The organism is Micromonospora sp. RB23 (assembly GCF_053585025.1).
Genome location: NZ_CM132111.1, coordinates 1,422,422 through 1,480,092, shown reverse-complemented (window position 1 = coordinate 1,480,092; position 57,671 = coordinate 1,422,422). Strand labels below are relative to the sequence as shown.

Annotated in this window: 50 protein-coding genes (2 of these 50 running past the window's edge); 23 read left to right on the top strand and 27 right to left on the bottom strand. The window is 71.8% G+C overall.

Annotated elements, in window-relative coordinates; all coding sequences use genetic code 11:
• Positions 1-130: the 5' portion of a DUF1800 domain-containing protein gene (locus ACTFTM_RS06870; RefSeq protein WP_449565004.1), read on the bottom strand. 1,139 nt of this gene lie to the left of the window's left edge; the window shows 130 of its 1,269 coding nt (coding positions 1-130); it begins with the start codon at positions 128-130; its stop codon lies off the left edge, out of view.
• Positions 131-276: 146 nt separating this feature from the next.
• On the opposite strand from ACTFTM_RS06870, the gene ACTFTM_RS06865 reads away from it, so the two are divergent.
• From ACTFTM_RS06865 to ACTFTM_RS06845, 5 genes are read left to right on the top strand one after another with little or no spacing between them, the layout of a single operon-like run.
• Positions 277-1,437, top strand: a complete 1,161-nt coding sequence (locus tag ACTFTM_RS06865; RefSeq protein ID WP_449565003.1) for a glycosyltransferase — start codon at positions 277-279, stop codon at positions 1,435-1,437.
• Complete coding sequence (locus ACTFTM_RS06860; RefSeq protein ID WP_449565002.1) at positions 1,424-2,611, top strand: glycosyltransferase family 4 protein; 1,188 nt, start codon at positions 1,424-1,426, stop codon at positions 2,609-2,611. Before ACTFTM_RS06865 ends, ACTFTM_RS06860 begins: the two co-directional genes overlap by 14 nt.
• 2 nt (positions 2,612-2,613) lie before the next feature.
• The gene (locus ACTFTM_RS06855; RefSeq protein WP_449565001.1) at positions 2,614-3,825 is read left to right on the top strand and encodes a glycosyltransferase; all 1,212 of its coding nucleotides are present in this window, start codon (positions 2,614-2,616) and stop codon (positions 3,823-3,825) included.
• Positions 3,813-5,012: a glycosyltransferase gene (locus tag ACTFTM_RS06850; RefSeq protein WP_449565000.1), complete on the top strand. Its 1,200-nt coding sequence runs from the start codon at positions 3,813-3,815 to the stop codon at positions 5,010-5,012. Before ACTFTM_RS06855 ends, ACTFTM_RS06850 begins: the two co-directional genes overlap by 13 nt.
• Positions 5,012-7,681 (top strand): O-antigen ligase family protein, encoded by a 2,670-nt coding sequence (locus tag ACTFTM_RS06845; RefSeq protein WP_449564999.1) that lies wholly within the window; start codon positions 5,012-5,014, stop codon positions 7,679-7,681. Before ACTFTM_RS06850 ends, ACTFTM_RS06845 begins: the two co-directional genes overlap by 1 nt.
• Positions 7,682-7,720: 39 nt before the next feature.
• Here ACTFTM_RS06845 and ACTFTM_RS06840 read toward each other — a convergent pair whose 3' ends face one another.
• Positions 7,721-9,085: a hypothetical protein gene (locus tag ACTFTM_RS06840; protein WP_449564998.1), complete on the bottom strand. Its 1,365-nt coding sequence runs from the start codon at positions 9,083-9,085 to the stop codon at positions 7,721-7,723.
• Positions 9,086-9,245: 160 nt separating this feature from the next.
• The gene (locus ACTFTM_RS06835; RefSeq protein WP_449564997.1) at positions 9,246-11,042 is read right to left on the bottom strand and encodes an FG-GAP-like repeat-containing protein; all 1,797 of its coding nucleotides are present in this window, start codon (positions 11,040-11,042) and stop codon (positions 9,246-9,248) included.
• A gap of 586 nt (positions 11,043-11,628) precedes the next feature.
• On the opposite strand from ACTFTM_RS06835, the gene ACTFTM_RS06830 reads away from it, so the two are divergent.
• The 6 genes from ACTFTM_RS06830 (at position 11,629) to hutH (ending at position 19,686) form a co-directional block, all read left to right on the top strand.
• Positions 11,629-12,474, top strand: a complete 846-nt coding sequence (locus ACTFTM_RS06830) for a MurR/RpiR family transcriptional regulator (RefSeq protein ID WP_449564996.1) — start codon at positions 11,629-11,631, stop codon at positions 12,472-12,474.
• A 14-nt stretch (positions 12,475-12,488) separates the two neighbouring features.
• Complete coding sequence (gene hutU, locus ACTFTM_RS06825; RefSeq protein ID WP_449564995.1) at positions 12,489-14,177, top strand: urocanate hydratase; 1,689 nt, start codon at positions 12,489-12,491, stop codon at positions 14,175-14,177.
• Positions 14,174-15,376, top strand: a complete 1,203-nt coding sequence (locus ACTFTM_RS06820) for an allantoate amidohydrolase (protein WP_449564994.1) — start codon at positions 14,174-14,176, stop codon at positions 15,374-15,376. The genes hutU and ACTFTM_RS06820 overlap by 4 nt, the downstream gene beginning before the upstream one ends.
• Before the next feature lie 223 nt (positions 15,377-15,599).
• Entirely contained in the window at positions 15,600-16,961 is a 1,362-nt protein-coding gene (locus ACTFTM_RS06815) for a formimidoylglutamate deiminase (RefSeq protein WP_449564993.1), read from the top strand.
• A complete protein-coding gene (gene hutI, locus ACTFTM_RS06810; protein WP_449564992.1) occupies positions 16,958-18,151 on the top strand; it encodes an imidazolonepropionase in 1,194 nt (397 codons plus the stop codon). The genes ACTFTM_RS06815 and hutI overlap by 4 nt, the downstream gene beginning before the upstream one ends.
• Positions 18,148-19,686 (top strand): histidine ammonia-lyase, encoded by a 1,539-nt coding sequence (gene hutH, locus ACTFTM_RS06805; protein ID WP_449564991.1) that lies wholly within the window; start codon positions 18,148-18,150, stop codon positions 19,684-19,686. Before hutI ends, hutH begins: the two co-directional genes overlap by 4 nt.
• Before the next feature lie 62 nt (positions 19,687-19,748).
• Here hutH and rdgB read toward each other — a convergent pair whose 3' ends face one another.
• From rdgB to ACTFTM_RS06760, 9 genes are all read right to left on the bottom strand, one after another.
• Positions 19,749-20,366, bottom strand: coding sequence for an RdgB/HAM1 family non-canonical purine NTP pyrophosphatase (gene rdgB / locus ACTFTM_RS06800; protein ID WP_449564990.1), 618 nt, complete (start codon positions 20,364-20,366; stop codon positions 19,749-19,751).
• Positions 20,367-20,418: 52 nt separating this feature from the next.
• Positions 20,419-21,144: a ribonuclease PH gene (gene rph / locus ACTFTM_RS06795; RefSeq protein WP_449564989.1), complete on the bottom strand. Its 726-nt coding sequence runs from the start codon at positions 21,142-21,144 to the stop codon at positions 20,419-20,421.
• A gap of 112 nt (positions 21,145-21,256) precedes the next feature.
• The gene (locus ACTFTM_RS06790) at positions 21,257-22,000 is read right to left on the bottom strand and encodes an MBL fold metallo-hydrolase (protein ID WP_449564988.1); all 744 of its coding nucleotides are present in this window, start codon (positions 21,998-22,000) and stop codon (positions 21,257-21,259) included.
• A 226-nt stretch (positions 22,001-22,226) separates the two neighbouring features.
• Positions 22,227-23,192: a PLP-dependent cysteine synthase family protein gene (locus ACTFTM_RS06785; RefSeq protein WP_449564987.1), complete on the bottom strand. Its 966-nt coding sequence runs from the start codon at positions 23,190-23,192 to the stop codon at positions 22,227-22,229.
• Positions 23,193-23,203: 11 nt separating this feature from the next.
• Positions 23,204-23,599 carry a MoaD/ThiS family protein gene (locus tag ACTFTM_RS06780; protein ID WP_449564986.1) on the bottom strand — a complete coding sequence of 132 codons (396 nt, stop codon included), beginning with the start codon at positions 23,597-23,599 and terminating at the stop codon, positions 23,204-23,206.
• A 66-nt stretch (positions 23,600-23,665) separates the two neighbouring features.
• Positions 23,666-24,154 (bottom strand): Mov34/MPN/PAD-1 family protein, encoded by a 489-nt coding sequence (locus ACTFTM_RS06775; protein ID WP_449564985.1) that lies wholly within the window; start codon positions 24,152-24,154, stop codon positions 23,666-23,668.
• A 52-nt stretch (positions 24,155-24,206) separates the two neighbouring features.
• Positions 24,207-24,707 (bottom strand): DUF2017 domain-containing protein, encoded by a 501-nt coding sequence (locus tag ACTFTM_RS06770; protein WP_449564984.1) that lies wholly within the window; start codon positions 24,705-24,707, stop codon positions 24,207-24,209.
• Positions 24,704-24,994, bottom strand: coding sequence for an ATP-dependent Clp protease adapter ClpS (gene clpS / locus ACTFTM_RS06765; protein WP_234581506.1), 291 nt, complete (start codon positions 24,992-24,994; stop codon positions 24,704-24,706). Before clpS ends, ACTFTM_RS06770 begins: the two co-directional genes overlap by 4 nt.
• 148 nt (positions 24,995-25,142) lie before the next feature.
• A complete protein-coding gene (locus tag ACTFTM_RS06760) occupies positions 25,143-26,693 on the bottom strand; it encodes a hypothetical protein (protein WP_449564983.1) in 1,551 nt (516 codons plus the stop codon).
• 197 nt (positions 26,694-26,890) lie between these two features.
• Here ACTFTM_RS06760 and ACTFTM_RS06755 point away from each other — a divergent pair, with 197 nt between their 5' ends.
• From ACTFTM_RS06755 to ACTFTM_RS06740, 4 genes are read left to right on the top strand one after another with little or no spacing between them, the layout of a single operon-like run.
• The gene (locus tag ACTFTM_RS06755; protein WP_449564982.1) at positions 26,891-29,569 is read left to right on the top strand and encodes a LuxR C-terminal-related transcriptional regulator; all 2,679 of its coding nucleotides are present in this window, start codon (positions 26,891-26,893) and stop codon (positions 29,567-29,569) included.
• 16 nt (positions 29,570-29,585) lie between these two features.
• A complete protein-coding gene (locus tag ACTFTM_RS06750; RefSeq protein WP_449564981.1) occupies positions 29,586-30,872 on the top strand; it encodes a nicotinate phosphoribosyltransferase in 1,287 nt (428 codons plus the stop codon).
• A gap of 31 nt (positions 30,873-30,903) precedes the next feature.
• Positions 30,904-31,485, top strand: a complete 582-nt coding sequence (locus ACTFTM_RS06745) for an isochorismatase family protein (protein ID WP_449564980.1) — start codon at positions 30,904-30,906, stop codon at positions 31,483-31,485.
• Between the two features lie 40 nt (positions 31,486-31,525).
• The gene (locus tag ACTFTM_RS06740) at positions 31,526-32,776 is read left to right on the top strand and encodes an MFS transporter (RefSeq protein WP_449564979.1); all 1,251 of its coding nucleotides are present in this window, start codon (positions 31,526-31,528) and stop codon (positions 32,774-32,776) included.
• Between the two features lie 511 nt (positions 32,777-33,287).
• Here ACTFTM_RS06740 and ctaD read toward each other — a convergent pair.
• Positions 33,288-35,045, bottom strand: a complete 1,758-nt coding sequence (ctaD, locus tag ACTFTM_RS06735; protein ID WP_449564978.1) for an aa3-type cytochrome oxidase subunit I — start codon at positions 35,043-35,045, stop codon at positions 33,288-33,290.
• A gap of 130 nt (positions 35,046-35,175) precedes the next feature.
• Positions 35,176-36,282: an FAD-dependent monooxygenase gene (locus ACTFTM_RS06730; protein ID WP_449564977.1), complete on the bottom strand. Its 1,107-nt coding sequence runs from the start codon at positions 36,280-36,282 to the stop codon at positions 35,176-35,178.
• A gap of 299 nt (positions 36,283-36,581) precedes the next feature.
• Here ACTFTM_RS06730 and ACTFTM_RS06725 point away from each other — a divergent pair, with 299 nt between their 5' ends.
• Both ACTFTM_RS06725 and ACTFTM_RS06720 read left to right on the top strand, forming a co-directional pair.
• On the top strand, positions 36,582-37,706 hold the full coding sequence (locus ACTFTM_RS06725) for a GH12 family glycosyl hydrolase domain-containing protein (protein WP_449564976.1): 1,125 nt from the start codon (positions 36,582-36,584) through the stop codon (positions 37,704-37,706).
• 111 nt (positions 37,707-37,817) lie between these two features.
• The gene (locus ACTFTM_RS06720) at positions 37,818-39,383 is read left to right on the top strand and encodes a SulP family inorganic anion transporter (protein ID WP_449564975.1); all 1,566 of its coding nucleotides are present in this window, start codon (positions 37,818-37,820) and stop codon (positions 39,381-39,383) included.
• 54 nt (positions 39,384-39,437) lie between these two features.
• Here ACTFTM_RS06720 and ACTFTM_RS06715 read toward each other — a convergent pair whose 3' ends face one another.
• The 4 genes from ACTFTM_RS06715 to ACTFTM_RS06700 form a co-directional block, all read right to left on the bottom strand.
• The gene (locus ACTFTM_RS06715; RefSeq protein WP_449564974.1) at positions 39,438-40,013 is read right to left on the bottom strand and encodes a hypothetical protein; all 576 of its coding nucleotides are present in this window, start codon (positions 40,011-40,013) and stop codon (positions 39,438-39,440) included.
• A 96-nt stretch (positions 40,014-40,109) separates the two neighbouring features.
• Positions 40,110-41,075: a golvesin C-terminal-like domain-containing protein gene (locus ACTFTM_RS06710; protein WP_449564973.1), complete on the bottom strand. Its 966-nt coding sequence runs from the start codon at positions 41,073-41,075 to the stop codon at positions 40,110-40,112.
• On the bottom strand, positions 41,075-41,230 hold the full coding sequence (locus ACTFTM_RS06705) for a hypothetical protein (RefSeq protein ID WP_396801453.1): 156 nt from the start codon (positions 41,228-41,230) through the stop codon (positions 41,075-41,077). The genes ACTFTM_RS06710 and ACTFTM_RS06705 overlap by 1 nt, the downstream gene beginning before the upstream one ends.
• A 126-nt stretch (positions 41,231-41,356) precedes the next feature.
• Positions 41,357-42,145 carry an aldo/keto reductase gene (locus ACTFTM_RS06700; RefSeq protein WP_449564972.1) on the bottom strand — a complete coding sequence of 263 codons (789 nt, stop codon included), beginning with the start codon at positions 42,143-42,145 and terminating at the stop codon, positions 41,357-41,359.
• A 94-nt stretch (positions 42,146-42,239) separates the two neighbouring features.
• On the opposite strand from ACTFTM_RS06700, the gene ACTFTM_RS06695 reads away from it, so the two are divergent.
• Both ACTFTM_RS06695 and ACTFTM_RS06690 read left to right on the top strand, forming a co-directional pair.
• The gene (locus ACTFTM_RS06695) at positions 42,240-43,289 is read left to right on the top strand and encodes a DNA polymerase ligase N-terminal domain-containing protein (RefSeq protein ID WP_449564971.1); all 1,050 of its coding nucleotides are present in this window, start codon (positions 42,240-42,242) and stop codon (positions 43,287-43,289) included.
• 14 nt (positions 43,290-43,303) lie between these two features.
• Positions 43,304-44,494 carry a threonine synthase gene (locus tag ACTFTM_RS06690; protein ID WP_449566560.1) on the top strand — a complete coding sequence of 397 codons (1,191 nt, stop codon included), beginning with the start codon at positions 43,304-43,306 and terminating at the stop codon, positions 44,492-44,494.
• A gap of 40 nt (positions 44,495-44,534) precedes the next feature.
• Here ACTFTM_RS06690 and ACTFTM_RS06685 read toward each other — a convergent pair whose 3' ends face one another.
• The 4 genes from ACTFTM_RS06685 to ACTFTM_RS06670 form a co-directional block, all read right to left on the bottom strand.
• A complete protein-coding gene (locus ACTFTM_RS06685) occupies positions 44,535-45,872 on the bottom strand; it encodes a pectate lyase (RefSeq protein WP_449564970.1) in 1,338 nt (445 codons plus the stop codon).
• A 247-nt stretch (positions 45,873-46,119) separates the two neighbouring features.
• A complete protein-coding gene (locus ACTFTM_RS06680) occupies positions 46,120-47,916 on the bottom strand; it encodes a glycoside hydrolase family 15 protein (protein WP_449564969.1) in 1,797 nt (598 codons plus the stop codon).
• Between the two features lie 42 nt (positions 47,917-47,958).
• Positions 47,959-48,351 carry a cupin domain-containing protein gene (locus ACTFTM_RS06675; RefSeq protein WP_355051904.1) on the bottom strand — a complete coding sequence of 131 codons (393 nt, stop codon included), beginning with the start codon at positions 48,349-48,351 and terminating at the stop codon, positions 47,959-47,961.
• 245 nt (positions 48,352-48,596) lie between these two features.
• Positions 48,597-49,490, bottom strand: coding sequence for a sulfotransferase domain-containing protein (locus ACTFTM_RS06670; RefSeq protein WP_449564968.1), 894 nt, complete (start codon positions 49,488-49,490; stop codon positions 48,597-48,599).
• 92 nt (positions 49,491-49,582) lie between these two features.
• On the opposite strand from ACTFTM_RS06670, the gene ACTFTM_RS06665 reads away from it, so the two are divergent.
• Positions 49,583-50,653 (top strand): beta family protein, encoded by a 1,071-nt coding sequence (locus tag ACTFTM_RS06665; RefSeq protein ID WP_449564967.1) that lies wholly within the window; start codon positions 49,583-49,585, stop codon positions 50,651-50,653.
• 6 nt (positions 50,654-50,659) lie between these two features.
• Here the strand turns inward: ACTFTM_RS06665 and ACTFTM_RS06660 are convergent, their stop codons facing one another.
• Positions 50,660-50,941, bottom strand: a complete 282-nt coding sequence (locus ACTFTM_RS06660; RefSeq protein ID WP_355051907.1) for an adhesin — start codon at positions 50,939-50,941, stop codon at positions 50,660-50,662.
• 275 nt (positions 50,942-51,216) lie between these two features.
• Between ACTFTM_RS06660 and ACTFTM_RS06655 the strand changes: the two genes are divergently transcribed.
• Together ACTFTM_RS06655 and dacB are read left to right on the top strand one after the other, a co-directional pair.
• Positions 51,217-51,951: an MIP/aquaporin family protein gene (locus tag ACTFTM_RS06655; RefSeq protein ID WP_449564966.1), complete on the top strand. Its 735-nt coding sequence runs from the start codon at positions 51,217-51,219 to the stop codon at positions 51,949-51,951.
• Between the two features lie 51 nt (positions 51,952-52,002).
• A complete protein-coding gene (dacB, locus tag ACTFTM_RS06650) occupies positions 52,003-53,589 on the top strand; it encodes a D-alanyl-D-alanine carboxypeptidase/D-alanyl-D-alanine endopeptidase (protein WP_449564965.1) in 1,587 nt (528 codons plus the stop codon).
• Between the two features lie 14 nt (positions 53,590-53,603).
• On the opposite strand, the gene ACTFTM_RS06645 is transcribed toward dacB, so the two are convergent.
• From ACTFTM_RS06645 to ACTFTM_RS06635, 3 genes are all read right to left on the bottom strand, one after another.
• The gene (locus ACTFTM_RS06645) at positions 53,604-53,927 is read right to left on the bottom strand and encodes a hypothetical protein (RefSeq protein ID WP_449564964.1); all 324 of its coding nucleotides are present in this window, start codon (positions 53,925-53,927) and stop codon (positions 53,604-53,606) included.
• A gap of 86 nt (positions 53,928-54,013) precedes the next feature.
• The gene (locus ACTFTM_RS06640) at positions 54,014-54,976 is read right to left on the bottom strand and encodes a hypothetical protein (protein ID WP_449564963.1); all 963 of its coding nucleotides are present in this window, start codon (positions 54,974-54,976) and stop codon (positions 54,014-54,016) included.
• A 176-nt stretch (positions 54,977-55,152) separates the two neighbouring features.
• Complete coding sequence (locus ACTFTM_RS06635) at positions 55,153-55,746, bottom strand: pentapeptide repeat-containing protein (protein ID WP_449564962.1); 594 nt, start codon at positions 55,744-55,746, stop codon at positions 55,153-55,155.
• Positions 55,747-55,828: 82 nt separating this feature from the next.
• Here ACTFTM_RS06635 and ACTFTM_RS06630 point away from each other — a divergent pair, with 82 nt between their 5' ends.
• Positions 55,829-57,061, top strand: a complete 1,233-nt coding sequence (locus ACTFTM_RS06630) for a serine hydrolase domain-containing protein (protein WP_449564961.1) — start codon at positions 55,829-55,831, stop codon at positions 57,059-57,061.
• Between the two features lie 46 nt (positions 57,062-57,107).
• On the opposite strand, the gene ACTFTM_RS06625 is transcribed toward ACTFTM_RS06630, so the two are convergent.
• Positions 57,108-57,671 carry the 3' portion of a hypothetical protein gene (locus tag ACTFTM_RS06625; protein WP_449564960.1) on the bottom strand. The gene runs 483 nt beyond the window's last position, so 564 of the gene's 1,047 nt are visible here — the last part of the coding sequence; its start codon lies beyond the right edge, outside the window — the gene reads right to left on this strand; its stop codon occupies positions 57,108-57,110.

Below are 57,671 nucleotides of genomic sequence, written 5' to 3'. Positions count from 1 at the left end.
TGTCCGGACCGGACGGGGACGTCATCCGCAGCGCCGTCGCCTCGTAGCCGACCTGGATCGCGGCTGCCAGCTCGGCCGACGTGGGCCCGAAGCCCGCGCGGCGCAGAAGCAGCGCGACATCCTCCGTCATGACTCCACGATAGGCGACGGACCCGGTGGCGCAGTCCCCTGTGGCCGGTGCGCGGGCGGGGCGTCACGGCACCCTCCACGCTGCACGGTGTCCGGTAGCATCACCGGCCGTAGGGGACCCGGTTGTCACGGTGATGGGTGGATGTCATGTCGGAGCAGCCGCGCCCGAGCTTCGACGTCGCCCAGTCCCCGCCACGGCAGTCGACCGCGCGCGCGACCCCCGCGACCCTGACCGGCCGCTCCGTGGCGCTCGTGCACGAGTGGTTCGGCGCCACCGGCGGCTCGGAACAGGTGTTCCGGCACATCGCCGACCTCGTCCCGCAGGGCGAACGGTTCGTGCTGTGGAAGGACCGGGACGCCAGCGAGCCGGGGCTTCGTGAGTCCTGGCTGTCCCGGACGCCGCTGCGACACAGCAAGGCTGCCGCGCTGCCCCTGATGCCGCTGGTCTGGCGCACTCTCAGCCGACAGCGGTTCGACGTGGTCATCTCGTCGAGCCACGCGTTCGCACACACCGTCAAGCTGGGCGACCCCTCGTCGACCATCCACCTCAGCTACGTGCACGCCCCGGCGCGCTACATCTGGAGTCCCGACTTCGATGGGCGGGGCTCCAACCCGCTCCTGACGATGCCCCGGCGGGTGCTGCAGGGGGTCGACGTCCGCCTCAGCAACCACGTGCACGCCTACGCCGCCAACTCGCGGGAGGTGCAGGCGCGCATCCGGCGGTACTGGCGCCGTGACGCGGTGGTCATCAATCCGCCCGTGGACGTGGAATGGTTCGCCGCCGCCCCCACCGCCGACCGGGCCCAGGCGAGGGACTACCTGCTCGGGGTGGGACGCTGGATCCCGTACAAGAACTTCGACCTCATCATCGCTGTCGCCGAGGCGGCCCGGATGCCGCTCGTCCTCGCCGGGTCCGGCCCGCAGGAGACCCACCTTCGCCACCTGGCCGAACGGGCGGACGTTCCGGTCACCTTCGAGGTGCGCCCCGACCGGGAGCGACTGCGGCAGCTCTACTGGGGCGCACGGGCCCTGCTGTTCCCGGTACACGAGGACTTCGGCATCATTCCCGTCGAAGCGCAGGCGTGCGGAACGCCGGTCGTGGGGCTGCGCCGGGGCGGCCTGCTGGAGACCGTGGTCGACGGCTCGACGGGGTTCCTGGTGGACTCGACCGACCCGGCGGACCACGCGGCCGCAATCCGGCGGCTCGATGAACTCGCCGCCGACCGGGTGGCCGCGCACGCCGTCACCTTCTCGGCGGCCCGTTTCGCCGCCGAGATGACCACCTGGATCGACCATGAGTGCGGCTGAGCGGACCTCCTCGCAGCGGATGGCGCGGATCGTCCACGTCAGCCACACGGCGCACCGGGGCGGGGCGGAACTGGCCCTCGCCCGCCTCCTCGCGGCCGAGCCACCATGGAGCGCGGCTCTCGTCGCACCGCCGGCGGGGGACGCGTTCGACGGATTGCCCGCGCACGGTGTGACCGTCGACCAGCGGCTGCCCCAGCTTCCGGTCGGCGGCACCCGCAGCCGCAGCCCGATGCTGGCGGCCCGCTACCTCGCATCCATCCGAGCCGCGAGCAGCGTTCTGCGCGACAGCGCGCTGTTCCGTGCCGCCGATGTGATCCATGCCAACACGGCCGCCGCCGCGATCATCGCGGCACTGGCGAACCGGGGCCGGCCAGTGCCCCTGGTGGTGCACCTGCGGGACCTCGTGTCCCCCGAGAGCATGGGACGCTTCGGCCTCGCCGCATTCACCCGGCTGGCGCTCCCCCACGCGGCCGGCGTCGTCGCCAACTCCCGGGCGACGCTCGACTCCGCCGGCGACCGGCTGCCGTCCACGGCCCGCCGGGTCGTTCTGCAGAGCCCCACCGGCCTCCGGGACCGGGTCACCAACCCGTGGGTGCGCGACGAGGTCCGCGCCGTCGGGATGGTCGGCCGACTTCAGCACTGGAAGGGTCAGCACGTCTTCCTCCGCGCGTTCGCCGAGGTCTTCCGGGGAACGGCCGTCCGCGCGTACCTCGCGGGAGCCGCCCTGTTCGCCGAGGCCGCGTACGAGCAGCAGTTGCGCGCCCTCGCCGTCGAGCTGGGCATCGGGGACCAGGTCGTCTTCCTCGGGCACGTGGACGACGTGCCGGCGTTCGTGGACTCCGTCGACGTGCTCGTGCACGCGTCCATCCGGCCGGAACCACTCGGCCAGAGCGTGTTGCAGGGCCTGGCTCGTGCCCGGCCTACCGTGGCGACCGAGGGCGGCGGCCCGAGCGAGTGGATCCACGACGGCGTCAACGGTCTGCTTGTCGCACCCGACCGGCCGGAGGCGCTCGCTGCGGCGTTGCGTACGCTCGCCGGTTCCCACCAGGTTCGTCTCAAACTGGCGACCGGCGCGGCGGCGACGCCCGGTATCCTCTCCGATGCCGAGTGCGCGGCGGCTCATGCCACCTTCTTCGAGGCGTTCGCTGGCGTGGCATCGGCGAGAGGGCGATAGGCATGGCTCCCGGACATCCGCTGCGGATCGCATACGTGCTCCTGCGTGATCCGAGCTACAGCGAGACGTTCATCGGCTCCGAGATCGAGGCGGTCCGGGCTGCCGGTGCGACCGTCGAGGTGTTCGTCGCCCGTCAGGGCGGTCGGGAGACCGAGGTGCGGCAGGCCGCCGGGAGGCTCCTGCGGCGACCGCTCCGCTTCCGGGACGACGTACGCGTCCTGGGCGCGTCGTACCTGCCACGGGCCGCCCTCGCGGCCGGCCACGCGGACCGTCTGGCCGGCCCGGTCGGCGACTTCGGGCCTGATGTGGTGCACACCCACTTCGTCAACCTGCCGACGGCTGTGGCGGCGCTGGTCGGACGGCGGATCGGCGTACCGACGACGGCCATGGCGCACGCCGCCGACTTCCTCCTCGACCCGAACGGTGCCGCGCTGAATCAGCGGCTGCAACTGCTCCGCCACCTCTTCGTGATCTCCCAGGCCACCGCGGCTCAGTTGACCGAACGCGGCGCGAACCTGTCCACCGTCGACCACAGCGTCGTGCGGGCCGCGTTCGACGGCGAGATCGTCGAACCGCCTGCCCCTGCCGGGGTCGCGACGGTGACCCGTCTGGTCAGCGTGGCGCGTCTGGTGGAGAAGAAGGGGATCGACACGGCGATCGACGCGGTGGCCCGACTGGTGCGGGACGGCCTCGACGTGCGATACGACGTTTACGGCGACGGACCGCTGCGGACCGCGCTCGGTCAACGGGTGGACGCGGCGGGCCTCGCCGGCGTGGTCGTCCTGCACGGCGCCGTGAGTCACCAGGAGGCCACCGACGCGTTGGCCGACGCCGACGTCGCGGTGCTGCCCTGCCGTCAGGCCACCGACGGCGACCTGGACGGCATTCCTGTCTTCCTCATGGAGGCCGCAGGTCGGGGAGTGCCCGTAGCGACCACCGCCGTGTCGGGCATCCCGGAGCTGGTCGGCCCGGCCGACGGTTGGCAGGTGCCACCGGACGACCCGGCGGCGTTGGCCGAGGCGTTGGCGCAGCTCATCCGCGATCCGCAGGAACGGTGGCGGCGGGCCGTCAGTCTCGGGGCCCGGCTGCGCGCGGAATTCTCCCCCGCGTTGCAGGCCGAACGGCTGCTGTCCGTGTGGGGACCCCTCGCCGGGCGTGCCGCCGACGTCCCGCCCGGGGCCTCCTTCGGGGAGTCGGTGGCATGGACCACCTGACGGTCGTCGTCACCTTCTTTCCGCTTCCGCAGGACCGGGGCGACCCGATCCGCGTCCTGATGATGTTGCGTGCCCTGGCGTCGGTCCGGCCCTACACCCTGTTCGTGGTCCGCCGCCCGGACACGACCGACGAGCAGGTGGTGCAGTTGCGCGCCCTCCTGCCCGACGTCACCGTCCGGGCCTTCGACGCCACGCCCTACCGGACGAACCAACTCGGGCCAATCGGTCGCTATCAGGAATCGCTGCTCGACGGCATGCCACCGTGGGTCCGCACCCGCTACAGCAAGGGTCTGCACGACGCGCTGCGAGCCCGCGTCGGCTCCGGGCTGGCCATCGGCGAGGCCGCCGGGGCGTACCTGCGCGGGACCTCGCTCCGGTGGCACTGGGACAAGGCCAACGTGCTGGCCGCCAGCAGCCGGCAGGACGCCGACGAGGCGGTCGGCGTGGCGCACCAGCTACGGGCGCGGTACCTGGCGCGGATCTCCACCCGCTTCGAGGGACAGGCGTTGGGGAACGCGGCGACCGTCTCGGTGACCAGCGACGAGGAAGCGGCCCGGTTGGCAAGGGCGTACGGCCGCCGCGCCGACTTCACGCTGCCCAGCTGCGTACCGTTGCCCGACGGGCACCAACGTTGTCCGGTCGAGGGCCGTCTGCTCTGGCTCAGCAGCTTCTCGTACCGCTCCAACCTGCTCGGTCTGCGGCGATTCCTCGCCGATGGTTGGCCTCGGCTGAGAGCGGCCGGATTCACCCTTGAGCTCGTCGGTTCGGGTCTCACGGATCCGGTACGGGACAGCCTCGCCGAGCACGACGGGTTGGAGATCACGGGTTGGGCACCCGACCTGCGTCCCGTGCTGGGTCGCGCCCGGGCGGCGGTGGTGCCGCTGTGGAGCGGTGCCGGGGTCAAACTCAAGACACTCACGCTCCTGGCGCATGCGGTACCCGTCTTCAGCACCACGGTGGGTCGCGAGGGGATACCAGCGACCGGCGCCGTCCGCGTCGCCGACACGCCCGAAGGGCTCGCCGCCGAGCTTCTCGCCGCCAGCCCGGAGCAGTTGGACGACATGGCGACGGAGGCCGTACGCCTGGTGCGGGAACGGTTCACCGAGGCGCGCTTCGCGGACCAGCTGATCAGCTCGCTCGGCCGGCACGGCCTGCTCGACCACGCCACTTCCAACGAGGGCTCGTGATGTCCGCGCGCAAACTGGTGTCCGCGTCCTTCGCGAACCTGTTGATCCCGATCAGTGGTCTGCTGGTCAGCCCGTTCCTCTCCCGTGAGCTCGGCCCGGACGGCCGGGGCGTGTACGCGGCGCTGACGCTGCCCATCGTGGTGTGGGGTTGGATCGGGACGTACGGCCTACAGGATTCGCTCAGCTATCACATCCGGCAGGGGCGCCTGTCGAGTCGCGCCGCCGCGAGGGTCAGCCTGCTGGCGATGGCGCCGCTCAGCGTGCTCGCCGTCGGGCTGTTGGCGGTGCTCGGCATCGTGCTGTTCCCGGACACCGACGAGTACCGCGAGTTCCTGGTCCTGGCCCTGTTCGCACCGCTGCACGTCCTGTCCAACCTGTTCATCGGCGCACTGACCGGCAACTCGGACATCCGCGGGTTGAACCTGGTCAAGGTGGTGCCGGCGCTGGTGCGTACCGGCCTGGTCGTCGTCGCGTGCCTGGCGTTCGAGCTGAACGCGTACCAGGCCGGGCTCATCTTCGCCGGTTCGGTGCTGGCCGGACTGGTCATCGGACTGCTGCGGCTACGGAACGCACGGGATACGCCGACAGTGGAGCACGCCGCGCCGCGCGTGCCGACCGCCTCGCTCATCCGGTACGCCCTGGCCTGTCTGCCCGGTGTGCTGGCCGCGGTGTCCAGCGCGCGGCTGGGCCAGATCATCGGTCTTCCGCTGATCGGCGCCCGCGAACTGGGCTACTACGCGGTCGCCGTGAGCGTCGCGGAGATCCCCATGGTGATCGCCACCGCAGCCCGGTCCATGCTGCTGGGACGCCAGGCCAGCGGGGACACCCGCGCGGCCACGCAGGTCGCCCGGCTCGCCGTACTGGTATCCGGGATCGCGTGCGTGGGGCTGGCGCTCGTCGCCAACGTCGCCGTGCCGCTGTTCTTCGGGGCCGCGTTCGAGCCGGCCGTCACACCGACCATCATCCTGTGTGCCGCCACCGTCCTCTACACCTGCATGACGATCTATTCGGCGGCGCTCCTCGCGTACAACCGTCCCGGGTGGTCGTCGGCGGCGCTGGTCGCGGGCTCGGTGGCCGGGGTGGCGGCGCTTCTCGCGTTCGCACCGTTCGGCGCTGTCGGGGCGGCGGTAGCGAGCCTCGTCGGGTACGCCGTCACAATGATCATCGCGGCCGTTGGTGTCCGGCGCGTGCCGGAGCTGCGGTCGCTGCGGATGCTCACGGTGCCGTACGACGATGACGTCCAACTCATCCGGAACAGGATTGCCATGGTGACAACTCGTCTGCGCCGGCTCACGGCGGCAGCCACCGACCGGACCGAGGGTGGCTCGGCGAACCCGCGGGCGAAGCTGTCGCTCCTGGCCCGACTTCTCGGCGCGGGACGCCGTCACGGGGTCGGCACGGTCGGGGTGGCCGCTCTGATCGTCCTGGCGTGGCTGCGGATCGTGTCAGCACAGACGATGCACCTGCTCATCGCGGGCCGGCCGACGTTCAACTCCCGCGAGGTGGTCGGATCGTCGATGGGCGACCTGGTCGGCGACGGCCTGACGTTCGTGTTCCTGCTCCTGGCCGCCGGCCTGGCCGCGCACGGCATCTGGCGGCGACGACCCACCTCGTACCGCTGGCTCGCGGTCGCCCTCGCCACCTTCGTGGCGCTCGAAGTCGGTGGTCTGCTGCACGGGCACACGCCGAGCGCCGTCGCGGCTGCCTTCCCGCTCGCGGCGACAGCGATCTGGGCGCAACGCCCCAGGTCGGAGGTGCTGGGTGTCGTCGGCGTCCTGGGCGGGTTGACCGCCGCCGGCTCGATGCTCTTCGCCGTCATCCGACCCGACCTGGCGCTGCTCACCGGCGAGGCGGCCGGGGACAAGAAGGTGTTGTTGGGCGGCCTGCTCACCGGGCCCTACCTGCACTCGAACGTGCTGGGCCTGGCGCTGGCGCTCAGCGTCGCCTTCGTCTTCCTCCTCCGTCGTCCGGCGCTGCGCTGGGCCTGCCTCGCCGTGATCCTCGGTGCCCTGGTCTGGACCGGCTCGCGGACCAGCCAGGTCGCCGCGGTGGCGGTCATCGGGGCGTACGTCCTCATCCGCCTGCTACGCGGACGGAGCTGGCCCGCCTCGCTGGCCTTCGCGGCCGGGGCGTTGCTGGTGGGCGCCGTACCACTGATCACCAGCGACCCGGCGAGCTTCAGCGAACGCGGCCGGATCTGGACGGTGCTGCTCGACCGTTGGGCTGAGAGCCCGATCGTCGGTTGGGGTCAGGACGTCTTCGACGAGCCGGCGGTCACCGCAGCGCTCGGAGGTCAGTTCAACCATGGACACAACGTCATGGTCCAGGTGCTCGTCGTCGGCGGCCTGCTGGCTCTCGTACCGTTCCTGCTGCTGTGCTTCGTGGCGTGGCGGCGGGCCGCCGCGCTCTGCGGCGCTGGTCAACCGGTGCCGCTGCTCTTCCTGGTGGCCTTCGCACACGTGTCGTGGCTGGAGGCGTCGCACGTCTCGACCACGCTGACCGGATACGTGACCTGGCTGCCGCTGCTGGTCATCGCCCTCGCCGGACCAGCGGCGACACCCGTGTCGCGGGATGTCGCCGCGGTGGCCCCGCCGGTACCGTCTGCCGGTCCGGTGGTCGATGACAGGCCGGAGTCGGAGACGGTCGAGCCACCCGCGCTGCTGCCGTAGCCCCGGGTACCGGGCCGGCGGCGTCAGAACAGTTCGGCGTCAGAAGAGGGCGACGTCGCGCAGGTAGTTGCCGACGCGGCGGAGCCGGTTGGCGCCGTCCACCGGCGCGGTCATCCGGAACACGAGCTGGTGGTCGAGACGGCCGCTCTCGCCGCCCCGCCAGTAGGCGACGATCACGAGGCCGTAGCGCTGCTCACCGTCGATCTTCAACTGGCTGGACTCGGCGTACGTCACGTTCGTCCCGCCACTCATCCACTGCAGGCTCCAGGCATCCTCGGCCTGGCGCATGCTCGCCTGCCGCCGCGTGTCGCAGGGCTCGAGGCAGTCGCGCACGACAAGCTCGCCGCCGATCGCCGTGGGGCCTCCCGCGGGCGTACCGCAGTTGTACTTGACGAATCCCTCGGCGCGGCCGGCGAGCGTACAGCCCCAGTCCATCGGCACCTTGATCGGGAAGGTGAGGCCTTCCAGCCCGGTCAGGGTCTTGACGTTGTCGCGGTCGGTGAACTTCGGCCACTGTGCCGGCCAGGTGCCCGCCTGCGGCGGCTCGACCCCGGGCGACTGCGGCGGCGAGGTCGGCATCGCCGGCGGTACGGCGACGGCGCTCGGGCTGGCGGTCACGTCCTTCGGGTCGTCGTCTCTGTTGGCCCAGACGAGAAGACCTCCGGCGCCGACGAGCACCACCAGCACCAGCGCGGCGACGCCGATCCACAGGCCGGTACGCCGGGGCGGCGGCGCGGACGGGGTGATGCGACGGACGGGCGAGACGAACGCGTCACCACTGGGCCCGCTCGTCGGGAACGTGCGTGGGGCCGGCGGCGATGAGGTGACCGCGGCCGGTGATGTCGGCGCGCCGGAGACCGGGTGCGGCGACGCGGAGACCGGGTGCGACGCGCCGGAGACCGGGTGCGGCGAGGCGGAGACCGGCCGTCCGGAGTCCGGGCCCACGTGCACCGCCCAGGGCAGCGCGGGCATGTCCGGGACCAGCTCGGGCGCCCGCGGGACCGGAGGCCCGCTGACCTGCTGGGGTACGCCGGAGACCGGCGAGGAGCTCGACGGCACCCCCGACGTGGGCGGCGCCGAGACCGGCGCATCGGCAACGGGTTGGTAGTCCATGCCGAGGCTCTGGAAGAGTCGTTGCGGGGCGTGGCCCTCCTGTGCCGGGTAGGCCGCCCAGGGGTGGGCGGCGGTGAAGTCGGCGTCGGCGTACCGATGGCCGCCGGCGGCCTGCGCCAACGCGTTGGCCGCGTTACCGAACGCCTCCCGCCAGCGCTCGTCGGACGCGGCGACCCCGTCCAACACGGCCACTGTGGCGAACCGGCCCTCCCCGTCCACTGCCGCCCAGGCCTTGCCGACCGGGCACGCGCCCAACATGTGGGTGTACCTGTAGGGGTTCTCCGGCTGCATGCCACTCCTCCGCTCAACCGCCGTGCGGATGATACCGACAGCGTGCCAGTCGGCTCACTTCCGGTGCGAAACGGACGACGCCGGTCAACGGTCATTCCGGACGCCGGCCTGTGCGGGGCCGGTTCGACGTTGCCGAACCGGACCCCGCACAGGTTGGCGGTCAGAAGAGCCGGATGGAATCCCACTTCCACCCGTCGGAGGCCGGCACCGTCAGACTGCCGACGAACGGACCGATCCCACCAGCGGCATTCGCCAAGGACGTGTTCATGCTGAAGTGTCCGTCGGCAAAGGCGAACATCATCGCCGCGTCCGTGCGCCCGTCACCGTTGTAGTCACCGACGATCAGCTGGAACGACGTCCAGGCCCACGAGTTCTTCGGCACCAGATAACTGTCCACGAACGGACCGAACGCGCCCGCCGTGTCACCCAACGCCGTGGAGAACTGGATGGAACTGTCATCGTTGCGATGCGCCACCAACGCGTCGTCGCGACCATCTCCGTTGAAGTCACCGCTGAACAGCCGGACGAAGCCCGACTTCCAGTTGGCGCTGGTCGGCACCGTCACACTGCTGATGAACGGACCGAACCCACCAGTGGCATTCGCCAGTGAGGTGTTCATGCTGAAGTGTCCGTCGGCGAAGGCGTACAACATGGCCGCGTCGTCGCGCCCGTCACCGTTGTAGTCACCGACGGTCAGCTGGAACGACGTCCAGGTCCACGAGTTCTTCGGCACCAGGTAACTGTCCACGAACGTGCCGAACGCGCCCGCCGCGTCGCTCAGCGACGTGGAGAACTGGATGGAACTGTCATCGTTGCGATGCGCCACCAACGCGTCGTCGCGACCATCTCCGTTGAAGTCACCGCTGATCACCCGGGCGTAGCCCGACTTCCAGCCGGCGCTGGCCGGCACCGTCACACTGCTGATGAACGGACCGAACCCACCATCGGCGTCCGCCAACGACGTGCTCAGGCTGAACCGCCCGTCGCCGAAGTCGTACAGGATCGCGGCATCCGCGCGACCATCCGCGTTGTAGTCGCCGGTGATCGTCTGGAAAGAGTTCCATTTCCACGAGCTCTTCGGCACCGTGTAACTACCCACGAACTTACCGAACCCGCCAGCCGGGTCCGTCGGTGACGTGAAGAATTGGACACGGGTGTCGTCGTACTTGTACACCATCAACGCGTCATCGCGGCCATCGCCGTTGAAGTCGGTGTTGTGGTCGGTCGCTCCCGCGGGCGCATTGGCGGCGATCCAGCCGCCCAGGTCGTCCACCCGGGTCTCCACCGCGTCGCGGCGGGTCTCCGTCTCGCCCAGGCAGCCGCCCTGCCAGGACGTCCGGTGCAGGGCCACGAGCTGCGGTTGGCCGTTGACCAGACGAACGCTGGGACCGCCGAGGTCCCCGCGGCAGATGGCGGTCTGGCCAGCACCGAGGAGACCGACGTCGCCGCCGTTCACCGACTGGACCGAGGAGATTCCAGTGTGCAACTGGTTGGGCACCCACTCGGTCGCGGTGCGCCCGTACCCGGCGACGGTCAACTGCTCACCGACGGTCGGAGGGCTGGCCGCCACGCTGACCGGGGTCACCCCCACCCGGCGGGACAGCCGCACCAGAACCACGTCCCGGTCCGGGTGCGGGACCAGGCGCAGAGCCGATACGACCGCCCCGGTCGACTGGGCGAGATCGGGCCGTCCGACGGTGACGGTGGTGGGCCTCGCCGGCGGACCAGCCACGACCGGTTGACCGTCAACGCTGAAGCAGCTCTTCGCGGTGATCACCCAGTACGGGTTGACCAGGGCACCCGTGCAACTACGCACTCCGGGCCCGACGTCGACCTTGGCGGTGAAGGCGAAAGAGCCGTCGCTGACGACCGTTCCCGAACTGACCGCCTGGGCGGACCCGGCGTTGACCAGGCTCGCGGCCAGAACGGCGACGAGTAGACCGGCATTCCGGGCCACTCGTTTACGATGTGACAATTGCACCGATTATCCCTTCAAGGTGTTGAATCCGATGGCGCACTGTGGAACGTGGCAGCAGCCGCGTGGCCCAAATCGGCCAGCCGCGACCGGCAGGCCGGGAGTCATTTCGCGTAGCAGCCGGCTACTTCCGAGGCCGCATTCCGAGTGAATCGGCTCGGGTGAACAAGCGTCATCGACACGGCCGCATGCCGTCAGAGACTCAGCTCGGAAGTGTCACGAGAGCGAAGAAGACCCGAGCGCCTCGTCTTCGAAAGGCCGGGGTAGATCACCCATGCGGGAAAGGCACCGCAGCGAGAGGCGGCTGATCGGTGACGTCCGAAATGGACCCCGAGTGGACAGCCTGGATGAAGTCAGCATGAATCGACCGTGCAGTCACAGCAACCCCCGTGGAAGCGAGACAAGGCACGCTGCACGCTATAGAGGTCGATGAGGATTCACAAGGGGTGCGACCCGACGTCAAAACCGACGTCGGACGCCGGAGCACCGGGTGGGCGATGACCCGGCCAGAGCCGACGACTCGACGCCCGGTCTTGTCAGTGAAAATTCTCATGCATAGAGTCATGCCGTGAATGAAAGCGGTGCAGGCGGCAGTGAGCTGCTCGACCTGTTCGACGGGGTGCGGCTCACGCCGACCCAGCGGCGGATCGCGCACTGCCTCGTGCAGCACGCGCCGACCGTCGCGTACCTCTCCGCCGCGGAGGTCGCCGAGTTGGCCGGGGTCAGCCAGCCCTCGGTCACCCGGTTCGCCGTCGCGCTCGGCCACGACGGCTATCCGGCGCTGCGCCGTCGGCTGCGGGACCTCACCGCCGGCGCCACAGGCAGTCCGGCGGGCACCGCGAACGAGCTTCAGCAGGCGGTACGCGCCGAGATGGGCAACCTGGACCGGTTGGCCGGACAGCTCGCCGACACCGACCGGATCGCCGAGACCGGGCGACTGCTCGCGTCCAGCCGGCCGCTGCCGGTGCTGGGCCTGCGGGCCGCCGCGCCGCTGGCCGCGTACTTCGCCTACTTCGCCGCCAAGGTCCACCCGGACGTACGGGTACTCAACGACGGCGGCAGCCTGCTCACCGACCGCCTGGAGCAGGCCGCCGAGGCCGGGGCGTCCGCCGTGCTCGCCTTCGTGCTGCCCCGCTACCCCCGGGAGACCCTGGACGCCCTGCGCGACGCGCGTGCCGCCGGGCTGGCCGTCGTGGCGATCACCGACTCGCCGGTCAGCCCGGCCACCGAACACGCCGACGTGGTGCTGCCGGCCGCCGTCGGCGCCCAGCTCGTCTTCGACCTGCACACCGCACCGATGACCCTGGCGATGGTCCTGTTGCAGGCGATCTGCGACGCCGCGCCGGCCGAAACCCAGCGCCGCCTGGAGGCGTTCGAAGCCTCCGCGGCCCGCCGACAGTTGTTCCTCGGATGAGGAGGAGACCGGAGATGACCCAGCCCATCCGTGCCGCACGGGGCAGCCAGCTCACCGCCCGTGGCTGGCAGCAGGAGGCCGCCCTGCGGATGCTGATGAACAACCTCGATCCGGAGGTGGCCGAACGCCCCGACGACCTGGTGGTCTACGGCGGGACCGGAAAGGCGGCGCGGGACTGGCCGTCGTACCACGCGTTGGTGCGTACGCTGACCGACCTGCGCGCGGACGAGACGATGCTGGTGCAGTCCGGGCGGCCGGTCGGGGTGATGCGTACGCACGAGTGGGCGCCCCGGGTGCTGCTGGCGAACTCCAACCTGGTCGGCGACTGGGCGACCTGGCCCGAGTTCCGTCGCCTCGAACAGCTCGGCCTGACCATGTACGGGCAGATGACGGCCGGCTCGTGGATCTACATCGGCACGCAGGGCATCCTCCAGGGCACCTACGAGACCTTCGCGGCGGTGGCCGCTAAGATCGCCGGCGCCCGCGGCGACGGGCAGGGGCAGAGCGGTGGGAGTCTCGCGGGCACGCTGACGCTCACCGCCGGGTGCGGCGGAATGGGTGGCGCGCAGCCCCTCGCGGTGACCATGAACGACGGCGTCTGCCTGATCGTGGACGTGGACCGCACGCGGCTGGACCGCCGGGTGCACGACCGCTACCTGGACGAGGTGGCCGACTCCCTGGACGACGCGGTCGCGCGGGTCCGCGCGGCGAAGCGGGACCGGCGTGCGCTGAGCGTCGGCGTCGTCGGCAACGCCGCCGAGGTGTTCCCGGAGCTGCTGGGTCGGGGTGTCGAGATCGACATCGTGACCGACCAGACCAGCGCGCACGACCCGCTGGCGTACCTGCCGGTGGGGGTGGAGCTGGCCGACGCCCGGGAGTACGCCGCCGCGAAGCCGGTCGAGTTCACCGACCGGGCCCGCGCGTCGATGGCGCGGCACGTCGAGGCGATGGTCGGCTTCCTCGACGCCGGCGCGGAGGTCTTCGACTACGGCAACTCGATCCGGGGCGAGGCGCAGCTCGGCGGCTACCAGCGGGCGTTCGACTTCCCGGGCTTCGTGCCCGCGTACATCCGGCCGTTGTTCTGCGAGGGCAGGGGCCCGTTCCGGTGGGCGGCGCTCTCCGGTGACCCGGCCGACATCGCCGCCACCGACCGGGCCATCCTGGAGCTGTTCCCGGAGAACGAGTCCCTGGCCCGCTGGATCAAGCTGGCCGGCGAGCGGGTCGCGTTCCAGGGTCTGCCGGCCCGGATCTGCTGGCTCGGCCAGGGCGAACGGGACCGGGCGGGCGTGCGGTTCAACGACATGGTCGCCTCCGGTGAGCTCTCCGCCCCCGTGGTGATCGGCCGAGACCACCTGGACACCGGCAGCGTCGCGAGCCCTTACCGGGAGACCGAGGGGATGGCCGATGGCTCCGACGCCATCGCGGACTGGCCGCTGCTGAACGCGCTCGTCAACACCGCAAGTGGGGCGTCCTGGGTGTCCATCCACCACGGCGGCGGTGTCGGCATCGGCCGCTCCATCCACGCCGGACAGGTCTGCGTCGCCGACGGCACCGCCCTGGCCGGGCAGAAAATCGAGCGGGTGCTCACCAACGACCCGGCGATGGGTGTCATCCGGCACGTCGACGCCGGCTACGACAGCGCCCGCGAGGTCGCCGAGCGCACGGGCGTCCGGGTGCCCATGACCGAGGGTGAGAACGCGTGAGCGACGACCTGCCCGGCCGGTTCCGGGCGCTGTGGGACGAGATCGCGCCGGTCGGGCGGGACGCCGACAGCGGCGGCTACCTCCGGTACGCGCTGACCGAGCCGGAACTCGAACTGCGGGCCTGGTTCCGGGCACAGGCCGACCGTCGCGGACTGCGGGTCACCGAGGACGGCAACGGCAACCTGTTCGCCCACTGGGGTGACCCCGAGGGCGCGGACGCCGTGCTGACCGGCAGCCACTTCGACTCGGTGCCGCACGGCGGGGCGTACGACGGGCCGCTCGGCATCGTCAGCGCGTTCCTCGCCGTGGACGAGCTGCGCGCCGCCGGGGTCACCCCGGTCCGGCCGCTGGTGCTGGGTGCCTTCGTCGAGGAGGAGGGGGCGCGTTTTGGCGTACCCTGCCTGGGGTCGCGGCTGCTCACCGGCGTGCTGGCGGCCGACCGCGCGGCCGGCCTGCGCGACGCGGCCGGGGTGAGCTTCGCCGACGCGCTCGGCGGGCGGCCGGCGGGCGCCCGCCCGGAGCTGCTGGGCCGGTTCGGCGCGTTCGTGGAGTTGCACGTCGAGCAGGGCCGCGCGCTCGTCGACGCGGACGCGCCGGTCGGGGTGGCCAGCGCGATCTGGCCGCACGGCCGCTGGCGATTCGACGTGGTCGGCGAGGGCAACCACGCGGGTACGACGCGGATGGCCGACCGCCGCGACCCGATGCTCACCTACGCGTTCGGGGTGCTGGCCGCCAACAAGGAGGCCCGGCTGCGCGGCGCGCACGCCACCGTGGGCCGGGTCGCCGTGGAGCCCAACGCGACGAACGCCATCCCGTCGCGTGTGACCGGCTGGCTGGACGCGCGCGCGGCCGACCCGGAGACCCTGACCGGGCTGGTCGACGCGGTCCGGGCCAAGCTCGCCGAGCGGGCCCGGCGCGACGGTACGGAGGTGGCGGTCACCGAGGAGTCGGTGACTCCGCTGGTCGCCTTCGACGATGACCTGGCCGCACGGCTGGCGACGCTGCTCGACGCGCCGGTCCTGCCCACCGGCGCGGGACACGACGCCGGGGTCCTCGCGGCCCACCTGCCCACGGCGATGCTGTTCGTGCGGAACCCGACCGGGGTGTCGCACTCCCCCGCCGAGACCGCGAGCGACGACGACTGCGCCGCCGGGGTGCGGGCGCTGGCCCGCGTGCTCGAGGAGCTGACATGCCGGTGACGGACGTGGCGCGCCCGCGCGGGGCTGGTCTGCGGCGCGGGGCTGGTCTGCGGCGCGGGGCTGGTCTGCGACGTGGCGCCGGTCGGCACCTGTTGCGGACGTCCTTTGGAGCTGATGCCGCAGACGAATCAGCCGGACCGCCGCAGCCACCGCGACCGGCTCGACTTCCGGCAGCCCGGCCACTGATGTCACAGACGATTCAGCTCCAAAGGGAGCGTGGAGTATGACCGCCACCCGCTGGCTGGCCGAGTATGCCTGGCTGCCCGCCCACGCCGAACCCACACCGGACGTGCTGATCGAGGTCGAGGACGGCCGGATCAGCGCGGTGACGCCGCTGACGCCCGGGAGCCGGCCACCGGCCGGGGTCGACGTGTACGCCGACGCCGTGCCACTGCCCGGCCTGACCCTGCCCGGCCTGGCCAACGCGCACTCGCACGCGTTCCACCGGGCCCTGCGCGGGCGTACCCACGACGGGCGGGGTGACTTCTGGTCCTGGCGGGACGGGATGTACGCGGTCGCGGACCGGTTGGACCCGGACACCTACCTGGCGCTGGCCCGGGCGGTCTACGCCGAGATGGCGCTCACGGGTATCACCTGCGTGGGCGAGTTCCACTATCTGCACCACCGGCCGGGCGGCGGCGCGTACGACGACCCGAACGCGATGGGCGCGGCACTGGTCGAAGCCGCCGCGCACGCCGGCATCCGGCTCACCCTGCTGGACACCTGCTACCTCACCTCCACGGTGGACGGCCAGCCGCTCGCCGGGCCGCAACGGCGCTTCGGCGACGGCGACGCGGCCGGCTGGGCGCGGCGGGCCGGGGCTTTTCGGCCGACGGACTCGCACGTGCGGGTCGGCGCGGCCGTGCACTCGGTGCGGGCCGTCCCCGCCGACCAGCTCCGCACGGTCGCCGACTGGGCCCGCGACCGGCAGGCCCCGCTGCACGTGCACCTCTCCGAGCAGCCCGCCGAGAACGACGAGTGCCGGGCCGTGCACGGACGCACGCCCACCGCGCTGCTCGCGGACCACGGCGTGCTCGGGTCGGACACCACCGCCATCCACGCCACCCATCCGACCAGCGCGGACCTGACCCTGCTCGCCGAGAGCCGGACCGGCGTGTGCCTCTGCCCCACCACCGAGCGGGACCTCGCCGACGGCATCGGTCCGGCCCGCCGGATGGCCGACGCGGGTATCCGGCTGAGCCTGGGCAGCGACAGTCACGCCGTGGTCGACATGTTCGAGGAGGCCCGTGCCGTGGAACTCGACGAACGGCTGCGCACCCGCCGCCGCGGCCAGTTCACCCCGGTCGACCTGTTCACCACGGCCACCGCCGTCGGGCACGCAGCCCTGGGGTGGACCGACGCCGGGCGGATCGCCGTCGGCGCCCGCGCCGACCTGGTGACGGTACGGCTCGACAGCGCCCGTACCGCCGGAGTGCCGCCGGTAGGCGCGTTCTTCGCGGCCGGCGCGGCGGACGTCGACCAGGTGATGGTGGACGGCCGGGTGGTGGTGGCCGAGGGCCGGCACCTGAGCGTCGACGTGCCGGCCGAGCTGTCGGCGGCCATCGAGGCGGTGACTCCCTCGTGAGCAGCCTGCTGGTCGACAACATCGGGGAGTTGGTCACCAACGCCATCGGCGCGGACCCGCTGGGCATCCGCCGCAAGGCGGCCGTGCTCGTCGAGGAGGGTCGGGTCGCCTGGGTCGGGCCGTCCGCGTACGCGCCGGCCGCCGACCACCGGATCGACGTCGGCGGGGCCGCCGTGCTGCCCGGCTTCGTGGACAGCCACGCGCACCTGGTCTTCGCCGGGGACCGGGCCACCGAGTTCGCCGCGCGGATGGCCGGCGAGCCGTACACCGGCGGCGGCATCCGGACCACCGTCGGCGCGACCCGGGCCGCCACCGACGACGAGCTGCGGGCCACCGTGCGCCGGCTGCACGGGGAGGCGCTGCGCCAGGGCACCACGACCATGGAGATCAAGAGTGGGTACGGACTGAACGTCGCCGACGAGGCCCGCTCGCTGCGGATCGCCGCCGAGACCAGCTCCGAGACCACCTTCCTGGGCGCGCACGTGGTCCCCGCCGAGTACGCCGACCGACCGGACGACTACGTCGGGCTGGTCTGCGGGCCGATGCTCGCCGCCGCCGCCCCGTACGCGAAGTGGATCGACGTGTTCTGCGAGCGGGGCGCCTTCGACGTCGACCACGCCCGCGCCATCCTCGCCTGCGGGCAGGCCGTCGGGCTGGGCGTACGGCTGCACGCCAACCAACTCGGCCCCGGCCCGGGCGTGCAACTCGGAGTGGAGCTGGGCGCGGCAAGCGTCGACCACTGCACCCACCTCAGCGACGCAGACGTCGACGCGCTGGCGAACTCGACGACAATCGAGTGGCTCTCCGGTCCTCCGACGCGCACCGTGGCCACCCTGCTCCCCGGTGCCGAATTCTCCACCCGGTCGCCGTACCCGGACGCGCGCCGGCTGCTCGACGCCGGGGTGACCGTGGCGCTGGCCACCGACTGCAACCCCGGTTCGTCGTACACCTCGTCGATGCCCTTCTGCATCGCCCTCGCGGTCCGCGAGATGCGGATGACCCCGGCGGAGGCGGTCTGGGCCGCCACCGCCGGCGGCGCGCAAGCGTTGCGGCGCGACGACATCGGCGCGCTCACGCCCGGCGCGCGGGCCGACCTGGTCGTCCTGGACGCGCCTTCCTACCTGCACCTGGCCTACCGGCCCGGTGTCCCCCTGATCCGCCAGGTAATTCGCAACGGAGCACCGCAATGACGCACGTGACCATCCAACCCACCGGCATCTGTCCCGACGACGTGCTCGCGGTGGCCCGCGGCACCGCCACGGTGGTCCTCGACCCGGCCACCCGGGACGCGATGGCGACCAGCCGCGCGATCGTGGACGGGATCGAGGCCGCCGGACGACCGGTGTACGGCGTGTCGACCGGGTTCGGGGCGCTGGCCAACACCTTCGTCGCGCCGGAGCGGCGGGCCGAGCTGCAACACGCGCTGATCCGCTCGCACGCCGCCGGGGTGGGCGCCCCGATGCCGCGCGAGGTCGTCCGCGCCATGATGCTGCTGCGCGTACGCTCGCTCGCCCTGGGTCGCTCCGGGGTCCGACCGCTGGTCGCCGAGGCCCTCGTCGACCTGCTCAACCACGACATCACCCCGTGGGTGCCGGAGCACGGCTCGCTGGGCGCGTCCGGCGACCTGGCGCCGCTGGCGCACTGCGCGCTGGTGCTGCTCGGTGAGGGCTGGGTGCTCGGCCCGGCCGGCGAGCGGCAGAACGCGGCCGACGTGCTGGCCGCCAACGGGCTCAAGCCGATCGAGCTGGCCGCCAAGGAGGGGCTGGCTCTGATCAACGGCACCGACGGCATGCTCGGCATGCTGCTGCTGGCCATCCACGACGCGGCGCACCTCTTCGCGATGGCGGACGTGACCGCCGCGCTGGCCATCGAGGCGATGCTCGGCTCGGAGCGGCCGTTCCTGCCCGAGCTGCACGCCATCCGACCGCACCCCGGTCAGGCGGCGTCGGCGGCGAACATCCACCGGCTGTTGCAGGACTCGCGGGTGATGGACTCGCACCGCGACGACCTGGCCCACGCCGTGCAGGACGCGTACTCGATGCGGTGCGCCCCGCAGGTGGCCGGCGCGGCCCGCGACACGCTGGACTTCGTCCGCACGGTCGCGGGTCGGGAGCTGGTGTCCGTCGTGGACAACCCGGTGGTGCTGCCGGACGGGCGGGTCGAGTCGACCGGGAACTTCCACGGCGCGCCGCTGGGCTTCGCCGCCGACTTCCTCGCCATCGCCGCCGCCGAGGTGGGCGCGATCGCCGAGCGGCGGGTCGACCGGCTGCTGGACGTCACCCGCTCCCGGGAGCTGCCGGCGTTCCTCTCCCCCGACGCCGGGGTCAACTCGGGCCTCATGATCGCCCAGTACACGGCGGCCGGGATCGTCGCGGAGAACCGGCGGCTGGCCGCCCCCGCGTCGGTGGACTCGCTGCCCACCAGCGGCATGCAGGAGGACCACGTGTCGATGGGCTGGGCGGCGGCCAAGAAGCTGCGCACCGTGCTGGACAACCTGACCAGCCTGCTCGCGGTCGAGTTGCTGGCCGGCGTACGTGGTCTGCAACTGCGCGAACCGCTGGTGCCGTCGCCGGCCGGGCGGGCCGCCGTCGCCGCCCTCGGTGCGGCGGCCGGCGACCCCGGCCCGGACGTGTTCCTCGCCCCGGTGATGGAGGCGGCCCGTGCCGTCGTCGCCGGCCCCGAGCTGCGCGCCGCCATCGAGCGGGAGGTCGGCCCGCTGGGCTGACCTCCACGGGTCGCTGCCGTCCGCCGCGGGTCAGGCGGCGGGCGGCAGCGACCTCGCGCCCGTCAGGCGGCGGGCGGCAGGACCTTCGCGACCAGCTTGGCCAGCTCCCGCAGCGCCTTGCCCCGGTGGCTGACCGCGTCCTTCTCGGCCGGGGTCAGCTCGGCGTTGGTGCGGTCCTGACCGTCGCCCAGGAAGATGGGGTCGTAGCCGAACCCGCCGTCGCCCCGCGGCGCGCGCAGCACCCGGCCGGGCTGCCGGCCGTCGACCAGGTGCTCCTTGCCGCCGGGCAGCACGAGCGCCACCGTGCAGACGAAGGACGCCCCCCGGTGCTCGTCCGGCACGTCGGCGATCTGGTCCAGCACGAGCTGGAGGTTGGCCTGGTCGTCGCCGTGCTTACCGGCCCACCGGGCGCTGAACACCCCCGGCATCCCGTTCAGCGCGTCCACCGCGATGCCCGAGTCGTCGGCGATCGTCGGCAGGCCGGTACGCCGGCAGCCCTCCCGCGCCTTGATCAGCGCGTTCTCACCGAAGGTGAGGCCCGTCTCGGGCAGCTCCGGGTACTCCTCGACGTCGTCGAGGCCGAGCAGCGCGATCCGGTGCGCGCCGAGCGCGCCGTCCAGGATCCGCTGAAGCTCCACCAGCTTCTTACGGTTCCGCGTGGCGAGCAGGACCCTGTTCATGCTGAATCACCTTCGTTCGCGACTGCAGGGCTCGCAAGCTCACTCCTCGCGCTCACGCGAGAGCCTTGCGCTGGGCTTCGGCCAACTCGGCGCACCCGGCCACGGCCAGGTCGAGCAGGCTGTCGAGCTGGTCCCGGGCGAACACGCCCGCCTCACCGGTGCCCTGCACCTCGACGAAGTCGCCGGTGCCGGTGCACACCACGTTCATGTCCACCTCGGCCGCCACGTCCTCTTCGTAGCAGAGGTCCAGGCGTGCCTCGCCGGCGATGATCCCGACGCTGACGGCGGCCACCGAGCGGTGCATGACCTTCTCCGGCTTCCCGGCGAGGGCCTTGCGGGCGGCCAGCCAGCCCACCGCGTCGTGCAGCGCCACGTACGCGCCGGTGATCGCCGCGGTCCGCGTACCGCCGTCGGCCTGCAACACGTCGCAGTCCAGCACGATCGAGTTCTCGCCGAGCGCCTTGAGGTCGATGCAGGCGCGCAGGCTGCGGCCGATCAGGCGGGAGATCTCGTGGGTACGCCCACCGACGCGGCCCTTGACGCTCTCCCGGTCCGAGCGGGTGTTGGTGGCCCGGGGCAGCATCGCGTACTCGGCCGTCACCCAGCCGAGCCCGGAACCCTTACGCCAGCGGGGCACGCCCTCGGTGACGCTCGCCGTGCAGAGCACCCGGGTGCCGCCGAACTCGACGAGCACCGACCCCTCCGGGTGGGTGCTCCAGCCTCGGGTCAGGGTCACCGGTCGTAGTTGAGAGGGCCCTCGCCCGTCAGGTCGCGCCATGCCTGCACCCTATGCGGTACGGCGATCCACCTCGCCCCGGGTGCCCCGCGGCACGTCTGCGCGTCCCCGCTGGAACGACCCGCTCACGAAGCGCCGGCTGGCCGCGACGCGGTCAGATGTCGTAGCTGGCGCCCGCCCGGACCACTTCGAGCGGCCCGGCGTACGCGGCTGCCGCCGACTCCAGCGTGTGCGCCTCGCTGCCCCAGGCCGCGACCAGGTGGGTGAGCAGCAGACGACCCACCGCCGCCTTGGTCGCCGTCTCACCCGCCTCCCGGCCGGTCAGGTGCAGATCCGGGGGATTGTCCATGCCGTCCAGGTAACTGGCCTCGCACAGGAACACGTCGGCGTTCTGGGCCAGCCGCAGCAACGCCTCGCACTCGGCGGTGTCCGACGAGTAGCACAGCGACCGGCCACCGTGCTCCAGCCGCACGCCGTACGTCTCGACCGGGTGGTTGACCCGGTCGACGGTGACCGTGAACGGGCCGATCGGGAACGTGCCCGGCTGGAGGGCGTAGAACTGGTAGACGTCGTCCACCGTGCCGTCGTCGCCGTAGGCGGCGCTGAGCCGGTCCGGGGCGCCGGCCGGGGCGTACACCGGAAGCGCCGGATACGGGCCCTCGGGGGCGTACCGGCGGACCACCACGTACGTCACGGCGTCGAGGATGTGGTCACAGTGCAGGTGTGTCAGCAGGATCGCGTCCGGGGCGTGCAGCCCCACGTACCGCTGGAGGCTGGACAACGACCCCGAGCCGAAGTCGACCAGGAGACGGAAACCGTCTGCCTCGACGAGGTAGGCGGAGCACGGTGACTCGGGGCCCGGGAAGCTGCCGGCACACCCAAGGACAGTCAGTCGCATCGGGTTTTCTCACTGTCACTGTCAGTAGTATCTCTGCCGGCGGTCGTACCGGCCATGATCTCTACCGACGCGTACGCCACGCTGCGCAGCCTACGCCGGGGTACCCGAGGACAAGAATCATCCGTTGGAAGTTGTCACGAACGTGACACCTGCTCACAGCGAGCCGGGACGCGAAACGGGCCATCGACGCGTACGCCGACGGCCCGCTCGCGCAGGGACCCGACCCTCAGGCCCAGAGCTGACCCTCCAACGCGTCCTCGGCATCGCTGAGGGTGCCGCCGTACGCGCCGGTGGACAGGTACTTCCAGCCTCCGTCGCACACCACGAACGCGACGTCGGCACGTCGGCCGGCGCGGACCGCCTCGTGCGCCACCGCCAGCGCGGCGTGCAGGATCGCGCCGGTGGAGAACCCGGCGAAGATGCCCTCCACCTCCACGAGCTGACGGGTACGCAGCACCGCGTCCCGTGTGCCGACCGAGAAACGCCGGGACAGCACCGAGGCGTCGTACAGCTCCGGCACGTACCCCTCGTCGATGTTGCGCAGCCCGTAGACCAGCTCGCCGTAGCGCGGCTCGGCCGCCACAACCTGGATGCCCTCGACCTTTTCGCGCAGGTAGCGCCCGGTGCCCATCAGGGTGCCGGTGGTGCCCAGCCCGGCCACGAAGTGCGTGATGGTGGGCAGGTCGTGCAGCAGCTCCGGGCCGGTCGTCTCGTAGTGCGCCCGCGCGTTGGCCTCGTTGCCGTACTGGTAGAGCATCACCCAGTCGGGGTGGTCGGCGGCGATCTGCTTGGCCGTCGCGACGGCCTGGTTCGAGCCGCCCGCCGCCTCCGAGAAGATGATTTCCGCCCCGTACATGCGGAGCAGTCGGACCCGCTCGGTGGAGACGTTCTCGGGCATCACGCAGACCAACCGGTAGCCGCGCAGCTTCGCCACCATCGCCAACGAGATGCCGGTGTTGCCGCTGGTCGGCTCCAGGATGGTGTCACCAGCCCGGAGCCGGCCCGCCTCCTCCGCCGCACGGACCATGAACATCGCCGCGCGGTCCTTGATGCTGCCCGTCGGGTTCCGGTCCTCCAGCTTCGCCCAGAGCCGCACCGGTGGCGCGCCGTCGGGCACCGTCGGGGAGAGCCGGGGCAGCCCGACGAGCGGCGTACCTCCGCACGCGTCGAGCAGGCTGTCGTACCGCGCCACGACGGCCGCCCTCAGCGAGCGGCGACGGCGTCGCGGACCGCGGCGGCGCTGTCCCGGCTGGCGCTGTGCGAGCTGATCGCCGCTGCCGCGGCGCTGTGCGAGCTGATCGCCGCTGCCGCGGCGAAGCCGAACGCGCCGCCGGCCACGGCCGGCAGGATGGTGACGCTGTCGCCGTCGGAGAGCTTGGCGTCGAGCGCGCCGAGGAAGCGCACGTCCTCGTCGTTGACGTAGACGTTGACGAAGCGGTGCAGCGCGCCGGCGTCGGTGACCAGCCGGCCGCGCAGTCCGGCGTGCCGGGAGTCCAGGTCGGTGAGCAGGTCGCCCAGCGTGTCGCCGGCGCCCTCGACGACCTTGGCGCCGCCGGTGTAGCTACGCAGGATGGTGGGGATGCGAACTTCGATGGCCATGATGTCGTGCTCCTTGATCGGGTGTGCCAACGGTGACGGGAAGAAACGGGTGCGGACGCTGACGGATCAGCGGCCGGAACACTCGTAGTCGACCGTCGCCGGGCTCTGCCCGAACATGTAGGACTGCACGGCGTGCGGGTCGACACCGGCCTGGATGATCTGGACCGGCTCCTCGGTCACCACGCCGTCGACGATCCGGAACGAGCGGATCTCCTCCGAGTCGGGCTCGCGGGTCGAGACGAGCAGGTAGTGCGCGTTCGGCTCGCCGGCGAAGGACACGTCGGTACGCGACGGGTACGCCTCGGTGGCGGTGTGCGAGTGGTAGATGACCACCGGTTCCTCGTCGCGGTCGTCCATCTCCCGCCAGACGCGCAGGTGCTCCATCGAGTCGAACTCGTAGAAGGTCATCGACCGCGCGGCGTTGTCCATCGGGATGTGCCGGGTCGGGGTGTCGCTGCCGACGGCACCGGCGACGACGCCGCACGCCTCGTCGGGGTGGTCCCGGCGCGCGTGGGCGACGATCGCGTCGATGATCGACCGGTCGATGCTCAGCACGTGCACCAGCCTAACGCCTCCCACGCACGCCCTGAAGTGGTGCGGGTCACGCCTAGTCGATCAAGGCGTTGAGCAGCGACTCCTGGAGATACCCGAGGTACGCGTAGACCGACAGCTGGAACACCCGGCTCGAGCCCGGATCCTCGGTCACCGCGTCGTCCAACTCCTCGCCGAGGTCCGTGCCGTCCTTGATCTCCAACCGGACGCCCATCGCCAGTCGCGCGTCGTTGAGCGCCCGCAGCCACGCCTCGGCCGCCTCGGCGTCCAACCGCACCTCGCCGCCGGCATCGTCGGGCAGCGCGGCCAGGATCGCCCCGGCCTGGTCGATCTTCGCGGTCTTCAGGTCACCCTCGGTGTAGCGGCGGAACTCCGCGGTGCTGGCCGCGTCCTCGGGGTACGCCGCCGGGAAAAGCCGGTCGACGACCGGGTCGGTGTGGTCGAAGCCGTCGGTGAGAAGACCGACCACCTCGGTGGCGACCTTGCGCAGCACCCGCACCTCGTCGACGGCGAAGGTGGCGACGTAACGGCCCGCCTGCCGCCGGAACATACTCATGAACGGTCCACCGTTGCCCACAGCCCGTACGCGTGCAACTGCGACGCGTCGTGCTCCATGCGCTCCCGGGCGCCGGTCGAGACCACGGCACGGCCCTTGTGGTGCACGTCCAGCATGAGCTGCTCCGCCCTCTCCCGGCTGTAGCCGAACAGCTTCTGGAAGACCCAGGTCACGTACGTCATCAGGTTGACCGGGTCGTCCCACACGATCGTCACCCATTGCCGGTCGGGCGCCGGCACCTCGTCAGTGGCCGGCGTCTCGACCGGTGCAACCTGTGGAGCCGCCATGCCCCCCATCGTGCCACCGGTTTCCCGGAACCGAGGAACCGGAACGCCGGACGAATGCGGATCGCCCGTCGCGGCCGCCGCCGAGCCGCCTCGCGTCGCCCTGGAGGCGAGGCGTCCAGCGACGTCGAGCCGTACGGCGGGCACGCTGTCAGGCGAGCAGGATGCCGTGGTCGACCGCATCGGACAGCACCACTCCCAGCGAGAGACGGATCACCTCGAACCGCCGGGAAATCTCGCGGTGAAGCTCCAACTCGACCTCCCGCAGCGCTCGCTGGGACCAGGCCCGCGCTGCGCTGTGGTCGTCGTTTCCCGGGGTACGCCACTGCTGCCAGCACCCGCCGGAGAGCGCCACCGCGATCGGCGGAAGCACCTCGTCACGGGTGGCCGTCGGATAGCCGGCGAGGGCGTCGATCGCCTCGGCGCCGGTCAGTCCGGCCACACCCGCCGTACTGGTGACCAGCAGGACCCGGTCCAGGTCGCGTCCCGTGCGGTGATCGGCAAGGCCGTACTGCACGGCGGTGGCGATCCGACGACGCACGCCCTCCGTCGGCGGCGCGCCGAGCACCTGGGCGGTGGTGTCGGCCACGATGCCCCGCACCGCGTGGTCGCACTGCGCGGTGGCGAGCAGCGACAGTGCCGCCATCTCCCGGTCGAGCAGGTCGGGGAGGCCGGCGCAGCCGACCCCGAAGACGATCTCCTGAACGGCCCGCAGGTGGATGTTCGCCAGTTCCAGGGCCAGGTGCTGGCGGATCCGCTGGGAGCAGGAGCGGGTCTGCCGGTCGAGCCGTTCGGACCAGTTTCCGGGGTCGGCGGCCACCGTCACCCGGTCGTGCTGCCCCGGCAGCACCGGCGGTTCGGCGCTGGCCCGCTGCAACCCCTCGGTCGCCGACCAACCCACCAGCGCCCGCCGCAGGTCGGCGGCGGCGTCGACGCCGTCGACCGGGAACCAGCGCGCGGTGGCCAGGGCGGGGACGGCGGCCAGCAGCGCCGCCCGGTGCGCCGCGACGGTCACCGCGACCGGGTCCACCTCCCCCGAACGACCAACCGCCGGCGGGACGGACGCCCCCGCGTCCTCCGTCGTCGCCGTGCCGTCGGTCAGCGGGGCCCAACCGGCCGTGCCGGGCGTCACCGCGAAGACGACCTCCACCGGGGCCGCGGCCACCTCGGCGAGCAGGTTCAGCTCCTGGGCGGTGAACGCCTGGTCGGCCGCGATCACGAACAGCAACGCGCCGGCCCGACCGACGGCGTCCCGCAGCACCCGTCCGCCGGCCACACCGAGCGCGCCGGTGTCCGGCGTGTCGATCAGGGTGAAGTGGCGCAGCAGCGGCTCGGGCACGCTCAGCTCGACCCGCCGGGGCGGGCGCGCCAACGCCGGGCCGGCCGCGTCCCGGTCCGCGCCGTACGAGTGCGGCTGGCGGTAGCCCGGGACGAACGCCGCCCGCGTCGGCACCTTGGCGTGCCGGACCACCAGCCAACTGCCCGCGGGCACGGTGAGCATCACCGGGTCGAGACCGACGAGGGTGGCGAGCACGGCACGCCGGTCGGCGCCGGCGGGACCGACGGCGACCACGCCGAGCGGCTCGTCCGCCCGGGGACCGGGCACGTCGAGTTCGGTGGGCAGCGGGCCGCAGCTCGGCAGCTCGGCTGGGCTGGCCATATCGCCGGGCGAGTCGAGCGAGGGGAGAGGGCCCTGCTGCATCGGGTGGCCTCCCGGGGCTGGCGACCGGCACGCCGGTCGGGTGGAAATTCCGGTGACAGTACCCGGATGCCCGAAGAGTACGTGCGGCGTGCCGACCAGGCAGAACACCGCGGGTACTCACCGGTAATTGTGCGACTACTCAACTTCGGTGCGTGACGGTACGGGCGCGGACGGAATTCGATGGATATGCTGCCCAAATGAGTCGATGGAAGTTCGTCGGCCGCACCGATGAACTCAACCGCCTGCTGGCGGCGGTTACCGGCGAGGCCGGCCGGGGGCTCTTCTTCAGCGGCAGCGCCGGCATCGGCAAGAGCCGGCTGTTGCGTGAGGGCGTCAACACCCTGCCCACCGACCGGTACGCCATCTGGTCCATCGCCGCCAGCGCCACCACCGCGGCGCTGCCGTTCGGCGGACTGGTGCAGGTCCTGCCGGCGGAGCAGCCACAGGGCCTCTCCCCCGCCGGCATTCTGCGCTGGGCGCTGGGGGTGCTGCAACAGCAGGCCGCCGGCCGGCGGATCGTGCTCGCCATCGACGACGCCCACCTGCTCGACCCGCCGTCGGCCGCGCTTGTGCACCTGGTCGCCCGCGCGGACAACGCCACCGTGGTGGGCACCCTGCGCGACGGCGAGCAGATCCCGCTGCCGATCCGCGCGCTGTGGACCGACGATCTGGTCGAGCACGTCGAGCTGACCCCGATGCCACCGTCGGAGACCGCCGGCCTGCTGGCGGCGATCCTGGGCGGGCCCGTCGACGCCAACTCCGCCGACCGGCTCGGCCGGCTGTCGGCGGGCAACCCGCTGCTGCTGCGCGAGCTGGTGCACGCCGCCAGCGGCAGCGAGGAGCTGAAGCGCACCTACGGGATCTGGAAGTGGACCGGGCGGCTGGAGCTGGCGCCCAGCCTCACCGATCTGATCGACACCCGCGTCGGGCAGCTCACCGACGGCGTCCGTACGGTCGTCGAGCTGGTCGCCTTCGGCGAGCCGCTCGGGCTGCACCTGCTCAACCAGGCCGCCGAGCAGTCCGATGTGGAATTCGCCGAGGAGCGCGGGCTGATCACGGTCGTCCAGCACGACCGGCGGACCAACGTACGCCTGGCGCACCCGCTCTACGGCGAGGTGATGCGTCGGCGATGCCCGGTCAGCCGCACACGACGCCTCCAGGCGCATCTCGCCGAGCTGCTGGAGCAGGTCGGCAAGCGCCGCCGCGACGACCTGCTGCGGGTGGCGGTCTGGCGGCTCGACTCCGGCACCGCGCAGGACGCCGCCCTGCTCGTGGACGCCGCGATGCAGGCGTTCACCCGGTACGACGTACCGTTGGCGACCCGCCTGGCCCGGGCCGCGCTGCACGCCGACGGCGGGTCGGACGCCGCGGAGCTGCTGGCCACCATCCTGATGTTCGCCGACCGACCGGAAGAGGCACTCACCGTCCTCGACGCGGTGACCCTGGAGCCCGGCGACGAGCGTCGTCTCTGCCGGTGGCTGACGGTCCGCGGCATGGTCAGCTACTGGGGGCTCAGTCGGGAGTCCACGGTGGAGGAGATCGCGAGCCGCGTCGAGCAGCTCGGCGACTCCGCCGACCGGGCCCGGGTGCACGCCTTCGAGGCGATCATGCGGTTGCACCGACTCGACACGGCGACCGCCGTACGGCTCAGCCAGACCGTGCTCGACCGGCCCGCGGCCAGCATCGCCGCCCGCGAATTGGCCCGCAGCACCATCGCGTACGTCCAGGCCGCCGAGGGGCAGCTGACGCGCAGCGGCGCGGCCATCGCGCAGGTGCACTCCGCCGCGGCGAGCTGGCGCACCGACATGCCGTACCTGCAACTGGCCCTGGAACTGGCGCGCGGCACCCGGCTCATGCTCACCGGCGACCTCGTCGGGATCGACGCGATCGTGGCCGACGAGTTCGCCGATCTGGCGGGCGCCGGTGACTTCCGGCTCGGCACCGGCTACCTGGCGATCCTCGCGGCGTACGCCGCACGGCTGCGCGGGCAGAGCGACGCGGCGATGCGTACCTCGTTGGGTGCCTGCGCGGTGCTGGCGACCAGCCGGGTCTACGCGGGCCTGGCCCAGGCCGAGCGGGCCCAGGCGGCGGCGTTGCGCGGCGACGCGGCGCAGGCCACCGAGGCGATGGCCGAGGCCGACCGTACCCACGCGCCGGGCATGGCGGTGCTCTACCCGTGGTTGGAGCAGGCCCGAGGCGCGGTGCTGGCCGCGTCCGATGACCTGCCGGGCGCGGTGAAGCACCTCAGCGACCTGGCCGACCGGCTGCGCGCGGACGGCTTCGCCGGGCACGAGGTACACGTCCTGCACGACCTGGTCCGGCTGGACCATGCCGGCACGCCGATCGGTCCCACCTGCTCCGACGGCGGGCGGCGCACCGTGGCGCAGCGCCTCGCCGAACTGTCCGAGCAGGTGGACGGGGTGTTGCCGCCGCTGCTGGCCCGGCACGCCCGGGCGGCGGTGAGCGATTCGGCACCGGACCTGCTGTCGGTCGCCGACGACTACGCCGCGCTGGAGCTGACCGTGTACGCCGCCGAGGCCACCGCCCAGGCCCTGCACCGGCTGCGTCAGCAGCACTCGGTGGCGGTCGGCGAGGCCCGCGAACGGCTCGCGGGGTTGCTCGGGCGGTGCGACATGATCCGGACGCCGGCGCTACGGGCCGGAGCGCCGGTGCTGACCGAACGCGAGTGGCAGGTGGCGCGCCTCGCCACGCACGGCGCGACCAGCAAGGCCATCGCCGAACGGCTGTACCTCTCCGCACGCACGGTGGAGAACCACCTCCAGCGGATCTACACCAAGCTCGGCGTGACCGGCCGGGCCGAGTTGTGGGCCGCGTTGCGGTCGATCCCGGGCCACGAGGGCGACGAGTCGGGCTGAACCTTAGGGTGGGACGGTGAGCACCCACCGCCCCGCGCTGCTGACCGACCACTACGAGCTGACAATGGTCAGCGCGGCACTCAAGGACGGCACCGCCGACCGTCGGTGCGTCTTCGAGGTGTTCAGCCGGCGGCTGCCCAGCGGTCGGCGGTACGGCGTCGTCGCCGGCACCGCGCGGCTGATCGAGCTGATCCGCGACTTCCGGTTCGACCCGGCCGAGGTCGACTTCCTGCGCCGCACCGGCGTGGTCGACGACGCGGCGGCGGCCTGGCTCACCGACTACCGCTTCACCGGCGACATCGACGGGTACGCCGAGGGCGAGCTGTTCTTCCCCGGTTCGCCGATCCTGACCGTCTCCGGCGGCTTCGCCGAGTGCGTGGTGCTGGAGACGGTGGCGCTCTCCGTACTCAACCACGACTGCGCGGTGGCGGCCGCCGCGGCGCGGATGGTCACCGCCGCCCGGGGCCGCGCCCTGATCGAGATGGGATCCCGTCGGGCACACGAGGAGGCGGCCGTGGCGGCGGCGCGGGCCGCGTACCTGGCCGGTTTCCGGTTCACCTCCAATCTCGCCGCCGGCGAGCGCTACGGCATCCCCACGGCGGGCACGGCGGCGCACGCGTTCACCCTGCTGCACGACGACGAACGGGCGGCGTTCGCCTCACAGGTCGCCACGCTGGGCAAGGACACCACGCTGCTGGTCGACACGTACGACATCTCGCAGGGCATCCGCAACGCCATCGCCGTGGCCGGGCCGGAGCTGCGGGCGGTCCGGATCGACTCGGGCGACCTGGCGGTGATCGCGCAGCAGTCCCGGGAACTGCTCGACTCCCTGGGCGCGACCGAAACGAAGATCATCGTCTCGGGCGACCTGGACGAGTACTCGATCGCCGCGCTGGCCGCCGAGCCCGTCGACATGTACGGCGCCGGTACGGCCGTGGTCACCGGCTCCGGAGCGCCCACGGCGGGACTGGTCTACAAGCTCGTCGAGGTCGACGGCCGGCCGGTGGTCAAGCGCTCCGAGCACAAGGCCACCATCGGGGGGCGCAAGGTGGCGGTACGCCGGCACAAGCCCACCGGCACCGCCACGGAAGAGATCATCGTGCCGCAGGGCGTGCCCGACCGGCAGGCCAACGACCGGACGCTCCAGCGCTCGTACGTCATCGACGGCGAGCCCGTGGCCCTGCCCACCCTCGACGAGTCCCGGGAGCACCTGCGGGAATGCCTCATCTCCATCCCGTGGGAGGGGCTGAAGCTCTCCGCCGGTGACCCCGCCGTGCCGGTCACCGTCGTACCCGCCGGCTGAGCCCGCCGATCCGACCTCGAAGGGAGCCCCGATGGCCAACGCGCTGATCATCGTGGATGTGCAGAACGACTTCTGTGAGGGCGGCTCCCTGGCCGTCCCGGGCGGGGCCGCGGTGGCCGCCGGGATCTCCCGGCTGCTCGCCGGCGAGCCGGACCGGTGGCGGCACGTGGTCGCCACGAAGGATTACCACATCGATCCGGGGGCGCACTTCGGCGATCCGCCGGACTTCGTGGAGTCCTGGCCCCGGCACTGCGTGGTCGGCACGAGCGGCTCGGAGTTCCACCCGGAGCTGGAGACCGGACGGGTCGAGGCGATCTTCCACAAGGGCGAGCACGCCGCCGCGTACTCCGGATTCGAGGGGCACGCGGACGACGGCGAGTGCCTGGCCGACTGGCTGCGTCGGCACGACGTGGACACGGTCGACGTGGTCGGCATCGCCACCGACCACTGCGTCCGCGCCACCGCGCTCGACGCCGCCCGGGAGGGCTTCGCCACCACGGTTCTGCTGGAACTGACCGCCGCGGTCGCCCCGGACACCACCGACGTGGCGCTGCGCGCGATGGACGGTGCTGGCGTCGTCCTGCACGGGGAGCCTGTGATCAGTACCGCATGACGCGGTAATTGGTTGGCCAACGGTCCGCGAGCCGTCGAGGATGTCGCCGGAGGTACGGACCAACGTGAACATCAAGCCTTACCGGACAGCGCTCGCCCTGCCCGGCCTGCGGTCGCTGCTGCTGGTCGCCGTCCTCGCCCGCATTCCGCTCACGGCCACGGGGGTCACCCTGACCTTCCACGTGGTGCTCGACCTCGACCGGGGTTACGGCGCGGCGGGCCTGGTGGGCGCGGCCATCACGATCGGCGCGGCGATCGGCGGCCCACTGCTCGGCCGCCTGGTCGACCGGCGTGGCCTGCGTCCGGTGCTGGTGCTCACCGGGATCGCCGAGGCGGTGTTCTGGACCACCGCGCCCTCACTGGCGTACCCGGTACTGCTGCCGGCCGCCTTCGTGGCCGGCTCACTGGCCCTGCCGATCTTCTCGGTGGTGCGCCAGTCGATCGCCGCGCTGGTCCCGGAGGATCAACGGCGGCCGGCGTACGCGCTGGACTCCATGTCCGTCGAGTTGTCCTTCATGATCGGCCCGGCGCTGGCAGTGGCCCTCGTCACCGCGATCTCGGCGCAGACCACCATGTACCTCGTCGGTGGCGGCATCGTCGCCGCCGGGGCCGCGCTGTGGTTCCTGAACCCGCCGATCCGTGGCGCGGCCGAGCCCGCCGGCCCACGACGCCAGGTTCCCCGCCGGGAGTGGCTGACGCCCCGGCTGCTCGCCGTGCTGGCCCTCAGCACCGCCGCCACACTGGTCCTCGGGGGCACCGACGTCGCGGTGGTCGCCGTCCTGCGGGCCAGCGGCGAGGCCGGCTGGACCGGGGCCGTGCTCGCCGGCTGGGCCATCGCCTCGCTGGTCGGCGGTTTCGCCTACGGGGCGGTGCACCGTTCACTGTCACCGCTCACCCTGACCGCCGCGCTCGCGCTCTGCACCATCCCGGTCGGGCTGGGCGGCGCACACTGGTGGCTGCTGTGCCTCGCGCTGATCCCGGCCGGCGCGCTCTGCGCACCGACCATCGCGGCCTCCGCCGACGCCGTCAGCCGCCTCGCCCCCGCCGAGGTACGCGGTGAGGCGATGGGCCTGCACGGCTCGGCCGTCACCGTCGGCATCGCGGTCGGCGCACCGCTGGCCGGCGCCGTCATCGACGCCAGCGCGCCCCTGTGGGGCTTCGTGGTGACCGGAGCGCTCGGCGCGCTGATCACCCTGGCCGTGCTCCCCGTCGAGCTGCGCCGCCGTCGCACCGCCGACGCCCTGCCCCCGACGACGTCCGACGACCGAGAGCCAGCCACCGCCACCCGCTAAAAACCCGGCCACCCCGGCACCCTCGGGGTACCCGGGCACTCCCGTGGCCCTCGGTCACCTGGGCCACCCCGGCAGGCACCCCGGCACCCCCGCACCCCGGGCACCCCCGGCACCCCCGGCACCCCGGGCACCCGGGCACCCGGGCACCAAGATCCGAGCAACTTCCCTGATGTTGCTGCTTCGGCGGCGTGGGAGGCAGCAACATCCCTGATGTTGCGCGGATCTTGCGGATCGAGTGCACTCGCGAGCGAGAAGGCCACCCGCTCGCCGCGCCGATCTTGCACAAACTGTCGCCGTTTCGCCGACTTTGACCCGATTGGTGATCACACAAAGTGCAAGATCGACGCGGGGAGCGGGGCGGGGTGCGGGGTGCGGGGCGCGGGGCGCGGGGCGGGGCGCAGATGGCGCGGGAAGGCGCGGGGAGCGGGGAGCGGGGCGGGGCGCGGGACGCGACGGGCGCCGCTCCCGGTGGTCCCGGGGGCGGCGCCCGTCGTACGAGCTGGGTCGAACGTCAGTTGCGGTCGAGGTTGCTCGTGGTGTCCTCGGTGTAGGTGGCGCCGCCGTCCGACTCGCTGGTGAGCGGCTTGGCGCCACCCTCCGGCGGACCGGCCACGCTCTGGCCGGCGGCCAGCTCCGGGAACTTCGCGTCGAACGCCGGCCGCTCGGAGCGGATCCGCGGCATCCGGTCGAAGTTGCGCAGCGGCGGCGGGCTGCTGGTCGCCCACTCCAGCGAGTTGCCGTGACCCCAGGGGTCGTTCACCTCAACCACTGGGCCGGTCTTGTACGACTTCCAGCAGTTGTAGATGAACGGCAGCGTGGAGATACCGGTGATGAACGCGCCGATCGTGGAGATCGTGTTCAGCGTGGTGAAACCGTCACCGGGCAGGTAGTCGGCGTACCGACGGGGCATGCCCTCGGCGCCGAGCCAGTGCTGCACCAGGAAGGTGGTGTGGAAACCGATCATGGTGAGCCAGAAGTGCACCTTGCCCAGGCGCTCGTCGAGCATCCGGCCGAACATCTTGGGGAACCAGAAGTAGATGCCGGCGAAGACCGCGAACACGATGGTGCCGAAGAGCACGTAGTGGAAGTGCGCCACCACGAAGTACGAGTCCGACACGTGGAAGTCGAGCGGCGGGCTGGCCAGCAGCACACCGGTGAGACCACCGAAGAGGAAGGTGACCAGGAAGCCGACCGCCCAGAGCATGGGCGTCTCGAAGCTGATCTGGCCCCGCCACATGGTGCCGATCCAGTTGAAGAACTTCATACCGGTGGGCACCGCGATCAGGTAGCTCAGGAAGCTGAAGAACGGCAGCAGCACCTGGCCGGTGGCGAACATGTGGTGCGCCCACACGCTCATCGACAGCGCGGCGATCGCGACGGTCGCGGCGACCAGGCCCTTGTAGCCGAAGATCGGCTTGCGGGAGAACACCGGGATGATCTCGCTGATGATGCCGAAGAACGGCAGCGCGACGATGTACACCTCGGGGTGCCCGAAGAACCAGAACAGGTGCTGCCAGAGCATCGGCCCACCGGTCGCCGGGTCGTACACGTGGGCGCCGATCATGCGGTCGGCGGCGAGCGCGAACAGCGCGGCGGCCAGCAGCGGGAAGACCAGGATCACCAGGAGGCTGGTGACCAGGATGTTCCACGTGAAGATCGGCATCCGGAACATGGTCATGCCGGGCGCACGCAGGGTGAGCACCGTGGTGATCATGTTGACCGCGCCGAGGATCGTGCCCAGACCGGAGATGGCCAGACCCATGATCCACATGTTGGCGCCGACGCCGGGCGAGTGCTCGACGCTGCTCAGCGGCGCGTACGCGAACCAACCGAAGTCGGCGGCGCCGCCCGGGGTGATGAACCCGGCGGTCGCGATCGTGCCGCCGAACAGGTACAGCCAGTAGGCGAAGCTGTTCAGGCGGGGGAAGGAGACGTCGGGCGCGCCGATCTGGATCGGCACGATGTAGTTCGCGAAGGCGAACACGATCGGCGTCGCGAAGAACAGCAGCATGATCGTGCCGTGCATCGTGAAGAGCTGGTTGTACTGCTCCGGCGACAGGAACTGCAGCCCGGGTCGGGCCAGCTCGGCCCGCATGACCAGGGCCATCAGGCCACCGATCAGGAAGAACGCGAACGCGGTGACCATGTACATGATCCCGATCTGCTTCGCGTCCGTGGTTCGCAGCAGCCGCGCGATGGCCGACCCCTTGACCGGCTCCCGGACCGGCCAGGGCCGGGTCACGACCGGCTTGGGTGCGACGGTGGTCACGAGTGGCCTCCGGTTCTCGGTTGTCCCGCTCGGCTCACGCTGGTTATCGGCGGGCCGTCATCCGCAAGGAGGATAGTCCCCGGCAGGTCGCAGCGCCGCGTGGGGTGGCGTGACACGATCTACAACGGGCCTACAGCGGGCCGACCAGTAGCCGGTAGTGCTCCCCGAAGATCCGTCCGCCGCGTCCGCGCAGCAGCGGGTCGCGCAGCGCCGGCGGCACGTCCCTGGTCCGGTTGCGGTCCCGGGTCCGGTCGGCCACCCATCGGGTACGGGGGCGACGACGACTCTCGTACGCCACCAGCGCCGCCTCGACGCTGCCGGCCGCGTGCAGCGACTCGGCCAGCACCACGGCGTCCTCCAGCGCCATGGCCGCACCCTGCGACAGGGTCGGCGCGGTGGCGTGGGCGGCGTCGCCGACCAGCAGCACCCTCCCCCGGTGCCAGCGACCCAGGTCGACCTCGTCGGTGATCCCGACGTCCACGCGGTCGAGCGTGTCGAGCACCTCGGGCACCGGGCCCCGGTAGTCGGCGAAGAGTTCCCGCAGTCGGGCCAACGGGTCGGCGGGCGGCTCGGTGCCCGCCTCGTCGGCGTAGCAGTGCAGCCGACCCTCCCCGATCGGCACGAGCAGCAGGCCGCAGCGCTGCCCGAGCAGCGCGGTCCAGTCGGTGACGGCCGGACCGTCGCGCAGGACGGCCCGGTAGACGACGTGTCCGGCCGGGCGGGGCGGTCCGCCGAGCGCGGCCAGGGTCCGGACCGACGAACGCGGTCCGTCGGCGCCGATGACCAGGTCGTACTCGGTGCGGGTGCCGTCGGTGAAGGTGACGCCGACGGCGCCCGGCAGCAGTTCGAGGGTACGGACCTCGGCGCCGTGCCGGACGGCGCCGCCGGCGCCGCTGAGCAGTACCCGGTGCAGGTCGCTGCGGGGCAGCGCGCGGCACTCCCCGACACCGGCCCAGAGCGCGTCCAGGTCGACTTCGCAGAGCGGGGCGCCGGCGGCGTCGAAGAAGCGCTGCCGGCAGATCACCTGCCCGAGGGGGCGGACGGGATCGTGCAGGTCCAGCCGGTGCAGCGCGCGGGCGGCATTGCCGGGTAGGTAGAGGCCGACCTCGGTCGACTCACCCACCGGCAGCTTGTCGGTCACGTCCGGCCGAAAGCCCGCCAGGCGCAGGGCCCGGGCCACGGCCAGGCCGGCGATGCCCGCGCCGACGATGAGGATGCGCAGGGGGGAGCTACGCATGGTGGTGTACGCCTCCGGAGGGGAACGGCACGCGTTGGAGGCAACACGCTACTCGGAGCAATCGACGCACACCAGAGCCGATCGGCCCGGCACGAACCGTTCGCCGTCGGACGCCGCCGCTGACCGGGATGTCCGCTGTCGACCGTCCGGAGTGGGCGTGGCAATCCTCACAATTCGCCAGTTTGACGTGCGCGGTTGCGCCGTAGTTTCAGACATGTAAATGTGTCGTTGAGCGTGGGAGCGCTCCCGCACTACCCCACCACAGCCGGCGCCCAGCTTGCGCCGAGTCAAGGAGCGTCATGAAACGTCACCTACGAGCCCTGGCCGCCGCAGGGCTGTTGCTCACCAGTTCCCTCTTCGCCGTGGCACTCGGCGGCAGCGCCTCCGCTGACACCCTGATCTGCGAGCAGTACGGCTCCACCGTCATCCAGGGCCGTTACGTGGTGCAGAACAACCGCTGGGGCACCACCGCCCAGCAGTGCATCAACGCCACCAGCAACGGCTTCGAGATCACCACGCTGAACGGCAGCAGCCCGACCAACGGCGCGCCCACGGCGTACCCCTCGATCTTCTTCGGTTGTCACTACACCAACTGCTCCCCCGGCACGAACCTGCCGATCCAGGTGTCGCAGATCAGCAGCGCCACCAGCAGCATCAGCTACCGGTACGTGAGCGGCGCGACCTACAACGCGTCGTACGACATCTGGCTGGACCCGTCGCCCAAGCGGGACGGCGTCAACCAGATGGAGATCATGATCTGGCTCAACCGCCAGGGCTCGATCCAGCCCATCGGCTCGGTGGTCGGCACGACGAACCTGGCCGGCCGGACGTGGGAGGTCTGGCGGGGCAGCAACGGCTCCAACAACGTCATCTCGTACGTCGCGTCGTCGGCGATCTCCAGCCTGAACTTCAGCGTCATGGACTTCATCAACGACACCCGCAACCGGGGCGCGATCACGAACTCCTGGTACCTCACGAGCATCCAGGCCGGCTTCGAGCCGTGGCAGGGCGGCGTCGGGCTCGCGGTGACCTCGTTCTCGGCCAACGTCAACGGTGGCGGCAACCCCACCAACCCGCCGCCGACGACCCCGCCGCCGGGCGGCACCTCGGCCTGCGCGGTGAAGTACACGGCCAACTCGTGGAACAACGGCTTCACCGCCGACGTGCAGATCACCAACACCGGGTCCAGCGCGATCAACGGCTGGACGCTGAACTACAACCTGCCCGGCGGGCAGACGGTCACCAACGCCTGGAACGCCACGGTGAGCCAGAGCGGGTCCGCGGTGACCGCCCGGAACGTGAGCCACAACGGGTCGATCGCCCCCGGCGGTACGGCCAGCTTCGGCTACCAGGGGACGCTGAGCGGTTCGTACTCGTCCCCGAGCAGCTTCTCGCTCAACGGGCGGAGCTGTTCGCGTAACTGAGCTGACAGCACAACGGCGGGGCGCGACCTGTGTGGTCGCGCCCCGTCCGTGTCGCGGGTGAAAGAATCACGCTTAACTATGCATTAATATTTTCTCGGTACCTTTCCAGAGATGTCGGCTTTAGCGTCATTTCGGCACGATGTCTCCTCGTCGATCGTGGTCTTCCTGATCGCCATCCCGTTGTCCCTGGGCATCGCCGCCGCCTCCGGAGCACCGTTGCTGGCCGGGTTGATCGCCGCCGTCGTGGGCGGGATCGTCGCCGGCGCGCTCAGCGGAGCGCCGCTTCAGGTCAGCGGACCAGCGGCCGGGCTCACCGTCATCGTCGCGGGCACCATCGCCGAGTTCGGTTTCGCCGGCACCGCCGCGATCGTCACCGTCGCCGGACTGCTGCAGATCCTGCTGGGCATCACCCGCCTCGGGCGGGCCGCGCTCGCGCTGTCGCCGACGGTCGTACACGGGATGCTGGCCGGCATCGGCCTGGTCATCGCGCTCAGCCAGGTGCACGTCGCGCTCGGCGGCGAGCCGCAGAGCTCCGCGTGGGCGAACCTGCGTGACCTACCCGGCCAGGTCGCGGACCACCACGGCGTCTCCGTCCTGCTCGGCGCGCTGACGATCACGCTGTTGCTGGTCTGGTCGCGCCTGGTCAAGACCACGATGCTGCCGGCGACGCTGGTGGCGGTGGTGGTCGCCACCGTGGTCGCGACGGCCCTCGGCGCCGACGTGGAGCGGGTGGATCTGCCCGCCGACCCCCTGAACGCGCTTACCTTCGCCCGCTGGCCCGACTCGTCGCCGTGGGAGGTCGTCCCGGCGGTCGTCACGATCGCACTGGTGGCGAGCGTGGAATCTCTGCTCTCGGCGGTGGCCGTCGACCGCATGCACCACGGCCCGCGCGCGAACCTCGATCGGGAGCTCATCGCCCAGGGTGCCGCGAACGCCGTCTCCGGAACGCTCGGCGGCCTCCCCGTCACCGGCGTCATCGTGCGCAGCTCGGCGAACGTCGCGGCGGGGGCACGCACCCGCGCGTCGGCGATCCTGCACGGCGTCTGGATCGCCGGGTTCGTGATGGCCGGCGCCGTCCTGCTGGAGAAGATCCCGATGGCCGCGCTCGCCGCCGTCCTCGTGGTGGTCGGATTGCGGCTGGTGAGCCTCGCCCAGATCCGCACGTACGCCCGCCACCGGGAGCTGCCCATCTATGTGGTCACCGCGGTCGGCGTGGCCGCGACGGACCTGCTGATCGGGGTCGGGCTGGGCATGGCGACAGCGGTGCTGTTCATGTTGTGGCGGTTGGCCCGGTGCGAGATCCACGTCACCGAGCCGAATCCCGGCACCTGGCTCGTGTCGATCATCGGCACACTCGCCTTCGTCGCGTCCGGACGGCTCACCCGCCGACTCACCGCCCTGCCCCCGCGGCAGCACGTCGAACTCGAGCTGCACCTGGACTATCTCGACCACGGCGCGTACGAGACCATCCGCGACTGGCAGGCGTCCTACACGCGGGCCGGTGGCACGGTCCACGTCGACGAGGTACACGGCTCGTGGCTTCATCGTGCCGGCACCGACGGGCTCGGCACCGGCAAACGCACCTCCCCGTGCGTGACTCGGGGTCGTCGGTGTGCGGATGCTCCGGGGGCGACCCGTCACGAGTTGCCGCCGCCCCGGTCCACTCCGATCCCGTGAGGTCGGGGCATCTCGCCCCTGGGACACCCCGACGGCCGCCGTCCGGGAAGCTCGTCAGAATGATCCAAAGAACCGGTCCCACCAGGAGGGCTCCCCAGAGCCGTGAAAGCGCAGGTGAGCAACCCCGTCATAGCGTTCCATCAGAAGCTCCTCCGGGATTACGAGGCACCCTGATCCGACAAGAGCCTGCCTGACCTTGTCGAGGTCACCCGGATCCAGTTCACCTTCCGCACAGGCATCATCGGTGCCCAGAAAGGCACCGGGGTTATCGGCGGCGACCATGGCCAACGGCTCGAACCTGCTCACCAGGACGACGATCCGGGTCCCGCGGACCGTGGCTGCCTCCGGCACCTCGATCCGCGCATACTGAGCAGAGTCTTGAATGTCCTGCTCAACCCCGCAACTCGTGGCGAGGCGAGAGTTGATGGCCTCAACCAGGACGCCGAGTGTGGCCGCAAGCTCGGCTCTGCGGAAGCCAGCGGGAGACTCCAACCCGTCGGGGTCATCCAGGCGACGTAGCACCGCCATCAGGTTTGCGTCTTTGTCCACGATCCCCCTGCCCGAGCGTCGTCGCTCGCCCTCACCCGCCCGGTCTCGCCGGCCGCGAATTGCAGAGACGCCGAGATCCACTCGGGATCCTTGACGTCGGGGCATCCTCGCACGAGGAACACCGCGACATCCGGGAAGTCGAGTCGATCAAGCCGGGGCGGGACCCGTCACGCCGGTTCAGACGCGGGTGAGGCGTACGGCGTCGGCGATGACCAGGCCCGACGCGTTGCTCCAGCGACTTACCGCCACCCGGTTGGCGTCCCCGGCCGGCAGGGTGAACGTGCCGAGGACGCGCCACTGCCCGCCGGTCGCCCGCTGGTCGACGTACACGGTGGTGTTGCCGGTGGTGGTGGCGACGATGTACGGGGTGGCGCTGTTGTAGCCGCTGTTCGTCGGCCACCACGCGTCCACCCGGTAGGTGCCGGTCGCCGGGACGTTGAACCGGTACCAGGCCGGGTCGCTGGCCGCGACGGGATCGGCGTAGCGGTAGTCGCCGCCGTACCGCTGGGTGGAGAACGTCGACACACCCCAGTTGGCGCTGGCGGTGAAGCGGCCGGAGGTCGCGTTGTCCACGATGGACGACCAGGCCGTGCCGCCGCCGGCCATCTTCGCGGCGACGTCGGCGCGCATCACGTTCAGGTCGATGAAGGAGGGGTCGATCTTGCCGGTGGTGCTGGTCTCCCGGTGACCACGCGCGTAGCTGCTGTCCCGGCCCAGCCGGGTGAGGACGGCGGCCGTCGCGGCGATCGACGCGTTGTACTGCGCGGTGGTCATCCGCTGGTCGACGCCGTTGTAGTCGATCTCCCACCCGATCATCAGGGTGTTGCCGTCGCCCGCGGGGATGGGTCCGCTGCCGCCGCTGACCCCTGCGTGGTTGCAGCGGCCGGCGGAGATGACGTGGAAGACGCCGTTGTAGTCGACGAGCGCCTGGCAGAGCGGGCCGGCCAGGTCGGTGCGCCCGTTGATGCAGATGCCGAGCGCCGGGTGCGGGTTGCTGGCGCTGGAGGTCGAGGCCGTGTGATGCCACAGCACCCCGATCGGGTCGAAGGAACCGGGCCGCATCCGGTTGAGCCAGTCACCCTCGACGACGACCTGCACCCCGGCACCGCGCAGGACGTCCACGAGCCAGGGAATCGTGGCCATCAGGATTCTCCGAGCAGGTCGGCGAGGCACTCGGGGGCCTTCGGCGCGGCGCTCGCCGGGGCAGGCCGGACCACGACGGTCAGGGCGGCGGCCACCAGGGCGGGGATGCCGAGCACCCCACGGCGGCGCAGACGGATGGACGGTGGTCGGGCCATGGCGATCCTCCAGCGGGGGCGGGTGGGGAAGGGATCGACGAACGTGATGACGGCACGCTATACCGTCACACGCCTCGATGTCGATACCCTTCACCAGACGGCCAGGCCCTGAAGGAATTCGCCGTATCAGGCGTCGCCGAGCGCGTCGATGTCGCGCATCTCCTCCGCCGTCAGCGAGAAGTGAAAGACGTCGAAGTTCGCGCTGATCCGCTCCGGCGTGACCGACTTCGGAATCGCGACGATCTCGTGGTCGATGTGCCAGCGCAGCACCACCTGCGCCGGGGAGACGCCGTGCGCCGCGGCGATCCGGACCAGCACCGGATCGCTGAGATCGCTGGTCTTGAACGGGCTGTACCCCTCCAGCACCACGCCCCGGTCCCGGTGCTCGGCGTGCCGCTGCCGGTCGTACAGCGCGGGACTCCACTCGATCTGGTTGACCGCCGGGTTCTCCTCGGTCGACTGGATCAGCTCGTCGATCTGCACGGTGCTGTAGTTGCTGACGCCGATCGCCCGGGTGAGGTTCTCGTCCCGCGCGGCGATCAGTTCCCGCCAGAGCGGGATGCTGTCCGCCGGCGACGACGGCGGCCAGTGGATCAGCCAGAGGTCGATCTGGTCGACGCCGAGCGCCTCCAGGCTGGCCTCCAGCGTGGCGCGCTCCTGACCCACCCGGTTCGCCGGGAGTTTGGTGGTGATGAAGACGTCCTCCCGACGCAGCCCGCTCTCCCGGACGGCCCGGCCAACCTCCCGCTCGTTGCCGTACACCGTGGCGGTGTCGAGGTGGCGGTAGCCGGTGTCGAGCGCGGCCAGCACGGCGTCGTAGCCCGCCTGGCCGGTGGCCTGCCAGGTGCCGAAGCCGAGCAGAGGCATTCGCACGTCCCCCGGGAGCAGGGCGGTGGGCTGGTCGCTGAGGTCCATGAGGTCCGTTCTACCCCGCCGCGCGCCCGGCCGCCGAGCGAACCGGACACTCCGGCTGCCAGCGCGGCCCGCCGGTGTGGCGGAGAATGCGGAGGTGACCGACCGGCTCCAGGAGTACCGGCGAAAGCGCGACGCGGCCCGTACGCCGGAGCCCGTGCCTCGTGCGACACCCCGGCCGGCCGGCGGCGACGGCGACACCGCCCGCTTCGTCATCCAGCAGCACCACGCCCGCAGCCTGCACTGGGACCTGCGGTTGGAGCACGAGGGCGTGCTCGCGTCCTGGGCGGTGCCGCGCGGCCTCCCCCGCGACCCGGGCCGCAACCACCTCGCCGTACACACCGAGGACCACCCGATGGAGTACCTCGACTTCTCCGGCGAGATCCCGGCCGGCGAGTACGGGGGCGGCCGGATGGTCATCCACGACCGGGGGACGTACCGCCGCGAGAAGTGGCGCGACGACGAGGTCATCGTGACGCTCTCCGGCGAGCGCACCGAGGGCCGGTACGCGCTGTTCGCCACCGGCGGCCGGGACTGGATGATCCGCCGCACCGACCCCGCGCCGCCGGGCTGGACGCCGATGCCCGAGCTGGTCCGCCCGATGCACGCCACGCCCGCCGCCAGGCTGCCGCGCGACGCCGCCGAATGGGGGTACGAGCTGCGGTGGGACGGGGTCCGCGCGATGGCGTACGTCTCCGGCGGGCGGTTGCGGCTGCTCTCCGAGACCGACGAGGAGATCACCGGCGGGTACCCGTGGCTCCGCGCGATGGCCGAGGCCCTGGCGCCGATCGAGGCGGTGCTCGACGGCGTCCTCGTCCGCATCGACGGATCGGGCCGGGTGCGTCCGGCACGTCCGGCCAGCGGGGGCCGGGTGCCGGCCGGCGCCCAGTTCCTGCTCGTCGACCTGCTGTGGCTGGAGGGCGTGAGCAGCGCCGACGTCCCGTACGCGCAACGCCGGGAACTGCTCGATGGGCTGGCGTTGACCGGTACGCACTGGCAGACTCCGCCGTGGTTCTCCGGTGCCGGCGACGAGGCGCTGCGCACCGGGCGGGAGCAGGGGCTGCCCGGTGTGGTCGCCAAGCGGCTCGACTCGGTCTACGAGCCGGGCGCACGCAGTCGGCGCTGGTGGAGTATCGACGCGGCCTGACGGCGAGGAGCGACGTGTACCTGACCCACCTGGACTGCCCGCGCTGCGGCCTGGAGTACGCCGCCGACGAGGTGCAGAACCTCTGCGACTGCGGTTCGCCGCTGCTGGCCCGGTACGACCTGCCGGCGGTCGCGAAGGCGGTCACCCCGGAGCGTTTTCCGCTGCGCCCGGCCGACCTGTGGCGCTATCGGGAGCTGCTGCCCGTCGCCGATCCCCGGCACGTCACCACGCTCGGCGAGGGGTGGACGCCGCTGCTGCGCGCTCCGGCGTACGGCGCCGAGATCGGCATCGCGGACCTGATGGTCAAGGACGAGGGGTTGATCCCGACCGGCTCGTTCAAGGCGCGCGGCGCGGCGGTCGGCGTGAGCCGGGCCCGCGAGCTGGGTGTCAAGCGGATCGCGATGCCCACCAACGGCAACGCCGGGTCGGCCTGGGCGACCTACGCGGCGCGTGCGGGGATGGGCGCCACGATCGTCATGCCACTGGCGGCGCCGACCATCTGCCGGCGTGAGTGCGTGGCCGCCGGCGCGGATCTGCGCCTGGTGGACGGGCTGATCAGCGACGCGGGCCGGCGGGTGGCCGAGCTGATCGCCGAGTCCGACGGGGCGATCTTCGACGCCGGCACGCTGCGCGAGCCCTACCGGCTCGAGGGCAAGAAGACGATGGGGTACGAGATCGTCGAGCAGCTCGGCTGGCAGGCGCCCGACGTGATCATCTATCCGACGGGTGGCGGGGTCGGTCTGATCGGTATCCACAAGGCGCTGCACGAGATGCGCGAGCTGGGCTGGGTCGGCGACAAGCTGCCCCGGCTGGTGGCGGTGCAGTCGACCGGCTGCGCGCCGATCGTGCGGGCGTTCGCCGCGGGTGAGGACCGGGCCCGCCCGTGGGAGGACGCGCACACGGTGGCGTTCGGCATCACCGTGCCGGCGCCGCTGGGTGACGAGCTGATCCTGGCGGCCCTGCGGGCGTCCGCCGGCACCGCCGTCGCCGTCGACGACGCGGAGATCCTGACCGACCTGCGGGACTTCGCGGCCCGTGAGGGGCTGCTGCTCTGCCCGGAGGGCGCGGCCTGCCTGACGGCGGCACGCCAGTTGCGCGCCGGTGGCTGGATCCGGGCCGGCGAACGGGTGGTGGTGCTCAACACCGGCGCGGGGCTGAAGTATCCGGAAACGGTCGACGTCTCCGGCGTACCCGTGCTGGCCTGAGCCGGCATCCCGCGCAGCGCGGGATGCCGGCGTGCCGCGCCTACTGGTAGGTGATGTCGGACGGCGAGTAGAGGCAGTTGACGCCGTCGGCGCCTTCGCCGATCTTGGTCGGTTCGCTGCCCTTGGGTACGCCCTTGTACTTGACGCAGATCGAGGTCTCCCGATCCGGGTCGCCGACGATGGTGATGCGGCTGAAGCGGGCGGTGTCGCCCCAGTTGGTGTTGATGCCGGCGATCGTGTCGGTGTCGCGGACGACCACGTTGTCGATCACCACGTGCCGCTGGTACGACGTGGAGCAGTTGCCGCAGGCGCGGTAGAGCTTCCCGGCGTTCTCCACCCGGAAGTTCCTGATGTAGACGGTGCCCGGGCCGTTGTGCTGGAAGACCTTGTCGCTGGCGGACCGCGCGCCGCCGCCGTCGACCGTGTACGTGGTGCCGCCCCGGAAGGTGGCGGCGTCCTCGCCCACGTCCTCCCACCAGACGTTGACCAGGGTGCAGTCGCCCTCGCAGTGCACGCCGTCACCGGCCGGCGCGCCGATGATCACGTTGCGGAGGGTGGCGCCGGCGGCCAGCTCGAACATCGGGTCCTGACTCTCGCTCTGCCCACCGTCGCCGATGCCGTAGTAGCGCCTCAGCCCGCCGTCGAAGGTGCCGGACACCGGGATCGTCGCGTCCACCTTCTGGCTGCTGGTGGGCGTCGGCCACCCGGAGGGCGGCGGGGTGGTCGGCGGCGGCGTGCCGGTGGCGGGCGGCGTGGTGGGGGTGCCACCGCCGGCCGAGTCGACCACCACGTCGTCGAAGCCGCCGCTGGCGTACGCGGTGACCAGGCCGATCCGCCCGGCGCCGACCAGGCTGTTGCTGCCGGAGGCGATCTGGGCGCCGTTGACGAAGCCGCGGATGGTGCTGCCGCTGGCCTCGACGCGCAGGGTGTACCAGGTGCCGGTGGTGACACCGAGCGGGGCCGAGCCGATGGTGGTGACGCTGCTGCCGTTGACGGCCTGGAGTTCGGCCCGGCCCGAGCCGAGCAGGGCGAGGCGATACATCCTGGTGCTGCTGCTGGATCGCGCGGCGAGCCCGACCAGGGCACCGGACGAGCCGAAGCTCGTCGGCCGGACGCGGGCCTGTACGGAGTAGTTGGTCCACCCGGTGTCGCCGGCGAACTGCCGGGCCAGCTCGCTGCCCGCGTTGGACTGGAGGAACACCCCGGCGCCGTCGACCGCCCAGGTGCCGCCGGACTTGGACCAGCCGGAGGCGTCGCCGTCGCTGAAGGTGTCGGTGAAGATGGTGGCCGCGAAGGCCGAGGTCATGCTGGCGGCGAGGGCCGCCACGGTCACGCCGGCGCACACCGCCAGCACCAGTGGTCGTCGTCTCCTGTGCACGGTTGTCCTCCTTGACGCGTGTGGTGGCGATCCCGGGGCACGGCCGCGCGAGGACGTGCCGGCACGGCGCGCTGCCGCGTAAGGCGGGATCGGTGTGCCCCGTCGGACGCCCGGATCCGACAGCGGGGTGAAGCGGGACGAAAGCCGTGGGAAAGGGCTTTCCCGTCCCTTCGAGGCTAGGACCGCGTACGCATCAGCGTCAATGCCTTGCGCTTGCAAGTCTGTTGCAGGATTCCGGCGGCGAGGATCAGAAGCTGTCTGGCTCGGTCAGCCGCCATGCGGCGTTGATCAGCCCGATGTGGGACAGCGCCTGCGGCATGTTGCCGAGCTGCGCCCCGGTGGTCAGGTCGATCTGCTCGCTGAACAGTCCCACGTCGTTGGCGCGGCCCACCACGCGCTCGAACAGCTCCTCGGCCCGCCGCGGCTCACCCGCCATCACCAGGCACTCCACCAACCAGAACGAACACAGCAGGAACCCTGCGGGGTCGCTCGTCCAACGCCGGACGAGCCCGTCCTCCGTACCCAACTCCCGCTCGATCATCGCGATCGTCGAGCGCATCCGGGGATCGGTCGCCGGCAGGAAGTGCGCCACCGGCAGGGCGAGCACCGAGGCGTCCAGCTCGGCCGAGCCGAACGAGCCGGTGAACGCGCCGATCCGCTCGTTCCACCCTTCGCGCAGCACCGTCTCGTGGATCTCGTCGCGCACCGCGCTCCAGCGACGCGGGTCGGCCCGCTCACCGAGCCGGTCGGCGAGGCCCACCGCCCGATCCATCGCCAACCAGCAGGAGACCTTCGAGGAGAGGTAGTGCCGCTCCTCCTCCCGGGTCTCCCAGATGCCCCGGTCCGGCAGGTGCCAGGTCGCCGCCACCTGCTCGGCCAACCCGACCACCATCTCCCGCAACTCCGACTCGAACGTCGTGCCGAGGTAGTCGCGCAGCCTCCACACCGCCGACAGCACCTCACCCGGCACATCGAGCTGCCGCTGCTTCCAGGCGTCGTTGCCGACGCGCACCGGGCGACTGTCGCGGTATCCGCGCAGGTGGTTGCAGTGGTGCTCGGAGAGGTCGCGCTCGCCCTCCAACCCGAAGAGCACCGGCACCGGTTCGTCGCCGAACCGGCCGATCGACCGGGCCACCCAGGCGAACAACCGCGACGTCTCGTCCGGACAGGCGGCCACCCAGAGCGCCCGCATCGTCAGCGAGAAGTCCCGCAACCAGGAGTACCGGTAGTCGTAGTTGCGGTCCCCGCCGATCTGCTCCGGCAACGAGCTGGTCAACGCCGCCGCCACCGCGCCACTGCGGGCGTACGTGAGACCGGTCAGCACGGTCGCGCTGTGCCGGACCAGCTCGGCATACCGACCCGAGTAGGTGTGCGAATCCCGGAACGCCTCCCAGGCCCGTGTCGTGTCGGCGAGGGCGGCCAGCGGGTCCATCTGGACCGGTGGTGTGCCGTACGTCTGCCCGAACGCCACGTCGAACCCCACGACCTGACCGGAGGAGACCTCGAACTCGTGGGTCACCCGGTCCCGGCCCGCCCGCAGCGGCATACCCCCGGCCCGCAGCACCAGCACCACCGGACCGGCACCGGCCACCACCGCACCGCCGGGCTGCTCGTGCAGGTACGGCGTGAGCAGGCCGTACTCCGGCCGGGGCGCGAAATCCAGCGCCATCCGTACCCGGCCGGAGAGGCCCTCGACCACACGGATGAGCACGGCGGGCGAGTTCAGGCCCAACTCGTGCGCGCGGGCGCCGGTCTCGGCGGCGAGGGCGTCCGTCACCGACACGCTGCCGTGCGGCGTGTGGTGCACCGTCCGGAGGATGAGCGTGTCCGGACGGTAGGCGCGCTCGACCCGGTGACCGGGGCCGCCTGCGCCGACCGGCGCCAATCGGAAGTGTCCGCCGTCCGGGTCGAGCAGCCGTCCGAAGACGGACGCGCCGTCGAACCGGTGCGGGCACCACCAGTCGATCGAGCCGTCGACGCCGACCAGCGCTCCCGAACGGGAGTCCGAGAGGAACCCGTAGTCGGAGATCGGCGGCTGCGTCACCAGCCGCGCGTACCCCGATCGGCCCGATTCAGGCCGACGCCGTCACGCGGTCGGCGGCTCGTCCTCGCCGGCCTCCTCGGCCCGGTCGGCCTCCTCCTTGGTGTGGTGCACAGCCTGGTCGGCGTGCTCCGGAGGGCCGTAGACGGTGTAGAGCACCAGCGGGTTGGGGCCGGTGTTGACGAAGTTGTGCTTCGTGCCGGACGGCACGACGACCAGGTCCCCCGCGACGACCTCGCGCTTCTCGCCGGCGACCCGGGCCTCGCCCGTCCCGCTGACGAACGTCAGGATCTGGTCGATGCCCTCGTGAACCTCCTCGCCGATCTCACCACCCGGCGGAATCGTCATGATCACCAGCTGGGTGTGCTCGCCGGTCCACAGCACCCGTCGGAAGTCTGGGCTCTTCTCGGCGACGGTCGCGATCGTGAAATGCTCCATGACCCGCTCATACCCCGTCCGGTCACGCGTCACGCCGGGACTGGCAGATGGTGGAATTCCCCACGGTCGGCAGGTTTGAGCCCGCGCCCACCGGGGATCGAGAACGCAGACCGGCGCGAACGGCCGGTCGAGCCAGGTCCCTGCCGGCGTACCGCCGAACGGCTGCGGTGGTGGGAGACGGCCAGAGCGCGGCGACGTTGCGACCACGATCGCAACGGCGCCGCGCGCTCGTTTGTGCGTACGACTCAGGCGTCGCGGTGCAACCAGGCGAGCAGGTCGGGCGGCGCCAGCGCCCGTGACCGCCGTTCGTAGCGGGCCAGCGTGGCCGCGTCCAGCAGGCCACGCCCCTGCCCCGAGCCGCCCCGACGGAAGAACGCCCGGCGATCCCGCAACACACCGAGCGTGTCCGGGGCGAGTTGGTCGGCGCGCTCCCGCATCCGGTCGAACGTGGCCGCCTCGACCAACGCGGGCCACCGCCCGGCGGGGACCTCGACATCCCAGCGGTCGGCCAGCAGGCGCATCTGTGCGCCCAGGTCGGCGCGAAGGTCGTCGTAGTGCACAAGCGTGACGTTCGGCTCGTGCCGGCGGGCCCACGCGTCGCGCAGGTGCCAGAACACCCCGGGCAACGAGTCCAGCTCGGCGCGCGGGTCGACCTCGCGGTCGACCCAGCTCGGCAGCCACTGCCCGAGCGACGGACGGGCACGCGGCGGTCCCGTCGGCGCGGGTTGGCCGGTCAACTCCGCGACACGGACCCGGTCCAGGTTCCCCGCCTGGTGGTAGAGGGAGACGGCCATGTCCAGCGGATGCCGCGCCACCACCACGTAGTGCGCCCGGGGATCGAGCGGTACCCCGTCCAGCGGGGTGTGCGTCTTGATGAACCGGCGGTGCGGCTGCGCGGCCAACCGGTCGTACACCACGTCCCGCGGCTCGCCCAACCAGTCCAACCAGGGCGACAACTCGGACAGTGGCGCCGGCAGCTCCGGAGTGCCCAGCACCAGGAGCGCGCAGATCATCTGCATCCAGGTGGTGCCGCTCTTGGAGCGGGTGCTGATCACGATGTCGCCATCGCGGAATCCGAAGCCGAGCCAGCGGATGCTGTCCTCGTCGCTGGAGCGGTAACGGTAGGGCGACGCGGACATCGGGCGAGCGTAGTCGCCGAACCGACAGCCGGACAGCGGATTTTCGGTACCAGAAAGTGTGGAGGCATGCGAATGCCTGACTAGATTGAAGTATGGTGCCCGCCCACGGGGGCCGGGCAGTGGCGCCGGTCTACCGCCCCATCCTCGCCAGCCGCCGACGCGGCGAGCTGGAAGCCCTGAACCACCTCGATCCCGCGGCCGCCCCGCTCGTCGCGCCGATCCTGGAGGTCGGCGCCGTCGACCGCTCCACGAGGGACGCTCTGCGCCGGCTACCGGTCGGCCTGCTGCCGGCCGTCGACGTGACCGCACTGCCCGACTCGGTCGACACCGAGCTGGTCCGGTGGGGCGTACCGCTGATGCCGGTCGTCGGGCTCGCGGAGAGTGAGCAGCGGCTCGTCGCGCACGGCGCGGCGGCCCGCGCGTACGCCCGGCGGGCGCTGGTTCGGGTGCGGGCCGCGCACGACCGGTCGGGCCCGGACGCGGACACGAGCGCCGTCGAGCGGATCTGGCGGTACACCGGCCTCGCGCCGGAGGAGTGTGACCTGCTGGTGGACGCGGGTGACGTCTGCTGTCCGGCGGACGTGCGGGCGGCGGAGCCCCGGATACGGCGGCTGCTGGACTGGGCCCGTCGCCACGCCTGGCGCTCGGCGACGGTGGCGGCCGGCGGCATGCCGCCGACGCTGTCCCGGCTGCCCACCGACGAGCCGGTACGGCTGGAACGCTGGGACTGGCAGCTCTGGCAGCGGCTCACCGACATCGGAGTCGACTACGGCGACTACGGGGTCGGTTCGGCGCTGCCCGACTCGGGCGACCCCGGCGACCGGCTACCCACCGTGCGGTACACCGCCGACGACGGCTGGTGGGTCTACCGCTGGTCGCGCCGGGGCGGCCGGGGCGACGACCGCTTCGCCGACCTGTGCCGGACGCTGGTGACCGCGCCGCACTGGTCGAGCGTCGGGGCGACGTTCTCGTGGGGCGACCACGAGCTGCTGCGCCGCGCACGCCGGGGGGCCGGAGCCGGGTCCGCCGCCAACTGGACGGCATGGAGCACGTCGCACCATCTGGCGCACGTGCTCGCCGCACTGCTGCGACCCGACGACCTCGGCCCATCGGGGTGGGGCTCCCGGCCGGACCCGCCGCAGCGGGGGCGACCACCCCGGTGAGAACCGCTACTGCTTCTCGGTGAAGCCGAACTGGATGATGCCCTCGTCGTCGACGGTGGCGTCCACCGAGGCGTCGCCGAGCAGTTCGGCGGCGTCCGGGTCGAGGAAGATCCGCGCGCCCTGGTTGTCGACGACCTGGTCACCCTGCTCCGGCTCGGGCACCAGCTCCACGGTGAGCGATCCGGCGTCGGTGTCGGCGGCGATGCGTACGCCGCCGTCCTGAGCCACGTCCTGCTGGTTGGCGAGGTCACGGATGACGAGCACGGCGTTGTCGGTCATGGTGAGCATTTGTGGAACTCCTCGTGGTTTCTCGGCTCGCGGTCGGTTGCCACGCAGAGGCGGACGATCGGCCCGCGTACGAGCACGCGTGGGAGGCGACGGGAGAGACGGACGGTCATCGCCGTCGCGTCGAATCGGGGCGGCTGACGGGCCCCTTCTCAGCCCACCGTGCCCGCTGGCGAGCGATACGTCAAATAGAGCCGGATCAGTCCCGTCCCCGCTTCCGCGCTGGTCACAGCACTGATTTGCCCGCCAGTGAGCGGAACTATCCTTACGCTGAGTAAATGATGGATGACGCGCGACGTGCCGCCGCCGAATTCCTGGGCACGCTGTTGCTGGTCTTCTTCGGCGTCGGTGCCGCCGTCGCCGCGCGGGTCCAGGGTGGCGTGGTGGTCGTCGCGCTGGCCTTCGGATTCGTCATGCTGGCCCTCGTCTACACGATCGGCCCGCTCTCCGGCAGTCACGTCAACCCGGCCGTGACGCTCGGCGTCCTGCTCTCCGGCAAGATCTCGGTGATCGGCGCGGTCGCCTACTGGATCGCGCAGTTCGCCGGGGCGACGGTGGCCGGCTTCCTGCTCTGGGCGCTGACCCGGTGGGGTGACGTCGCGGACCAGACCGGGGCGCTGGGCTCGAACGGGTACGGCGCGCATATCAACCGGGGCGGCGCGGCCGTGTTGGAAATCGTGCTGACCTTTCTCTTCGTCCTGGTCGTCCTGGTCGTCACGAGCCGGACCGAGAATCCGGGCACCGCCGGGTTGGCGATCGGACTGGCCCTGGCCGCTACCCAGCTCGTCGGCGTGACGCTGACCGGCGCGGCGGTCAACCCGGCCCGCGCCTTCGGTCCGGCCGTCTTCGAGGGTGGGACGGCGCTGCGCCAACTCTGGGTGTTCATCGTCTTCCCGCTGCTGGGCGGTGCGCTCGCGGCGCTGGTGGCACCGCTGGTGATGGGCGCGCAGCGGCACTACTGGGGCGGACACGAGCGAGCGGTCGGCCGACCGGGACACCGCGAAGGGCAATAACCTTCGTCCGAGGCTCTTTTCCGGCGATTACCTTCATGGCAGCATCGGCGCATGCATCGTCGTCTCTTTCCGCGCGTCGTCGCGCTGCTCGCGCTGGTCGCCACCGTGGCCACCGCCGGCGCGTCGGGCGCCACCGCCGAGTCGCCCACCCCCGCGACGACCCGACTGCGGGCCACCATCGACGCGGTCCTCGCCGACAGCCGGCTGGCCGGCGCGCAGACGTCGGTGGTCGTCGTCGACACCAGCACCGGGGAGACCCTCTACGACCGCAACGGCGACCGGCGGCTGGTCCCGGCCTCCAACACCAAGCTGCTGACCTCGACCGCCGCCCTGGGGCTGCTCGGTCCCGGGCACCACTTCCGCACCGACGTGCAGACCACCGGCGCGCGCCACGCCGGGCTGCTCTCCGGCAATCTCTACCTGCGCGGCGGCGGCGATCCGACCATGCTCGCGGCCGACTACGACGCGCTCGCCGAGCAGGTCTCCGCCGCCGGCGTCCGGGTCGTCACCGGCAACCTGGTCGCCGACGACACCCGCTACGACCGCGCCCGGCTGGGCCCGGACTGGACGTGGGACGACGAGCCCTACTACTACGCCGCCCAGGTCTCCGCGCTGACCGTCGCCCCGGACACCGACTACGACGCGGGCACCGTGATCGTGCACGCCGCGCCCGCCAACCAGGCCGGTGCCCGACCGGTGGTCACGACCACTCCCCCCACCAGCTACGTGCGCATCGACAACCGGGCCGAGACGGTCAGCGAGGGCGAGACCTCGATCTCCATCGAGCGTGAGCACGGCGGCAACACGATCGTGGTGACCGGCCAGATCGCCGTCGGCGACGAGCCCGCCAGCGACTGGGTGACCGTCTGGGAGCCCACCGGGCTCGCGGCCGAGGTCTTCCGGTCGGCGCTGCGCCGGCACGGCGTACGGGTACTCGGCCGGACCGTGCTCGGCGAGCCCACCCCGGAGTCGGCCCACCAGCTGGCCGGGCACGAGTCTATGAGCCTGGGCGAGCTGATGACGCCGTTCCTCAAGCTCTCCAACAACGGGCACGCAGAGGTCCTGACCAAGGAGATCGGCCGCGTGCTCTCCGGCGTAGGCACCTGGTCCGCCGGTCTCACCGCCATCAGCGAGTACGTCGCCGACACCGGCATGGACACCGGAACGCTGCGCCAGCGCGACGGCTCGGGCCTGTCCCGCCGCAACCTCGTGCCGGCGGCGGAGTTCGTCGACCTCCTGACCGCCGTACGTGCCCAACCGTGGTTCGCCACCTGGTACGCGGCGCTGCCCATCGCGGGGCAACCGGAACGGTTCGTCGGCGGCACGCTACGCAGCCGCATGGCCGGCACCCCGGCGGCGGGCAACGTCCACGCCAAGACCGGCAGCCTGACCGGCGTGTCGGGGCTGTCCGGCTACGTCACCAGCGCGGACGGCCACCTGCTCGCGTTCTCCATCCTGCTCAACAACTACCTGACGGCGTCGGTCAAGGCGCTGGAGGATCAGATCGCCGTGACGCTGGCCGGTCACCGCGAGGACGGCGTGAGCACGGCCCGCCGGGTCGCAGCGCCCGAGGTGCCGGAGACTCCGCGTACGCCGGAGGGCGTCGAGTGCTCCTGGGTCAAGCCGATCACCTGCTGAGAACAGGACGCGGGTCAGGCGGAACGGTTCGGTGTGGGGGGCACCGCCCCGGGGTCGCCGCGCTCGATGAGCGCGGCGATCTCGGCGGCGTGCAGGCCGCGGAGCGTCAACACCCGGGTACCCCACCGGTGCAGCCGGCACGGGTGAGGGCTGGCGTCGTTGCGACAGACCACCCCGCCGGACCAGCGCCGGGGCGCGTGTACCACCACCGCACGCACCGCGAACTGGGCATCCTCGCCCGTTACGTACGGCGGCAGGGGAATGTCGCGGAGCACCTCCGGCTCGTCGACGCCGGGGAGAACGGCAGGACGGACGCGGTGGGCGGTACTGCTGCTCATCTGCGCTGCCTCCACAGTGGAAGGTGAACGGGGACAGCAGAAAGTTACGTCGCCACCGACGGAGGGCGACGGACAAACTGTCCCGCTCAGCGCAGCGCGACGGCTTGGAGCCCCACGTTGCCGCAGTGCTCGGTGTAGACCTTCTCGACGGTCCAGCTCACCACCAGCCGAGCGTCCTTCGGCGCCGCGAACCGGATGACGAACTGGGCGCTCTGACTGGTGTACGGGTCTTCCAGACGCAGGGTGCTGACCGGCCCGCCGGTGGACAACCGCACGTCGAGCCGACCCCGGGCCATCCAGATCCCGGCGTAGACCTGGACGGTTCGCGGCGCGCCGCTGCCGGCGATCGCCAGGCTGAACCCGTTGCCCACGCCGCAGGTGTAGACGCCGTCGGAACTCCCCCGGTCCCATCGTTCGGGTGCGCCGTCGGACCAACGGACGACCTCCTGGTTGCCGTCCCAGCCGATTCGGCGGCCCTTTCCGCCCCCGTCGACGATCTCCCCGGAGCCCGAACGCTTGCGGACCGTCGAGCTGCCGCCGCGCTGCCCCCAGTGCATCCAGTCCCGGGTGCCCACAGCGGTCAGGTCGACCTCGGCGGGCACCTCGGCGCGGGTCACCGACAGCTGCGGCGCCGCCTTCACCGGCTCGGAGGCGGGCGGACTCGTCGACGGAGTCGGTTCGGGTGAGGGTGTCCGCTGCCGGGGTCGCAGACCCGGCAGCGCAGGACCGGCCTCGCTGGTACGTCCGTCCGCGCCCGGAAGGCCCGTCGGACGGGCAGCCCCGGCGGGCACCCCGCCCGAGCCGCCGAGCGACCCGTCGCCCGAATCCGGACCGGACCGCGTACCGAGGTACGCGACGAGCACCACGAGGCAGACAGCCGCGCCGACTCCTTCCAGTGCCCAACGCCTCCGCTTGCGGGCGCGGGCGAGCCGGCGCAGCGCTCGATGGCTGAGGCCGGCCGCAGCGGATCGCGGCCGGTGCGACGCCGGTCGAACGGCCGGCTCGTCGCCGGCCCGCGAACCATCCCGCGTACGGTCCTCGTCCGCCACCGAACCCTCCACGTTGCCGCTCGACCGCCACCGCACATGACGGATCGACCGTCCACTGTGGGTCGTTCACGATTGCACCGGCGTGGTCGACACGCTAAATCGGGACAGCATGACGTGTCCAGTCCGGATCGGGACGGTATGCGACGGCCGTCTGATCGTCCGGTGGTCGCCCCGGCTCAACCGATCCGGAAGCCGAGCGCCTGCGCGATCACGAGAGCCTGCTCGGCGTCCACGAGCGCGCCCGCCCGCTCGACCGTCGTCGGGTCCAGCGCGGTGAGATCACTGCGCCGCAGGTCGGCGCCACCGAGGCGGCAACGCTGAAGTTGCGCTCCGGAGAGGTCGACACCGGTCACGGTGGCCCCGGTGAGGTTGGCGCCGGTCAGGTCGGCCTCGCGCATCCGCACGTCACTGAGCCGGACGGCGCGCAGGTCCGCGCCGGGCAGCGCGACGAACGACCAGTCGCCGCCGTCGACGCGCAACGGCCGCAGCTCGCACTGGACGAACGTGCTGCCCACCAACTTGCAGCCGGTGAACTCGGCCTCGAAGAAGTTGCAGCGTTTGAAGACACAGCGGGTGAACGCCGAGTCGAGGTGCCGGGACGCGTTGAACCGCACGTTGCCGAACGTGCAGCCGGTGAAGACCGCGCCCCGGGTGACCGCCTCGGTCAGGTCCACGTCGAAGAACTCGCAGGTCACGAACTGGCGGTCGGCCAACTCCTCGCCGTACCAGTCCTCGTGGCGGAAGGTCACGTCCTCGGTCGACTCCGGCATTCGGCCAGGCTAGTGCCGCCGACCGACGCCACCGGGGACCGCCCCTTCCGGTAGCGGCGTACCGGCGAGTAGTTTCGGCGGCGTGAGTGTGGCGCGGAGCAAGGACCCGGACCAGATCGGCTTCGACCCGGCGCGGCTGGCCCGGATCGACGAACACTTCGGCAGGTACGTCGACGACGGCCGGCTCGCCGGCTGGCAGGTGGTGGTCACCCGCCGTGGCGAGGTGGCGCACTCCTCGACGTACGGCCTGCGGGACCGGGAGTCGGGCGCGCCGGTCGAGCCGGACACGCTCTGGCGCATCTACTCGATGACCAAGCCGGTCACCTCGGTCGCGGCGATGATGCTGTGGGAGGAGGGCCGCTTCGAGCTGACCGACGAGATCAGCCGCTGGTTGCCCGAGTTCGCCGACATGCGGGTCTACTCGAAGGGCTCGACGCTCAAGCCGTACACCGTGCCGGCGACCGAGCCGATCCGCGTCTGGCACCTGCTCACCCATACCGCCGGACTGACGTACGGCTTCATGCAGACGTCGGTGGTCGACGGGCTCTACCGGGCCGCCGGCTACGACCTGTACCCGCCCGCGGACGTCGACCTGGCCACGGCCTGCGCGGCCTTCGGCGAACTGCCGCTGCTGTTCCAGCCCGGCTCGGCCTGGGGGTACTCGGTCGCCACGGACGTGCTCGGTCGGCTGGTCGAGGTGGTCTCCGGGCAGAGCCTCGACGCCTTCTTCGCCGACCGGATCTTCGCCCCGCTGGGCATGACGGACACCCGTTGGTGGGTCGAGGGCGACGAGGCCGAGCGGCTTGCCGCGCTCTACGCGCCGGACCCGCGCAGTGGGCGGGCGGTCCGCTACGACCGGCTCGGCGCTCTCGCACACCACAAGCCCGGTCTGCTTTCCGGCGGCGGCGGCCTGATCTCCAGCGCCGCCGACTACCACCACTTCACCCAGATGCTGCTGCGCGGCGGCGAGCTGGACGGCGTACGTCTGCTCGGGCCGCGCACGGTGCGTTTCATGGCCCGCAACCACCTGCCCGGCCACCAGGACCTGGGCACCCTGTCCACCGGCGGCTTCGCCGAGAGCACCCTGGACGGGGTCGGCTTCGGCCTCGGCTTCGCGGTCGTCGAGGACCCGATTCCGAGCCGGGTGCCGAGCAGCGTCGGCGAGTACTACTGGGGCGGGGTCGCCAGCACCGCCTTCTGGGTGGACCCGACCGAGGAGATCACCGCGCTGCTGTTCACGCAGCTCCTGCCGTCGAGCACCTATCCCCTCCGCTCCCAGCTTCGCCAACTCGTCTACGCCGCCCTGGTCGACTGAGGGTGTGGGGTCCGTCGCCCACCTCTGACGGACCCCACACCGCAGCTCAGCCGAGCTGCTGGGCCTGGATCGCGCGGATCTTCGCCGGCTCGCTGACGGAGAGGTTCGAGATCAGGTACGCCCGCACGCTGCCGTCGGGGAACACCGCCCACAGGTCGGCCACACCGTCGGCGTTCATGTCGGCGGCGAGGAGACTGCTGACTGCCACGCCGGTGTTCCAGCCCGCGGCGAGCCGGTACTGGCTGTAGGCGAGCGCGCCGGTCCCGTCGCCGTTGTCGGTCATCGTCACGCCCTGCCACAGGTACAGGTCACCGGTCGTGGCGTTGCGCAGGACCAGTGCCACGCCCGAGGGCAACTGGGTGCTGGCCAGGCTCCAGTTCTGCCAGTCGCTGCCGCCGGTCGGGGTGGCGGTGTTCAGCGAGACCCGGAAGTAGAGTCCCGCCCCCCAGACGCTCGGGTAGTAGGACAGTCGGTAGCCGTTCGTCGTGTCGCCGACGATGCCGATCAGGTCAGGGAAGTCGTCGCCGACGCCGTCCGCGACATACCCGTTGACGAGCTGGATCGGGGAGTTGTCGTGCTCGTCGGCCAGGAATTCCCGCGCGAGGCTGAC

Coding starts and splice junctions, on each gene's coding strand:
- ACTFTM_RS06815 (WP_449564993.1), top strand. CDS start 15,600: ATGACCGCCACCCGCTGGCTGGCCGAGTATGCCTGGCTGCCCGCCCAC.
- ACTFTM_RS06790 (WP_449564988.1), bottom strand. CDS start 22,000: ATGCGACTGACTGTCCTTGGGTGTGCCGGCAGCTTCCCGGGCCCCGAG.
- ACTFTM_RS06865 (WP_449565003.1), top strand. CDS start 277: ATGTCGGAGCAGCCGCGCCCGAGCTTCGACGTCGCCCAGTCCCCGCCA.
- ACTFTM_RS06660 (WP_355051907.1), bottom strand. CDS start 50,941: ATGCTCACCATGACCGACAACGCCGTGCTCGTCATCCGTGACCTCGCC.
- ACTFTM_RS06665 (WP_449564967.1), top strand. CDS start 49,583: ATGGTGCCCGCCCACGGGGGCCGGGCAGTGGCGCCGGTCTACCGCCCC.
- hutU (WP_449564995.1), top strand. CDS start 12,489: ATGACCCAGCCCATCCGTGCCGCACGGGGCAGCCAGCTCACCGCCCGT.
- ACTFTM_RS06725 (WP_449564976.1), top strand. CDS start 36,582: ATGAAACGTCACCTACGAGCCCTGGCCGCCGCAGGGCTGTTGCTCACC.
- clpS (WP_234581506.1), bottom strand. CDS start 24,994: ATGGCGGCTCCACAGGTTGCACCGGTCGAGACGCCGGCCACTGACGAG.
- rdgB (WP_449564990.1), bottom strand. CDS start 20,366: ATGAACAGGGTCCTGCTCGCCACGCGGAACCGTAAGAAGCTGGTGGAG.
- ACTFTM_RS06710 (WP_449564973.1), bottom strand. CDS start 41,075: ATGGCCACGATTCCCTGGCTCGTGGACGTCCTGCGCGGTGCCGGGGTG.
- ACTFTM_RS06635 (WP_449564962.1), bottom strand. CDS start 55,746: ATGCCGGAGTCGACCGAGGACGTGACCTTCCGCCACGAGGACTGGTAC.
- ACTFTM_RS06670 (WP_449564968.1), bottom strand. CDS start 49,490: ATGTCCGCGTCGCCCTACCGTTACCGCTCCAGCGACGAGGACAGCATC.
- ACTFTM_RS06655 (WP_449564966.1), top strand. CDS start 51,217: ATGATGGATGACGCGCGACGTGCCGCCGCCGAATTCCTGGGCACGCTG.
- dacB (WP_449564965.1), top strand. CDS start 52,003: ATGCATCGTCGTCTCTTTCCGCGCGTCGTCGCGCTGCTCGCGCTGGTC.
- ACTFTM_RS06760 (WP_449564983.1), bottom strand. CDS start 26,693: ATGCAGCAGGGCCCTCTCCCCTCGCTCGACTCGCCCGGCGATATGGCC.
- ACTFTM_RS06705 (WP_396801453.1), bottom strand. CDS start 41,230: ATGGCCCGACCACCGTCCATCCGTCTGCGCCGCCGTGGGGTGCTCGGC.
- ACTFTM_RS06855 (WP_449565001.1), top strand. CDS start 2,614: ATGGCTCCCGGACATCCGCTGCGGATCGCATACGTGCTCCTGCGTGAT.
- rph (WP_449564989.1), bottom strand. CDS start 21,144: ATGGCGCGACCTGACGGGCGAGGGCCCTCTCAACTACGACCGGTGACC.
- ACTFTM_RS06755 (WP_449564982.1), top strand. CDS start 26,891: ATGAGTCGATGGAAGTTCGTCGGCCGCACCGATGAACTCAACCGCCTG.
- ACTFTM_RS06720 (WP_449564975.1), top strand. CDS start 37,818: ATGTCGGCTTTAGCGTCATTTCGGCACGATGTCTCCTCGTCGATCGTG.
- ACTFTM_RS06740 (WP_449564979.1), top strand. CDS start 31,526: ATGTCGCCGGAGGTACGGACCAACGTGAACATCAAGCCTTACCGGACA.
- hutH (WP_449564991.1), top strand. CDS start 18,148: ATGACGCACGTGACCATCCAACCCACCGGCATCTGTCCCGACGACGTG.
- ACTFTM_RS06780 (WP_449564986.1), bottom strand. CDS start 23,599: ATGGCCATCGAAGTTCGCATCCCCACCATCCTGCGTAGCTACACCGGC.
- ACTFTM_RS06845 (WP_449564999.1), top strand. CDS start 5,012: ATGTCCGCGCGCAAACTGGTGTCCGCGTCCTTCGCGAACCTGTTGATC.
- ACTFTM_RS06645 (WP_449564964.1), bottom strand. CDS start 53,927: ATGAGCAGCAGTACCGCCCACCGCGTCCGTCCTGCCGTTCTCCCCGGC.
- ACTFTM_RS06840 (WP_449564998.1), bottom strand. CDS start 9,085: ATGCAGCCGGAGAACCCCTACAGGTACACCCACATGTTGGGCGCGTGC.
- ACTFTM_RS06675 (WP_355051904.1), bottom strand. CDS start 48,351: ATGGAGCATTTCACGATCGCGACCGTCGCCGAGAAGAGCCCAGACTTC.
- ACTFTM_RS06770 (WP_449564984.1), bottom strand. CDS start 24,707: ATGAGTATGTTCCGGCGGCAGGCGGGCCGTTACGTCGCCACCTTCGCC.
- ACTFTM_RS06860 (WP_449565002.1), top strand. CDS start 1,424: ATGAGTGCGGCTGAGCGGACCTCCTCGCAGCGGATGGCGCGGATCGTC.
- ACTFTM_RS06745 (WP_449564980.1), top strand. CDS start 30,904: ATGGCCAACGCGCTGATCATCGTGGATGTGCAGAACGACTTCTGTGAG.
- ACTFTM_RS06850 (WP_449565000.1), top strand. CDS start 3,813: ATGGACCACCTGACGGTCGTCGTCACCTTCTTTCCGCTTCCGCAGGAC.
- ACTFTM_RS06730 (WP_449564977.1), bottom strand. CDS start 36,282: ATGCGTAGCTCCCCCCTGCGCATCCTCATCGTCGGCGCGGGCATCGCC.
- ACTFTM_RS06700 (WP_449564972.1), bottom strand. CDS start 42,145: ATGGACCTCAGCGACCAGCCCACCGCCCTGCTCCCGGGGGACGTGCGA.